Raw genomic sequence first — 57671 nt, forward strand, 5'->3', positions numbered from 1 at the left:
TCAATGAGCTACGTAAGAAACTGGATGTAAACCGCGCTCCTACCAAGTTTGGTGGGAACCCGAACGATTCTACCCAGAACATCCTGACGCCGGCAGTTGTCAGCACCTTCCCGGTACAACGTTACGACTACCAGGATTTCATTTTTCGTACAGGCGTTGGTACCGACAATAATGTGTCTGTCGCCGGTGGAAAAGACAAGACGAAATACTATGCCTCTGCCAGCTACTTCTACAATCAGGGCATCATCAAGAATACCGATTTCAATCGCTTCAGCTTCCGGGTGAACCTCGATCAGGAGGTGACCAAATGGCTCACCATGAATGCAACCGTCAATTATGTTTACAGTAAGTCGAACGAGAAACCTGACGGTAATACCTTTTATTCACCAATGAACTCCGTTACCATTCTCGGTAACTACTACGATATACAGAAAAGGGATGCGCTGGGTAACCTTATGAAAGTGGGTAACCTGGGCCGTGTGAACCCGGTGTCTATCATTGAAGATTTCCGCCAGCATCAGCAGGTGGGCCGTGTGATTGCCGGTTTGGGGCTGAAAGCGAATGCCACTAAAAACCTGACGTTGGATTATCATGTAGGTATCGACAACTACTATCAGGACGGTACCACCTTTATTCCGCCATTCGCCTATAATGTAAGCACTGGCTTCTTCGGCGGCGGTACTGCGCTGGACCCCAGCCTGAACGGATACGCCAGTGCGGGTATCAATACATCCTTCCTGATCAACCATGATGCGAATGCCACTTACAATGCACGTATCAATGATAACCTCGAATCCGTAACACAGGTAGGATACTCTGTACAATACACGAAGCAACACTATTCCCTGCAACAGGGAAGAGGCATGCCGCCTTTTGTGCAGACTGCTGACAAAGCTACCACCGCTATTCCCGGTAGTGATATGCGCTCTGAGTACTCTATCTCCGGGGAGTATATCCAACAAAACTTCAAATACCGCAATCAGTTGTTCCTGACAGGTGCGCTGCGTGTGGATGGTTCTTCTGTATTCGGTAAAAATGAACGCAACCTGCTGTACACCAAATTGAGTGGTAGCTACGTATTGTCAGGCACAGATTTCTGGGCTAAATCTTCTCTCGCCAAATGGTGGACATTATTCAAACTGCGTGCTGCTTATGGTGAATCCGGTAACATGACCGGTCTTACAGCATATGCGCGTTACAATACCTATGTAGCGAATGCCTTTGTGGGTGCTTCCGGTTTCCAGGGGCCTTTGGTATACACAGACCCCGGGGTGAAACCTGAAAAACAAAAAGAACTGGAAATAGGTACAGACCTGTCTTTCCTGGACGACCGCCTCGGCCTTAGTGTGAACTACTACCGCAAAAAAGTACAGGACCTGTTGATTGACCGCGCCGTTGCGCCAACCACTGGTTATACTTCCATACGGAGCAACATCGGCTCTTTAAGGAACAACGGTATAGAAGTGGTCCTCAATGCCGTACCGGTGAGGACCAAAAATTTCACCTGGAACCTCACTGCTATCTTCAATCGCAACCGCAATGAAGCGCTGGACATCGGACAGGCGCTGATATTGGCGAATACTGTGGGTGGCGCTCCGGTGGCTATCGCCGCAGGCTATCCCATCGGGTTCTTCTATGGTACCTTCTATGCCCGCGATGCTAACGGTAATATCCTGACCACACCGGCCGGTATCCCTGTCACAGAAAGAGGTGTCCAGAAAGGCCCATTCGATTACCAGGCACAGCGTGACCCCGCCACCGGGCTGCCGCTGGCTTCCGCTCCGGCACTCAACAAAAAAATTGGTGACCCTAACCCGGATTGGACCGGCACTTTCACGACCGACCTGAATTATAAAAAACTGGGACTGCATATACAGCTGGATGCCGTACAGGGAGTGGATGTTTTTAACGCAGACTTTAGAACCCGCCAGGGCGTTGATAATGGTAAGATCGCAGAACAGGAGGACCTTGGCCAGTTGCCAAGAGGTTATATCGCTGGCGTATACAACATTCAGGAATTCAGGATAGATAAGGGCAGTTTCGTGAAACTGCGTGAAGTGGCCCTGAGCTACAATTTCGGAAAATTGAACAACGTACTGAAGGACCTGACCGTTAGCCTGGGAGGCCGGAACCTCATTTCATGGGACAACTACAAAGGTTATGACCCCGAAGTGAACGCTGCAGGACAAAGTACTGTTTTACGTGGTATAGACTTCGGTGCTGTGCCTGTTCCGCGTACCTATAACCTGACCGTCCGCGCCAAATTCTAATTCTAAAAAGACAAATCATGAAACGAACTACTTTCTATACATACCTGACCATGGCCACGTTCCTGTTGTCTGCGGCGGCCTGTAAAAAAGATTACCAGGACCCTTCCGGGCCTTCCCAGGACCAGGCCTTTAGCTCGCCGCAAGCGATTACAGATGCGGCAGTGGGACTGCAGGCCAACTATGTCAAAGACAGGACCGGGCTGATTTATACCACTATTACCTCCGGAAGCCTGCTGAGCGGGGAAACGTTTGTCACCAATCCGGGCAACGCTGATGAAGGTCAGCTGGGCACCGGTGGCAACACCGTGTTGAACAACAATGTAGTGGTGACCGGTATGTGGGCTTATACCAACAAGATCGTTTATGACGCGGAAAAAGTACTGCGTGCCACCAATACCGTGGTATCCGATAAAGGTTATGCCAGTGGCCTGATTGCCTATACTTCTATCTTTAAGGCGCTGGCACTGGGCGTGCAGGCCAATTACTGGGAGCAGGTACCGGATACCATCAGTAGTCCGGATTTGCCGACCCGTGTGCATTTTATCCCGGGAAAACAAGGCTATGCAAGGGCGGTACGCACTATCGACAATGCACTGAATGCCATCGCTGCCAATCCGATCAGCTCTGCTATCACACCGTTTCTGCCTAAAGGGATTAATGTTGTCAATACTCTCTATGCCCTCAAGGCCCGTTACGCATTGAGTGCCGGTGATTATGCTGCTGCGCTGGATGCTGCCAATAAAGTAGATCTTACCAGTGCCGGTATCAGCACCTTTAACTTCAATCCGCAGGTGGCCAATCCGATCTTTACCCTCGTATCTTCCACCAGCAATATTTACCAGGTAGTGGATTCCACGATGGGGCTGCCTGTAGCGCTGGCGCCTACTCCAACCGATGCCAGGATACCGTTTTATATGACAAGACAAGCCACCGGGTTGAAATTTGTCATGAGCGGGTTCTTTAAGTCCAATATTCAGTCGATCCCGGTGTTCCTGCCAGGGGAAATTATGCTGATCAAGGCGGAATGTTATGCGCGTAATAACGACCTGGTAACGGGGCTCACGGAGCTGAACAAAGTAGTGACCAAAAAGCCGTCGGATGATCCGTTTGGCATAGGCGCCAACCTGCCGCCGGTGGCGGCAGCCACCATACCGGACCTGCTGGCACAGATCTACAAACACCGTCGTATTGAAATGTTCATGTCCGGACAGGAAATTGAAGACCAGCGGCGTTTTGGCCGGCCGACTACCGAAAGGAAACGGAATTATTTCCCTTATCCTTTTGTGGAAAGGAATGATAATCCAAATACACCACCTGACCCTACTTTTTAATTTAATAGTTTTTTATCTTTACTAACGGCAGCCAGGAACTATTCCCGGCTGCCGTTCACATTACATCCTGTACCCTAAATGTCCTATAGCCATGACTGAAATCGGCGTTGTTGCCCTGGTGATCGTTATCCTGAACCTGGTGGTGTCTTACAAAGGATTTAAAGACACTGCTTTTTATGACAAATACGCTTTTATTGTGAATGAAATGCTGGTCCACAAGGAATACTACCGCCTTATTTCTTCCGGCTTCCTGCATGTGGACTGGATGCACCTGCTTTTTAACATGATGTCGCTCTGTTTTTTTAGTGCTGACGTGGAAGCAGTGTTAGGTATTAAAAACTTCATCATCATTTATATGAGCAGTCTGGTGGGCGGTAACCTGTTGTCCCTGTTCATCCACCGGCATCATGGAGATTATAGTGCAGTAGGGGCATCCGGTGCTGTATGTGGTATTATCTTCGCGTGCATAGCGTTGTTCCCCAATATGGAAATCGGTTTCTTCGGTATCCCGTTGTACATACCTGCATGGATATACGGTGTATTGTACATGTTGTTTACCATTTTCCGGATTAAAGATAAAAATGATAACGTCGGCCATGAAGCGCATCTGGGCGGCGCTTTTATCGGGCTGGTTTTTGCCGTATGCATCGAGCCACAGGCTGTCAAACAGCATTACCTGCCAATATTGGCTATACTGCTGCCCTGCCTCTTATTCATGTACCTGTTGGTCCGCAAACCACATATTGTACTGACCGGCAATACGCCAGGTCCGCAACGTTTCCTGAACGTAGAAGACCGGTATAATCAGCAGAAGGCGATACAACAACAGGAGATAGATGCCATACTTGAAAAGATCCACCGGCAGGGAATCAACAGCCTGTCCGCGGAAGAGAAACAAAAACTGCAGAATTATGCAGAACGGTGACACAGAAATTCTATATTAAGTAGCTAAAATATAACCCGTACGCATGAAGTTATCCAGTACTGTACTGTGTTTGGCCATATTGAGCCTGGCCGCCTGCCGTAAAGATGAATCCGGAAACGGACCGGCATTAAACTATAATGATGTTAACATCACGTCTATCTCCGATATTCCGGCGTTCATCTATGAAGGGGACCGGCTGGTAGCGATGGGCAATGAAAAATTTTCCTATGATAACAAAGGCCACATCGTTGGGAGCCGTATTGAACATAAGGATACGCTGAATAATATCATTACGGGGTACGTTTACAAAACGTCTTTCACCTGGGCCAACGGCCTGTGTGCCGGCAGTGTTGCTGACTCCCTGTACAGCTATATCAAAGGCACTGATGGCAGCATCAAAGATGAACGGTTTGCCAGCGGTACCATTCTCAGTAGTTATGACTATACCCTGCCTGCCGGCCGCTTGAATGCAATTACTTTTACTCCCGGCAAATGGAATACCGCTCTGTATACTTCGATCAAGTTTGAATATGATGGCAAAGGGAATGTGATCCGGGCCGTTACCACGCAACCTAACCTGTTTGGAAGACCGGGAGTGCCTGATCTGGTGATAACTGTTACCTTCCAGTATGATAATCATCCTAACCCTTATTATGCCATGTATAAAAAATACGGTCTCATACTGCCAGCCCTGCAACGGTTTGCTGACTGTATCTCTCCCAATAACGTCATTAAAATGCAACTGAAGATTGACAATATGGTGGAGCTGGTGCAACAGTACGTTTATGAGTACAATGCAGCCGGTTACCCGGTAAAAATCACCACCAATGGCGGCAGTGTGACCGGGCAGACCACCTACATCACCTATCGTTAGCCCCCGTGTTGTCTGCACATTTTGCCTTGTTGTCGCTTCTTTGGGGATAAACTGCCCTGAAGCAGCGTGCTTTGCAGTATATTTATATTGTACATGAAAGCATCCCTGACAGCAAAATATATCAACATAACACTGCATGCGCTTATCTGGGGCATGTTGCTGTTATTGCCTTATATCGTATCATCTCCCGAAAACCAGTATAGTATTGGTCCTATCCCCGGCATTTTTTTTACCATTGCCGGTGTGATCCATATGGGTATTTTTTATGGAAATGCTTTTTACCTGTACCCACGGCTGCTCAACCGCCGCTACTGGTGGCTGTATATTCCTGCTGCCTTGTTGCTGTTGTTTATATCCTTCCAGCTGAAGTATCATATCATGGCCACCTGGTTTCCCGGGCTGTTGCATAACAAAGCCGCTTACCGCTTTGTTTTCGGGCCTTCTGTGGTGATATTGGTGATCAGTATTTTATATCGTAAAATACTGGACCGCATATACGAAGAACGTCGGCAGAAGGAGAAACAAGCCGAGCAGCTGTCAACCGAATTAAAGTTTCTCCGCTCACAGATCAGCCCGCATTTTTTGTTTAACGTGCTGACGAATATGGTATCGCTGGCCCGGAAGAAGTCAGATCAGCTGGAACCTTCGCTGATCATGCTGTCGGAGCTGATGCGGTATATGCTGTACAACACCGGTGGCGCCAAAGTGTCGCTACAAAAGGAAGTGGCTTATCTCGACAGTTATATTGCATTGCAGCAACTGCGTTTTGGCAATGATGTGGATATCCGCAGGGAGCTGCCAGCTGTCGCCGCCCTGGAAAATTATATGATAGAGCCCATGCTGCTAATACCCTTTGTGGAGAATGCCTTCAAGCATGGCACCGGCGTAGAGCGGCCGGTTATCCGTATCCACCTGTCTGTTCAGGAAGATGTGCTTACCTTTGAAGTGGAAAACCATTTCGATCCGGTACAGGACACCAGCAAAGACGACAGTTCCGGAATAGGGCTGGCCAATGTTAAATCCAGGCTGGAATTGTTGTATCACCGGCATTATACCCTCGCGGTAGAGAATGATGGTAACCGGTTTTTTGTACACCTAACGTTGAAGCTTATATGATACGTTGCATTGCAGTAGACGACGAACACCTGGTGCGGGAGTTACTGGAAGACAGTATCCGGCAGGTGCCTTTTTTGCAGCTGGTGGCCACCTGCAAAAATGCCATGGAAGCCATGGAGGTGATGCAGCGGGAACAGGTAGACCTGATGTTCCTCGATATACAGATGCCCCGCCTCAATGGGCTACAGCTTTTGCAATCGCTGCAACGCCCGCCACTCGTGATTCTCGTGACAGCTTATGAAAAATATGCACTGGAAGGGTATAACCTCCAGGTAGTGGATTACCTGCTGAAACCCTTTAGCTTTGAACGTTTCCTGAAAGCCTGTCAGCGTGCCAGCGACTTATTCCGGCTGCAACAGCCACCGGCTCCCGCCCGCACGATCACCGACTTTTTCGTGAACGTGGAATATGTACAAGTGAAAATTGTGGTCGCTGATATTGAATACATCGAAGGCTTAAAAGACTATATCAAAATACACCTCTCCTCCTCTCCCAGACCCGTCCTCACCCGTATGACCATGAAAGCCATCGCAGAGAAATTGCCGGCGGAGGAATTTGTCCGTACTCATAAGTCCTACCTGGTGGCGGTGAAGAAGATCACTTCCGTGAAACGTGACCTGGTATGTATCGGTGAAAAAGAAATACCTGTCAGCGATTTCTTCAAAGAAAATGTCACCCGTTTGGTACAGGGTCCTCAAAACTGATGTAACCAGACTTACACATCTTGTCGTCACACTTTCCTGTGTTGTCTACACCTCAAAATCCCGGTCGTACTACCTGCTAGCTTTGTGGGTAAATAATACTTCCGGTGATGACCAAATACCTGATATGGATTTTTTTACCCGCCTTGCTGAGCTCTGCCTACGCACAACAGGCGCCGAAAGACAGTACCGGCAAAGCTGTGTCCGATACCGTTCCCCGGGGCACGCCTAAAAACCTGAAGCAGGTTACCGTAAGCGCCGGTGCTTTTGAAGCCAGCGATAAAGCCAAAGGGGCTTCTCTTACGCCAATGGATGCCGTCACCGTAGCGGGCAACAACGGCGACCTCACGCAGGCATTGCGTGCCTTGCCGGGTGTACAGCAGATCGGGGAAACGGAAGGGCTTTTCGTAAGAGGCGGTACCAGCGATGAAACCAAACAGTTTATCGACGGTACGTTATTCAAATATCCCAACTATCCTTCTGTACCGGGTATTTCGCAGGGCGCCCGTATCAATCCTTTCCTGTTTAAAGGAATTCTGTTCAGCTCCGGTGGTTATTCCGCATTGTACGGACAAGCCATGAGCAGTGCGTTAATACTCGAAAGCGTAGACCTTCCGGAGAAATCCTCTGCCAGCTTTTACCTGTTCCCGGCCAACCAGGGCGCGGGCCTGCAGCGGCTGGGAAAAGACAATCGCAGCAGTTTCGGGCTGGGGCTTAACTACTCCAACCAGACGTTGTACAATGCCCTGGTGCCACATGTGCCTGATTATTTTCAGGGACCTTCGTACCTGGAAGGGACTGCGAACTTCCGCATAAAGACAGGCCGCAGCGGTATGTTCAAGGTATATGCCGTATGGAATAAAAGCACCGTGGGTTTGTATAACCAGGATGTAGACAGTGCGGCGTTGCGTTCCGGTTACCTGGTAAAAGGCAGTAACGTCTATACGAATATGAGTTACCGTACCGCGTTGGGCGAACACTGGAAAGTAGAGACCGGGCTGGCTTACAGCAACAACAAAGATAAACGTGTTGTCAGTCTTGTAGACGCTGCGGAGAAGCCCGCCACCCTGCCGGAAGTGCCGCTTACCTTAAAAAACAATCGCAGCGATATCCATTCCGATTTTGCACAGGCCAGGGTGGTATTTACCCGTTTCCTGTCCAGGGACCAGGCGGTGCGTTTTGGTGCGGAACATTTTTATTCCAAAGATGCCGGCGTGTATCGTGACAGTGCTGTTGCGCAAACGGATCAGTTGTCCGCCCTTTTTGCAGAGAGTGATATTTACCTGACGGGCAGCCTCGCGGCCAAAGCAGGCCTGCGGCTGGAGCATACATCACTGCTGGAGCAGTGGTCACTGGCGCCACGGGTAAGCCTTGCATGGCGGCTGACAGATGAAAGCCAGCTCAACTTCGCCTACGGTCTCTTTTACCAGGAACCACAGAATGAGTTCCTGTATCGCAACCGCGATTTATCTCTTTCCAGTGCAGCACATTATGTGGTGAATTACACCAGGAGGGCGCATAACCGCTTTTTCCGGGTGGAGGCTTATTACAAGCAGTATAATGATTTGATCAGGCTGCTGCCACCGGATGCAAAGAGCGTATCTACCGGTAACGGCTATGCGAAAGGAGTGGAATTGTTCTACCGGGATAAAAAGACCTTTAAGAACCTGGACTACTGGATCACCTATACGTACCTGGACACCAAGCGGGATTATCTGAACTATCCGATGGAGCTGCGGCCCCCTTTTGCAGCGCCGCATACCATGACGATTGCCGTGAAGAAATTTTTCCCGGACCTGTCTACCGGCATCAATGTGTCTTACGCACTGGCGGCGGGAAGGCCATACTACAACATCCGGTACAGCGATGGCTGGCAGTTGGCCGATCAGGGAACAACCAAGCCCTATAACATCGTGAACCTGCATGTTTCCCACCTGATGACATTGTTCCCACGCTGGAAACACAAAGACTTCTCTGGTTTTGCTGTAGGCATAAATAACCTGTTGGGCACTAAGCAGGTGTTTGGTTACAACTATAGTTATGACGGCCAGCATAAGATGGCGGTGTCATTGCCGGCCAACAGAACATTTTTCATCGGCTTCTTTATGAGCCTTGGGATAGATCGTACAGATGATTTTATCAATAACAATTTATAAACCACAAACCCGCTAATTATGAAAAAAACAATCCTCTCTTTATTGTTGCTGCTGTCCTGCTCAGTCTTTGTGATGGCACAGTCGCTGGAAGACGCCGTGCATAAGCTCGATGGCGCTGCTTCTGTAAAAGATTACGAAGTACTGGAAAAAACGTTTGTAACGCTGACGGCACAACAGCCTAACTCCTGGCTTCCCTGGTATTATGCCGCTTACTGTAATGCCAAAATCGGTTTCCTCTACCAGGAGGATGGCGATAAAATAGAGCCATATAGTGTGAAGGGAGAAGAGCAGATCGGTCGTGCACAGTCGCTGCTGGACAGCACCAAACAAAAGCAGGAGCTGTCTGAAGTATTGACGGTAGCGAGTATGGTGAACCGCACCAAAGTGTTCATTAATCCGATGACTTACGGCCGTAAATACGGCAGCATATCAGAAAAGTACCTGCAGCAGGCGCTTCAGCTGGTACCGGAAAATCCGAGGGCTTTATACGTACGGGCATGGGTGAAATACCATACGCCTAAAATGTGGGGCGGTGATAAACCATTGGCAAAAGAATTAGCAGAGAAGAGCCTGGGACTGTTGGCGAAAGATAAGACAGGAACAGCTCCTCACTGGGGCAAAGCTGAAGACGAGGCATTGCTGGGCAAGTTTAAGTGATTATTCAAGCTTTTAAAAAAACATGTTATGTTATTTCCTTTTCTTATCCTTTTCAGGATACTGTTTGCAGCGAGTATGGTATTTATTATCGGTTACATCTTTGGCGGTTTTTCAAAAAGACCTGCGCTGGCGCGTATCTCCAAAGTGGCTGCGATACTTGTTATTGTACTCTTTATCGGTGTAAATATCCTGTTGATGCGGGCTGCCTTCCACCGTGACTGGCACGGAGGATGGCGGGGTTGTGAACAGGTTAAAACAGAAAAGCAGGGCTGACCAATTGGTCAGCCCCTTTTTTTGTTTATGATTTTTTAGGATAGAGCTTGTAGAAGATGGGAGGGGTGGTTGTATTACCATCTCTCATGAAATACAGGACACCATTTTTATCCTGTCCGATCAGTGTGGCTTTAGAGAAATCCACCCATTTGGCCAGTCCGGTTAAATTGACCTGCTGTTCGATATCCTGGTTCATTCCTATTTCGGTTCCTGCATAGGTGTAGTAAGCCAGGTTGGCAATGTCATAGCTCTTTAATGAACGGTTAGAGACCTGTAGCGTATTGCCATTGGCGAGTTGTATTACGCTCCGTAGCAAACGGTTGTAAGGATTGATAAAGAGCAAACCGGAGGGAGTTGTCTGTTTATATGCAGGATCGGTTTCGAAGGACTGAAAGTTAAATGCTGTTTGACGTGGGTTAATCGTGACGCCCTGTTCATCATCCACTAAATTATACTGGATCATATCATATGCAATGTAGTTGGTCGTGTTGAAGCCATATAGGTTTTTCCCATCAGGGTCCAGTAGATAGTTGCCTGAGAATATACGTATTCCGGGGGCGGGGTAGGACCGTGAACTGCTCATAAGGCCGCGTACCTGGCCGGAAACGTCCATTTTTGAAATGAGGACGTACCCACCAATGGGTTCACCAGACCATCCTCCGGCGGCGTTACCGCCAACATACCTGTACCATATGGACTGATTATTGCCCGCTTTCCCTGGTGAATAGTAGTTGGTGAAAAACAGGTTGTCGTTATAGTCGATATTCAGTAGCATGGCTACCAGTTTCAGGTGACTGATATCTCCCTGAATGGGGACCTGTGTTTCATTGGCCGTAACCTGCTGATTGACCAGGGTGCGATTGAGGGTAGTAATGTTTTTGCTGGCGATGTCCATTTTACAAAGGCGAAAAACATAGCTCTGGGCGACGTCGGGAGTGTTTTCGTTTGTTTCTAAGGAAAAGTAAAGTGTTTGTCCGGAGAAGCTGACGGTACTGCCCAACACATTTTTTACAGTGAAATCGTTGCCCTTGTCATCCCGGAGTACGTCGTTTTTCTTCAGGATGGTGGAAGTTATTCCATTTGACAGCATCTGAACGGAGAGCTGGTTGTCAAAATAAATATTACCGGACCGGTCGTTATGTATAGAGCGGACCATGTTGTATTTATTGGTCGTGTAGTCGTTAAGGTTATCTGGTACCCAGGAAGCTATTTGATCTACCCATAGTGTGGTATCGGTGCGGCTGCTGCCCGCGTTGACAAGTCTGATACTGACGGGGGCGCCGTAGATGGTGACACCGTTGGCGGTAACGCTCACTTGTCTGTTGCTGCCAATACCCATGTCGGCGGTTACCACGAAGCGTACAGCCTGTATCTGCGGCTGTGAGGAATAAGTGGTGTAGTTGGGTGTCAATATCGCGGTGTCGACAATTTTTATCGGTACGTTGCCGACGGTGATCGTGCTGCTGTAGGGAAACAAATTACCAATCAGCATGGCAGTGTCGCCTACGACCCATGCAGTGGGATAGGTCCAGTTGACAGGGGCCAGGTGAGTACCGGTTTGTTGTGTATAGCTGTCAGACAGCCAGGGCTGATTAGCTACCAGGGCAGCATGATCATCTACCTTTTTGCATCCGCACCATAGCAGGATGCCCAGCAATGCGAGTAGGAAAGTATTTTTCATCTGTAATGATTTTATCAGAATGTTTTTGTGGCGGAAAGAGAGAAATTTGGCTGGATGGTTACTGTACGACCGGTTTGCGGGTCTGTGTAATTTCCCGGGTTGTTGTTGGAGTATCCGCTAATCACCAGCGTATAGGCGTGACCGGGGATAATATCCACGGAACTGCGGGTAAGGAAGTTCACCTTTTCTCCTTCAGGGAATACTTTGATATTCAGCGTTTGTGGACCTGGTACATCTACTGGCTGAAACCCTGTGTTGTCAAGATAACGGGTAACCGGAATGGAAGGCAGCGTAGCTTTGTTAAAGGTGAGGTATACCGGTCCGGTGAAAGGACTGAGGTTGATGATACGGATGCCTATTTTACCGGTATCCGGAATGAACCGGTCGGAGGCCACCAGGTGATCGTAGTAGCCGATACTGTCTGTATAGAACACAGTAACGGGCTTGTCTGCATCCAGTTTTATCTTTGCGCTGTCCAGCGGGTGATGGTCGGAGTCTATCAACAGCAGCTGATGCTCACCGGTGCTCAGGTGCATGAATCGCATCCAGTTGGTGTTCACTGTCGGATAAACCGGCAGCCTGTCTCCTGTCTTATAGTAGAAGGGATAAATGGAATAGAAGATATTCTTCGGTGGCTGGTAGGTGGTATCGTGACTGTCTATCAATACCAGCGAGCCACTGGTCATGGCGGTGGAACCGAAGTAAAAACTGATTTGTCCTTCTTCTGGTATGTCTGGCAGTGTTACCTCTTTTTTGCAAGCAGTAGCCAGGCTGACGATCAGCCATAGCAGCAATATATAGCGTGTGTTCATATAGTAATGTTAAAAAGCATAAGTGAATTGTAGCAGGATATATCTTCCAGGTTTGTAGCGGGTGTAAATATTGTCTCCAGTGAAGAAAGGTTTGCCCGCGATTACTTCAGATTCCTTTTCCTTGTCAAAACGGTGGTTGTAGTTCTGATCTTCGACCAGGCGATAGCTTTGATCGAGCAGGTTTTGTATGCTCAGTTTTACCTGTAATGATTTTACGATTCTCTGAGTGACAGATAAATCCAGCAGGTGCATGGGAAGCTGCATGATGTCCGGGCGTACGTACTTGTCGCTGTAACTGGTGTCAGCAGGAGTACGTACGCTTTTAGCGTAGATGCTGGGACCGCTCACATTGTATACAAGTCCGGCTTTTGTGCCGGTGGCTACATTTTCATAGAATAATCCAGTATTGACGATGTAAGGAGCCTGGCCCTGCAATGGGCCTCCCGGTGTGTGGATACTGTCTGCCGCATAGTCATTGTGAAATTTGTGCCGTTCGCTATTGCTTTTGATAATGGAGCCATTCAGCACTACGGACAGTTGTTTGAAGATCTTGCCAGGAATGAAGGAGAGACTTTTCTTTATTTCGGCCTCTACTCCCATGATATCCGCGCTGACAGCATTGTCATAACTAATCCTGTTAAAGCCCCATCCGTCGTGGGCTTCATTGTTGGATACCTCGTCCCGCATTTTTTCGATGGGATGATTCAGGTGTTTGTAGAATACGCCTATGTTGATCACTTCATTTTTATTCCGGGGATATAGCTCGGCGCGCAGATCGAAATTGTCTATTTCGGCGGTTATCACCCTCGGATTACCGGTGATTTCTTCATTACGGGAGAAGTCATAATCATGGTAAGGTGTTAGCTCCCTGAAATCCGGACGGTTTACCGTACGACCATAACCGGCGCGTATCACCATGGTGCTGGCGGGATGATAGCTGAAGTTGAATGAAGGGAGTAAGATTGTTTTTTTGTTATCTACATTCACTGTTTCTATGGTGTTTTTACCGGTAGGCCCGTCTTTGGAGCCGGAGAGGCGCTGGCGGTCGTATTCTCCCCGCAAGCCGGCGTTGAAGGTGAGGCGGTCATCGGCTGCTTTCCAGTCCCCGAGCAGATAAAATGCATTGTATTGTTCGCTGGCGGTATAGGAATCCTGGGGAGTGGTGGCATCGTAGATAGCCAGCCCTGTATTGTCATTCGTGAAATAGTGGGAGCTCCATACATTATTCAGATCAGCAGGGCGATAGTGGAGCAGATCAACATTGTTGTAACCGAATCCGTTATTCCAGAGGAGGAAATTGTTGGCGGAAAGGTCTGGTGTTAGTTCATCTGTACGTAATCCGGCTCTGTTTACGCGGAAGAACCGACGGCCTACCTGCCTGGTTTTGAAGAGCAGATATGTGCCGGCTTTCAGGTAAAAATTGGGTTTCAGGTGAAAGGTGTAATCCATGGAACCGTTGTATACCTGTTCCTGGTTTTTGATATATAACCTTGCCATCATGCCCTGAAAAGTTGTGTTCATGTCAAAATTGGAACCGGTAGGGGTCCAGTTCATGTTATCATTGTAAACAGGATAATTAGCGTTAAAGTGGATAAGGCGTTGATCGGGCACATATTGCAGATCGTGTGTATAGCCCAGGTTCCAGAACAGCTCATGTTGTTTTTTTGCTCCCAGCAGATGGGTACCATTTATATTACCGGTGTAAAGAAGCCTTTGCTGGAAGGAGAGTGTAATATCTTTTTTAAAACCATATACTTCGGAGAGATAGAATTCCGGCAACGCATTGGGAATGGAGGTGGTAGTACTGGTGAACCGTTTGCCATCATTGACGAAAAAATTGAGCCATGCCAGCTGGTGGCGGTCGTTGAGTTTTAGCGTTAGGTTTTCGAGAATATTGACCTTTCCGGTTTCGGTAGTCTGATTTCCGGTGACGATTTTATTGTTGGTACCCTGGGCGTTACCGGGCATAGGGTCTACCTGGTAGGCGTTGGTGTTGCCTGTTTGGCGGTAAATGGAGGGGGCAGCAGTCTCTTTGGAATAGGTCACGGAAGTGAGGTCATACAGTCTCCATTTGCCCAGTTTCCAGCTGTTGTAGTAATTGGCAAACACCTGCATGTCCGGGCCGGCGTAACGTTTGCCCGGCATCAACGTAGATGACATACTGTTGATCCAGTCCTGCTGCGGTACATTTTGCGGAACACGTTGATTGCCCTGGAAAACGCCGGGAGAGAACGACGGCAGCTTGCGGGTACCGTCATCTATGCCAAGGAAGTCCAGTTTACCACCGTTATAGCTGTCTACATTACGCATGCTCGTATTGTCGCGATAGGCAAACTGCACGCCCATGTCGAAGTGTTTTACCGATGTTGCATTTTTGGTGAACACTTTGATGGCCGCGCCGGCGTATTCCCCTACCAGATCGGCTACCGGTGACTTATACACGAGTATTTTGTCGATCACGCTGCTGGGCAGCAGATCATAGGCGAAAGCTTTGTTGTACAGCTCTGTAGACGGCGCCAGGTTGCCATTGAGATAGGTCATGTTGTACCGTTCGTTCATGCCACGTACCACGATAAAACGATCGTCTACCACGGTAATGCCGGAAATACGTTTCACGATCTCGGCAGCGTTGCGGTCGGCCGTTTTGGCGATCAGCTCATTGGAGATGCCGGACACCACGCCGGTAGCGCCTTTGATCTCCTGTAACAGCTGCTGCTCAGTGCTGTGGGTCACGGCTCTTACCTTGCGGGGACCGCTGCCTACCACTACTTCCTTCAGCGCGCCACCTACCTGCATTTTGATATCTACAGAAGATGTCTGCTCATGGCTGACTTTTACCCGGGAGACGATACCTCGTTGATAGCCCACGAAAGAGACAATCACCGTGTAAGTGCCTGCCGGTACGCCGGACAACTGATAGTAACCTTTGGCATCGCTGATAGCGCCAAGTAAAGTTCCTTCCAGCTGGACGGTAGTGCCAGGCAATGGTTGCGACGTTTCAAAGTCTACCACGCGGCCACGAATGATACCGCTGCCGGCTTCCTTTGGGGTATTCGGACCGGTTTTGACAGCGATGGTACGCGCATTGGCCTGGAAGAGAATGCCGTAGGTACGTGTCAGTTCTGCTAACACCTCTTTCAGTGTTATGTTTTTCCAGTTTACGTTAGCGAGTTTTACGGCGCCCAGCGAAGCTTTATCGTAGGAAAAACTATAATCGCTCTGGCGGTCTATTTCGGCCATCACGGCGGCCAGGTTGGTGTTGTGGAGCGTTAGGCTGACGGGATGCTCCATGGCTGGGGCTTGAGCATAGGCCTGGCTTGCCAGTAACAGCCATAACAGGAAGCCTGCCTGCCACCGTTTTCTTTTAAGCAGGTTTGCGCTGGTTTGTCTAAATTTGTTCATACGTAAACTTTAAAAACGATTGTTTTTGATGTCCCGCTGGCAGGCGGGACATTTTTTATGTGATTAATGAATGATGACACTGTCGCGGGTTTCGTGATATTTGAACCCATAAATGAATGACATGTTTTGCAGGATGTCTGTCAGTGATTCCGCGTGATAGGTAGCGGTGAAATGTGTGCGGTGGCCTGCGTTGGAGGTAAGGACAATCTTCTTGCAGAATCTTTTTTCCAGTCTGTTGAAAGCTGCTTCCAGCGGTACATCGTCAAGCACGAGGGCGCCCTGTTTCCAGTCTGTTTCTTTTTCCGGCACAAAACGCCTTGTGGTAAAGTGGTGGGAGGAAGGCTGATAGGTCAGTTTGTGGCCGGGGGTGAGCACCAGGCTGCTGTCATGCCATACTTTTACCGCCACGCTGCCGGAGGAAAGGGCGACGCCCGTCATATTTTCCCCAGGATAAGCTTCTATGTTGAAATGTGTTCCCAGTACAGTCGTTTCGAGCCCTCCTGCTTTCACATGGAAAGGGATGGTCATTGGTGCTACCTCGAAATACCCTTCGCCGGCGAGGGTAACGTTCCTGGAGGTGATGTTATAATCTTCCGGAACTGTAAGTATGGAACCAGGTGTGATCCATATGTGGCTGCCATCGGGCAGGGTAAGTTTACGTACATGCATGGAGGTATTGGCAATCTCCCTTCCCGGAGAAGGAGTGACAGACTGCTGATGCGGCCGCAGTTGTTGCCAGTGGAACAATGACCCTGCCAGCAATGCGATGCACGCGGCAACTGCCGCGCGGCGCAGTATGCGGATATACCGCACCCGTGCAGGACGGTCTACGGGCAGTCCTTGTTGCCGTAGTTGCTTATCCAGCTCCTTGGCTATAGAGACTGGCATAGGTGCCGGAGGCAGGTCCCAGCCCCGGTCCAGTGAGTCTTTCAGCTCTTCATCGGTGCAGGATTGCAGCCAGGACAGTATCTCACGGCGTGTATTGTCGTTGGTTGTTTTATCGATATAGGATGACCAGTTATCCTGATGTTTCATGCGTATTGTTTACGTGCTACTATCTTCACGTAACAATGATGATTTACCTCAGCCCTCAAAATGGCAATTAACAATTTGGTAATATGACTATACCACAACGGCCGGCCTATCTTTGTAAATATTTATGACGGATACAGCTATGTACAATAAGGAACAGGTGTTTACCGGACTATACCACGCCTCCCGTGACAGGCTGTATCAATACCTGTATCAGTACACAAAAGATACCCACCTGTTGCAGGACCTGCTGCAACAAAGTTATCTCCGCGTTTGGGAGAAGATGGACGATATCTATAACATAGAACAAGCGCTCCCTTTGCTAAAAACGATCGCCCGCAATTTGCTGATCGATGTGGTGAGAAAACGCATGAAGGAAGATGTGGCCTGGCTGGAAACGGTGAAGACGGAAGTGGAGCAGATGGTGACTGTACCGGTGGAAAGCAGCCGTAACCCTTTGTTGGTACTGGATACGGCGATATCACAGCTGCCAGTCAACTGTCGCCGGGTATACCTCTTGCATCGGGAAGAAGGGTTGTCTTACAAGGAAATATCTTCCCGTTTATCCATCTCCGTTAGTATGGTGGAAAAACATATGAGCAAGGCCATCCGGTTATTGAAAAATGATCTGCTGACGAACTATGAGTTGCTGCTGATAGTAGTGGCTGTCAACAAACTCTTATAAATGATGCAGGCGCTACCCAAAGGCAACGCCTGCAAACGCTGAGACTTTTATCTCTCTGGTTATTTATTATCTCCACTGATATCAACATTAGTGACGACCGTGGCCTCCACCACCAAAGTGGCCTCCACCTCCTCCGCCAAAGTGGCCACCGCCACCTCCTCGGAAGTTACCACCTCCTGAAGGCTGACGCATGAAATTGCCTTGTGGGCGAGAAGCTCTGCCCATAGCCATTGGCCTGTTCATGCCTGCCTGGTGGTTGCCATTCCAGCCACTGCGGGAAGCATTCATGGTATTGTTTCTGGTGAAATTGTCACGGTTATTGTTCACCGTTGTATTATTATTTCTGGTGAAGTTATTCCGGTTATTGTTGATGACCGTATTGTTATTGTTCCGGGTGATGTTTTCGCGGTTGTTGTTCACCACATTACGGGTGTAACTGGTGCGGTTGTTATTGATGTTATTATTGACTACGTTTCTGTTGATGTAAGTGTTGTGCACTACTGTAGTGTTCACGCGGGTGATAGCTGTATTGTAATGGAAGGAATTACCTCTCCACATACCGCCGGTAAATCCTGCGCCAAAATAGCCGTAGCCGTAGTTAATGCCGCCATAGTACCCGATTTGCGGGCCCCAGTAACCGGCATGCCAGCGATATACGCCGCCAATAAAACCCCAATAGCCGGGAGTCCAGAGGGCGCCTACATAAGGAGCCCTTACCCATATGCCCGGAACCCAATAGTAGTGGGTGCTGTAGGCCCAGTATCCGGGAACCCACATGTAGCCATCGCCGGGGCAGAGTGGTTGTGTATAAACCGGTATCGCGGGCGGCGCGATGCCAACGGAAACACCAATGCTAACTTGTGCATATGCCTGCGGTGCTGCGGCAGCAACGGCCAACAGGGTGCATATTATCACGACAAACTTTTTCATGACCTCATGGTTAGGTTCACTTATTTGACGGTCCGGAGGGGCCTAAGTTTAACGCTGGCAGAGGTCGTTACTAGATAAGATAATGAGTGCGTTTGAATAACAATCCAATTCAAATACCCGCTACCATGAATGGGCCAGCCAGAAATGGCCGGCCTTACTCGTATGAAAATTTATTGCTCGTTGTAAGCAAGGGGATGTGGTGTATCCCCAGAATATGAAGATAACAACAGCTTTTGCCAGGTATTTATTGAATTGGAAAAAAAAATTACGCAATCGGGAAAATCTTAATTGATTATATTTAAGGCTGTTAATCTACCTGTTACATGGAAGCCCATCCTTTAAGAAGTATGGTTTTAAGTGCGGCATTTGCGGCAATGATCAGTAGTGGCGTAATTTCACTGTTATGGTTCGAGACTGTTGAATTGTCCGAGGCTGCCCGCAACAGTGATTTATATGGGTTAGGTCATGTATTGATCGTTTTCTGCATTATCTGTATGGCACTGTCTACCATCACTATTTTTTTCAACAGAATAGCTGTTGTCAGAAACAATGTTATCCTGTCCCTGTTGTCCTTTTTTCTGCTACCGTTCCTGGTGGCTGTCAGCTTTTGTATGACGATTTTTGAGAGAGAAGAACTGTCCCTGTTTTTTGTGATGATCGCGTCATTCAGCCTGCCGCTGGCATTTTATTTTGCACGATATCGTAAGCTGTTGACAGTTCAACAGGCCTGACAATCGGCGTATAGGCTGCATCGTTATATGTTTCCTGTAAAGGTGCGCCGGCTGGATGTTTATCGGCGCATGGACTTAGTGTGTCCAGATCATAGAAAATTACGGTACAACCGTCGTAAACAGATAAGTAGCCAGAATCACCAGCAGTACAATACCCTGAAGGATATTGGTACGACCGGCATTAAAGGAGATACTGATCGTAAACAGGGATAATATCAGCAATAAGGTGGATTTGGTGTCTATGCCCAGGGTGACACTGAAGCCTGCAAAAACGGTGACGATAGCCACTGCCGGGATAGTAAGTCCTATACTGGCCAGCGCTGAGCCCAGCGCCAGGTTCAGGCTCGTCTGCAGCCTGTTGCGCCGCGCTGCCCGTATGGCCGCCAGTCCTTCCGGCAACAGGATCACCGCCGCAATGATAATACCCACAAGGCTCTTAGGCGCGCCCATACTGATCACCATCGATTCTATGGTGGGCGACAGTTTTTTGGACAGCATCACTACCAACACCAGTGCAATCAACAGGAACAACATGCTAAGGGTGGTCGTCAGGTTGTTGGGAGGTGCTGAATGTGTTTCACCATCATCTTCCGGCAGGAAATAATCCCGGTGGCGACCGGTTTGTACAGACACAAAGCCACCATACAGCACGAGGGAAATGAGCGCTACAAATATCAGCTGACTGTTGGAATATACCGGTCCGGGTGTAGTGGTAGTATAGTTAGGCAGTACCAATGTCAGTATAGAGATGGCCGTTAGGGTGGTAAGGGCCGCATTGGTGCCTTGTTTGATAAATACCTGTTCTTTGTAACGGTAGCCGCCCAGGAGCAGGCAGAGGCCAATAATGCCGGTCAGCAGGATCATGATGGCGGCAAATACGGTGTCCCTCGCCAGCGTGGAGCCTGCGGCGCCTTCACTCAGCATCAGGGAAACGATCAGGGATACTTCTATGACGGTGATGGCCAGTGCCAGGATGAGCGTACCATAAGGTTCTCCCACCCTGTGGGCCACTACTTCGGCATGATGCACGGCAGATAACACGATACTGATCAGGGATGCAGCCATCAGCAGAACGAAAAACGTATTGTCTATGCCGCCGGCCAGCATCAGGATGACAACTCCGATCAATGGGCTGACGAGGCTCCAGATGGGTAAGGCGATATTCCAGCGTTTGTATAGAATGTGTGTGTATGGCATATACGTAATTACAAAAAAATATTTAATTAGTTCATAAAAAAATGGCATTCCACGGCTGACGGATAAAGTTTAACTTACAGAACACATGCTGTAAAATGAGAACGCAACTGATCACACCGCTTCCAGCATTGACCAATTATATAAGCCATATCATGATGCTGGAAAGCGAGCGCCTGTCTTTCGACACCTTCCTGCCTTTGATTGCTAAAGGGTATCCCAGTGTTGTTTTTCAGCTGACAGCCAGTCATCTTCATGTGGATAATCTTGTACTATACGGACAAAATGTGCGTCCCATATTGTTGCCTGTTTCCGGTGCAACGATGTTGATCGCGTATTTTCTGTATCCGCATACGCTGAAAGCCTTGTTTGGCTGGAGCGCACGGGAGCTGACAGATCTGAGTGTGGACATCAGTCTGTCTGAACCTGCGCGGGGCATGCGTGTGCTGGAACAGCTGCTGAATGCGCCATCGCTGGAACAGCGGCTGGCATTGATGAATGATTACCTCCTGCGGTTGATATCTCCTGGTAAACTGGAAGTAAATCAGCCTGTCCTTTTTGCCACGAGGATGATACAGCAGCATAGCGGAGCGTTGTCCATGCTGAAGGTACAGCAGGAGCTATACGTGACGGAGCGTACTTTACAGCGTATGTTTGATATGCATGTGGGCGTATCTCCTAAAACATTTGGCCGTATTTGCCAGTTTGATGCGGCGTTGCGGCAATTGAGCGGCAATGGTTTTACAGACATGGCTGGCGTGGCCTTCCAGCAGGGTTATGCGGATCAGAGCCATCTGATAAGGGCGTTCCGGGATTTTACCGGCCTTACGCCGCTGGAATACCAAAAAGCGGCCACCGACTTTCCCGCCTGAAGATTGTCGGGTTTGTTCTATACCAGGGACTACTGCCGTCGTTACTTTGTATCAAAAAAACAACGTATGAGAAAGCTAATCGTTTCTACCTGGATGACACTGGATGGTATTTTTGATGCGGAAAGCATGGGACAATGGTTTAACCCTTATGACAGCCAGGAACGGCAAGACATTATCCGCGAAGGCATCCTGTCGGCAGATGCTATTCTTTTCGGCCGCAAGACTTATGAGATGCTGGCCCCTTACTGGTCTTCCTTAAAAAATAATGAGATGGGTGTAGCCGCCAAACTAAACAGTGTGCAGAAATATGTGGTGTCCACTACCCTGAAAGAAGCCACCTGGGAGCATTCTACCATCATCCGGGATGATATTGAACAGGAAATAACCCGGTTGAAACAGCAACCCGGTAAAGAGATACAGATAGAAGGCAGCGCGGCGCTGGTCCAATCCCTGGCCAAAGCAGGACTGATCGATGAATACCAGTTCCTCGTGCATCCGGTCATGATGGGCAGCGGCAAACGTTTCTTCGGAGAAGGCATGCAGGCCGGGTTACAGCTCACCAGCAGCCGTCAGCTGGATAAAGGCGTGATGCTGCTCTGTTATCAGCCTGCATAGCGGTATTGTAACACCACCATGCCGGAGGGATATGCGGTGGCGTTGACCAGCGACAGTCCCAGAATGCCCTGTACCTTGTCAAAAACAGGCATTCCCCTGCCGATAGCTGCGGGATTGATGATGAGATGGTACTCATCGATCAGTCCTGCTGCGATCAGCGCAGATACGAAAGAAACGCCGCCAAATACGATCATGTTTTTCCCCGGCTGTTTCTTTAGCGCTTTTACTTCTTCGGTAAGATCACCTGTGGCCAGTATGGTATTGGGCCAGCCAGATTCTTTCAAGGTGTGCGTAAACACCACCTTCCTGGCATCCCGGATATGTCCGGCAAATACGGATTGTGGATTGGCGGTGTTGGCCGCCATTTTTTCCCAGTGGCCGATGAAACCCTCTTCAGCCATCTTTCTGCTTAACAGTATTTCATCAGCGGAAGCTATCAACGCGGTATGATCAGCCTGCAGGGCCGGGTCCCAGGTCCAGTCATCTCCATAACTCCAAACCATCCAGCTGCCACTTCCGTTGGCCGCTGCTGCAAAGCCGTCAATAGACAGCTGCATCTGCAAGATCAGTTTTCTCATCAAGGTGTTATTTTCAACAAACCTACGCTCATTTTTTTACCGGGAACGGGGGCGGATGTGACAAATTAGAGGGGTGAATAATCCCTTGACGAAATGATATTTGTTTTATCATTAGTTTTACAAAAAAGAATATTACACGATGCCCCCGAGTAGAGGATGTTGTTATGCTGTAGTGTCTTTCTGATAACCATTTCTTTGTAAATACTGCTTATCATGATTGTTCAATAAATACCACTATCCAACTCAAAATCGATTGCTTATGGAAAAATTACAACGGGAAGTCCGTTTTTTAAAAGTCTACTCTCTTATTCTTACCACCGTACTGATAGCTTTCTTCTTTATGGCTTTCCGCACAGACTTCGGTAAACAACGTTTTCAGGAAATAGACGTTGAAAGAATCAATGTTGTTGAAAAAGATGGTACACTGAAAATGGTCATTGCTAATAGTGAAAGACAACATCCCGGTCTCGTAGAAGGTAAGCCATTGGCTCCCAGAAAGAGACAAGCCGGACTTATATTTTTTAACAGTGCAGGGGATGAATGTGGTGGTCTTATCTATGATGCTGACAAAAAAGATGGCGCCGGCATGGTATACTCTGTAGACCAATACCGCAACGACCAGATCATGCAGTTGCAATATGCGCAGGACCTTGAAGGTGATAAAGCCCGCTCCTACGGCCTGAAGATCTGGGACCGTCCGGATGATTTTACCAGCGCCCGTTTGACACACGTAATAGATTCCCTGAAAGCGCTGAAAGATGAAAAGAGATATGAAGAAGTTACCAATCAGCTGGCATCAGAAGGGAAGTTTGGAACCGAAAGACTCTTTGTAGGCCGTACCTGGAAAAATGAAGTGGGCCTGTTTATCCGCGATCAAAAAGGAAAAGTAAGGATCAAAATTTATGTGGATAAACAAAATCAGACTAAGATAGAAACCTACGATGACCAAGGGAAATTAATCAGTAAATAATTGTAGAAGAGCCGCTTTGTAAAAGCGGCTTTTTTGTATACTTGCCTGCTACAACATTGTTGGCACCAATGACTGATCTGTTCAGAAGCGGACTGTTATTGTCCGGAATCGAACAGTTGAAGAACCGCCATAGCGGCTCGTTGTAGTAATAACAGGCTGCTTTGGGATGGCATGGGTATTGAACGCTGAAAAGTAGTAAACCCTCTCTGTTATGACGCACAATTACATTAAAGTCGCCTATCGAAATATTATCCGTAACAGGGTCTTTTCTGTTATTAATATCCTGGGGCTGGCGTTGGGCATAGCGTCGAGCCTGCTGTTATTGTTGTGGATACAAGATGAATGGCGCACAGGGAGGTACTATGATAACCTCGGATCGTTGTTCCGGATCATGGAAAATGAAATCGCTGACGGGCGGACGGTCACAGATGAAGACACGCCCGGGATCCTGGCGGAAGAGCTTAAAATGCAGATACCGGAAATCGCATTCGCAGCGGGACTATCACAGCATGAAAACCACATATTGACGGTCGGCGAAAAAGTGTCCCGGCTGTCAGGATGCTTTGCAGGAGCGGATTGGTTTAATATGTACAGTATTCCTTTGCTGGCAGGCTCACCTGCATCGGCACTCAATGAACCGAATAATATCGCTGTTTCCCGTAAAGTGGCAGAGACATTTTTCAAAGATGCCCAAACTGCATTGGGAAGTATCATCCGGATGGATAACGGGACTGATTGTAAGGTAACGGCCGTCTTTGAAGACCTGCCCGCCAACTCACTGGATAAGTATGATTACCTCCGTAACTGGAATGTATTTTTGAAAAGAGAGCCCTGGCTGAATGTGTGGGAGAACGCCGGGCCTGGTACCCGCATCCGCCTTAAACCCAATGTAGATCCACAGGTAGTCAATGCCAAACTGAAAACTTTCCTGAAAGGCCGAAACAAGGACATTAATGCCTCCTTTAATATTGAGCTGTTCCTGCAACCGGAAGCGGATGCCTGGCTGTATTCCAATTTTACAAATGGGCGCCGCGATGGTGGCCGCATTGAATATGTGCGGCTCTTCCTCATCGTTGCTGTTTTTATATTGGTGATAGCTGCCATTAATTTCATGAACCTCGCTACTGCGCGGTCTGTAAAACGCGCAAAGGAAGTGGGCATCAGGAAAGTGGTGGGGGCACGCCGGCTTTCCCTGATCTGGCAATTCATGTATGAAGCATTGCTGATGACGTGTATGGCTGCTATGGTAGCGGTGGCGGCTGTCTGGTTAAGCCTGCCACTTTTTAATCTCCTGACAGGCAAACACCTGGTGCTACCGGTAAGTGAACCGCTTTTCTGGATGGCGCTCTTGTTGTTGTTGGTTGTTACAGCGTTGTTGTCAGGAAGTTATCCTGCCTTTTTTCTGTCGTCTGTGCAACCGGTGCGGGTATTGAAAGGCGTGCTGAAGACGGGCCCGGAAGCTCATCTGATCAGGCGCGGACTGGTAGTCTTCCAGTTTGTATTGTCCATGCTGATGATCGTAGGTACCATCGTGGTATATCAACAACTACAGTACGTGCAGACAAAGAACCTGGGATTTGATCGGGAGAACCTGATCGTGATACCCGCAGAGGGTGCGATCCCTGAAAAATATCAGGCATTTAAACAGGAACTGCTTGAACGAGGTAGTATCAGTGCCGTAACTCACATGCAAACTAATCCGTTATCCAACGGTAATACCACTGACGGCGTGCAGTGGGCCGGTAAAAACCCGGATATTGCCATACAATTTAATAATACCAGTGTAGGATATGATTTTGTGAAAACGATGAAACTGCAGCTAGCCCGTGGCCGGGACTTTTCATCTGCCTTTGGATCAGACTCTGTGAATTACCTGATAAATGAATCTGCTGCAAAACGGATGGGCTACGAAGATCCGGTTGGTCAGCCGCTTACCTTCGGGAAGAGGCCTGGTGTAATTGTGGGGGTGCTTCACGATTTCCATTTTAATTCCCTGCATGTACCTATCAGGCCGCTCATTGTCCGGTTAAATGAACGTTGGGCATATGGGTTTATACTCATTAAAGCGCAAGCCGGACAAACAAAGCAGGCGCTTGCCACTGCGGAAGCACTTTGCCGGAAAATGAACCCGCGCTATCCGTTTACGTATTCATTCCTCGATGAGGATTTTCAGAAAGTATACAACAGTGAGGCCGTGGTAGGAAAATTGATCGGACTGTTTACCTGTCTTTCCATATGCATAGCCTGCCTTGGTTTGTTCGGACTGGCAGCTTTCACAGCGGAGCAGCGGACAAAAGAAATTGGTGTCAGAAAAGTGTTGGGCGCTTCCGTGACAAATATCGTTGCATTATTGTCCGGCGATTTTTTGAAACTGATTTTGCTGGCTATCGTCATCGCTTCTCCCATCGCCTGGTATGCCATGAGTCAATGGCTCGAAACATTTAGCTACAGGATTTCCATCTCCTGGATAGTATTGGCATTGTCTGGTCTTATCGCCGTGTTGATAGCGGGACTGACTATCAGCATCCAAAGCATCAGGGCCGCGCTGGTGAACCCTGTCAACAGTCTGCGTGGAGAGTGATGCGATGTTTTTCCTGTCGTCATAAAACAAAAACAAAAGTTAATGTTTAGATAATATCGCTGCTGTTTTTTTGCCCTTATGTTTGCGACTGGAAAAATTGAGAGGAATATATGAGCGAAGCTCTACACGACTTATCAGATTATTCACTGTTGGAACAATGCAGGCTCGATAATGTGAAGGCGTTCGAAGTATTGTTCGACCGTTATTCCAGGAGGTTGTATAACTATGCCCTGAATTATTTACAGGACAAGGGCATTGCAGAAGAAACGATGATGGACCTGATGTTGTGGGTTTGGGAGAAAAGACAACAGCTGGACCCGGATGTGCAACTGGCGCCTTATTTATTCCGTGCCATCAAAAATGCCGTTATCAAAGCCATGACAAAAAAGTCATTGGCTATACTGCCCATTGAGCAGGCATATGATGATGAAACCCTGTTGACCCCGGCGGCAGATAATCATATGAGCTATCACGAATTAACGCAGGTGTATCTTGATAAATTGGATGAACTAAGTCCTCAACGCCAGCGGGTATTTAAAATGAGCCGTCATGAACACCGTTCCCATGCGGAAATTGCCAAAGAACTGAACCTCTCCCTGTTTACTGTAAAGAATCATATTAAAGCTTCCCTGAGCCATTTCCGGCATCACCTGAAAGACTATACGGATGTTACCATGGTAGTCATATTTTATTGGTGGATGCCCTGATCAGCCGGTTAATGTTATGTAATTGTTACCTGTGCTAACCCCATTAGCCCCTCCTCTTTTTTTTCTGCCCTATATAAGTGAACGGACCTTCGTTCACAACAATCAACATGGCAAATACGATTACGAAAGCATTAATGAACAAATACCTGGATAATCGCTGTACCGCAGAAGAAAAACTGCTGATAGCTGCTTTTATTCAGCAGCCGGAAGGACAACAGCTACTGGATGAGGTGTTAACGGAGCGGTTAACGGCAGACATGCTGCTGATGGAACAGATCAGGGTGGATGACCAACAGGCGGAAGACTGGAAAACAACGCTGCGTCAACGTATGGCGGCCATACAGCCGGAACAGGAGCCTATCATGCAAAGGCCGGTGAAGCGGCTCTCTTTCCTGCGCCGTGCTGCTATTTGGACCATTCTGGTGTCCGCACTGGGAACAATTGGCGTACACCAATACAGGAAACACAGCAAAGCCACGGCTATGGCGCTGGCCAACCTTGAAAAACAAAATCCTAAAGGGCAGCGGGCCGTGATCACGCTGGCAGACGGATCAGTCATACATCTGGGGGCAGACAGTAAACTGGAGTATCCGGAAGCATTTAATGGCCCTACCAGGGAGATCACGCTCACGGGGGAAGCTTTCTTTGAGATCAGTGAAGATCCGGCGCATCCTTTTATTGTACATACCGGTGCTGTGCAAACACGGGTATTGGGTACCTCTTTTAAGATCAACGCCTTTAAAGGAACGCCGCTTACTGTAGCAGTGGCTACCGGTAAAGTACAGGTAGAGCACGAAAATAACGGAAATGGGTACACGCCAACTGTAGCGGTGCTGACACCTGGTCAACAAGTAACCTGGGACCCTATTGCCAAACACACCGCCATTGCGGAGATGCCGGTGGCGGACATTGCCGGCTGGAAGAATGCCCGGCTGGCATTTAACAACAGCACCTTAAGGGAAGTGGCCGATGTACTGGAGCGCTGGTATAATGTGAGCTTCAGTTTTAAACAATCAACTACCGCACAGAAGCGGATCACTGTTACACTGTCAGCCAACAGGCCATTGGAGGAAACACTCCGTGTATTGAGTGCCGGCAGCAGATTTACCTACAAAATAAACAACCGGCAGGTCACTATTCATTAACGCGCAAAACAAACATATGCACTAACAGTACACAACTAAAAAAAACGTTCCCGGTATCTGACAAATACACGGGAACGTCTTAAAATGATTTCATCATGCCTGATAAGTTTTGGACGACGAACAGGCACCATGAAAGGAGATACCAGATTTCCCGGAAAACCGGGATTAACCAGTAACATTCAAAAGTATGGAAAAAGGATTAAAAAGAAATCCTTTAAGATTTAGCATGCAACCCACCTTCGCCTGCCAACGGGCCCGCCCGGAGCAAAAACAGCCCGGGGCACTGTTAGAAAAAAGGGAAGGATTAAGGCCTATAATTTATTTCCTGATGAGATGTTCATTTATTGTGCTGGTATTGCAACTCACCGCAGCGGGGTTGCTTTTGGCCGCAAATGTAAATAGCCAGGATCTGACCCGGAAAATAAACCTGCAATTGAATAAGGTAGCCCTGAAGGAGGCTTTGCTCGCCATCGAAAAGCAGAGCGAAGTTAAATTTATGTTACCGGAAGAGTTGCTGGAGAAAACCCATAAAAAAGTGACTGTCAGCAGTACTGATATCCGTATCCAGGACGCTTTACACGGCATGCTGGAAAATACCGGCCTGGAATACAAGTTGGTGGAAGGTTACGTGGTGATCGCCCAACAACCGGTGCCCGTGAAGATCAGCGGTAAGGTCATTGACAGTAAAACCAAAGAAGCCATCCCGGGTGTTTCTGTACGCGTGAAAGGCACTGCTACCGGTGCTTCCACTGATATGAACGGTATGTTCAATATTACGGTAGCGCAAAGCGGTGTGACGCTGGTTGTCAGCTATATCGGTTACGAATCAAGGGAAGTGAGGGCCAACGTAGCCGGTGGTACCATGATCATCGCACTGACCGTTTCCAGTAAACAGCTCAGTGAGGTGACCGTCAACGCACGCCGCAAGCTCAATACAGATATCGCGGTATTACAGGACCGTAAAAATGCCGCTATCGTACAGGATGCGATATCTGCCGCACAGATAGAACGTACCGGCAGTATCACCACCACGCAGGCGTTGCAGAAAGTATCCGGTGTAACCATTACCGATGATAAATATGTAGCGATCCGTGGCCTTGGTGACCGTAGCGTAATCGGGCAGCTGAACGGCGTACGCCTGGCCTCTTCCGATCCCGACAGAAGTGCCATTCCGCTGGACCTCGTACCGGCTTCCCTCCTCGATAATATCACCATCTTCAAAACAGTTACCCCAGACAAGCCCGCTGATGCGGCCGCCGGTATCGTGGAACTGAAAACGAAATCCGTTCCAGACAGCGCGATATTCACCGTCATCGCACAAACCGGTTTCAATTCCAACATCGGCCCCAATGGCAAAGTGAACAGTTTCTATAACAGTGACATGGGATTCTTCGGTACCAAAGTCAATAAAAAAGACCTGACTTCCGAGTTCCTGGACCTGTCTAAACAATATCCCGGCGGATTATCCCAGATACAAAAACTGATCGCCAACAGCCCCAACAGTCCGGCCTTGCAGCAGGAAGCCACCCGCATCAATAAACTGATGCACAGCTTCGATCCGGTGCTTACCACCAATTACCGCAAAGCGCCGCTGAACCAGCTCTTTTCCGCTACCTATGGCAACAGCTTCAAATTATTCGGAAAACATACCTTGGGTGTCATAGCCGGCGCCAACTACTACAGCCGTACTACCGATATCTATGGTGGAGATCTTACCCAGTATAGTGTTTACCAGGGTGTGATCACCGGTAACAAAGATGTCTACAGTCCGCGGAACATACCCAACTACATTACCCCGAACAACCTGTTCATGGGTAAATATCAAACCTATAAAGAGAACACAGGAACACAAACAATCAACTATGGAACATTGACGGGGTTGACATATAAGTTCAACCCCCGTCATGAAATCAGTATGCAGTACCTGGGAAGCTGGGGCAGTGAGGCGCAGGCCATCAACATGTATGGTCAATACCAGTATGCTGGTTTGCCCGGGGAAGTAAACAGCACTATCTACTCATTGAAGCAGACATACCGCACGCTGCATACTTTCAACCTGCAGGGAGAGCATAAGTTCATGAAAGGGGAATACAGCCCCCGCCTGAGCTATAATGTGGCTACTTCCAACTCTTCACAGAATGATCCGGACTATCGTTTTGTTACGCTGACGGATTATACTCCGCGCAAAGGAGGATACTACTTTAAACCCGGTGTAGGCGTGTTTCCCGGCGAGGGCAGTTTAGTATATACAGATCATCTGTATGCACTCAACTCCGGTTATGTGAATGGATATGGTACCTATGGTATTATACAGGCAGAACCTAATGGCCGCCGCTGGCGCAGGCTGAAAGAAACGAACTACAACTATAAAGCCGATGTAACGCTGCCTTTCCCATTGTTTGGCAGGAAGCAGGAGTTTAAAACCGGTGTAAACTACCTGAATCGTGACCGTAGTTTCCGGGAGAACATGTTGTTCCTGCCCGGCTCTAACTTCTCTACCTTTGGCGCCTATCCGCTGTACGCAGTGGAGGGTAACCTGAACCGCCTCGTAGGCCCGGAAATGATCGGGATCAAAGTCCCGGGAGGCAATACCGGTGAAGGTGCCAATCCCATAGGCGGCTTCCTGTATAATAGCCAGAAATCTCCCAACAACTACACCGGTTTCTTTGAAACCAATGCCTTTTATGGTATGATGGACCTGCGTTTACCGGGTGATCTGCGTCTTACCGGCGGGGTGCGTTTTGAGAAAACCAATATTCAGTCTGCCGTGGATACTTCCGATGTATACCTCGATCCGGCGCTGACAGCCGCAGATGGTGACGGGAAGAAAATACCGGTGGTACTGATTAATCCCAACACCCGTTATCAGACAGGTTATAAACCTTTTTACTCTTTCAACCTTACTTATACGCCGCTGGAAAGCATGAATTTCCGCGTAGGCTATAACACTACACTGGCAAGGCCGGAGCTGCGTGAAATCACCAACGTGTTTGAGTTTGATGCCTTCCAGATGGGCCTGGTGGTAGGTAACCCCAACCTGGTGAACCAACATACCGAAAACCTCGATTTCAGATGGGAATGGTTCCCTAATCCGGGAGAAGTGCTGTCAGTGTCGTTGTTCGGTAAGAGAATACAGAACCAGCTGGTGAAAGTATTCAGCCTGAAAACAGAAGGTCTTGCTGCCAAGTATCCGGAATATCCCACCATTCAGTTCCAGAACGACCCTAATGAAGGTAAAGTATGGGGCGTAGAGCTGGAGGTGGTGAAAGACCTGGGACGGCTGTATGCGCCGCTGAAGAATTTCAACATCGGTTCCAACCTGTTGCTGGCACAGAGCCTCATAAAAAAATCAACTGAACGGTATAAGGCCAACAAATCCCTCGATCGTCATACGCCGGAATACAGCCCGCTGTTTGAGCAGGCGCCCTACTCTGTGAATGCCTGGCTGAATTATAAGAACGGCAAATCCGGTACCGACCTGACCGCCACCTTCAACATGGTAGGTGAGCGCCTGGTGCAAATCAACCTGACCGGTGAACCGGACCTCTACACCCGTCCTGTACCTGTGCTGGACTTCATCTTCACACAGCGCGTTACCAAACGGCTGCTGTTTAAAGGATATGCGAAGAACATCCTGAACCCGGCGATAGAAACCGTATATGCAGCGCCGGGCACCGGCGGTCTGTGGTATGGCAATAAATACACCAACCGCAGCTTTAAGCGCGGCAGTGAAATTATGCTGGGCTTTACTTATAATCTGTTCTAACGGTAACGGTTATCCGGAATAAAAAAAAAGACAATGAAACATATTTCCATTATAGCAGGTGTGTTGCTGGCAGGAGCCGGTTTGATGGCGTCCTGCAACAAAGATAAAATGGACCACCTGTATGACAACAGGATCATTCAGGATGCCCGGGGGAATTCCGGCGTCCGGATCGTGAACCTGGGGCCTTACAGCCAGGTAATTGCCAATAATGATACACTGACCAATTTCGTGTTACTGCCATACAACTCAGGCAAATACGAGTATCCGACGACTAAATTTTTTCCTGACAAAGGCCGTCTTGGTACTACGTGGACGGTTCCGCGTGAGTTTTTTCAAAACAACGGCGCCGCACATCTGAGAATAGAATCAAAGGAGCTGGTAGATAATGATATTCCGGTAGAAGTGGATGTAAAGGATGATTACAGCCCTGCTGATTATTATATCATCCGTGGCCCTTTCCTGCTTACCGGTAATATACCGCAGGTCAACAAAATTCCACGTTCCGTGGAGGCGCCTTCCCGCCCGGACCATTTCAAGATCCGGATCGTGAACCTGGCCTCGGGTATCAAGCGCCCTGAAAGTAACCAAGACCTGATCAACGGGCCATTGTCGCTGGCATTTGCAGATGGTACGCTGATTAACGCTGCTACTTCCAATGTAGTTCCCGGCAGTTGGTCTGAATATGTGGAAGTGCCATATGGTACCTACCAGTTCAAAGTACTGACTGCCGCCGGCACACAGGTAACTGCGTCCGGAGGTCCCAGGGAGGAAGGTGCAGCGATGGTTGATCGCGCCACTTCTACCATTACCAGGGGCACCCTCCGTCCGGTATCTACCGGGCTAACTTTTGCGCCTATACGGACTTATCAGCCAGGCGGCATATATACGATCGTTATTTCACCGCAGATACTGCCTTATGATGTGCCGGGTAGCAACGATGAATCTGTTTTTACCCAGAATACCTTTCAGATCATAGCAGATATTGCTGATCCGGCGAATATAACTTACGGGCGTGTACAGGTAGTGAACGCCTTGCCCGGCGCGGCTGGCCTGGGCCTGAAAGTAAATGGCGGACAGGTGAGCAGCAATATCGCTTATGGTAACGCCAGCGAATATACGAATGTAGTGTCCGCGATGGCTACCCTCGAAGCAACAGATGCATCCGGTAAAGTACTGGCTACTGTTAATAAAATGGTGAGCCCGGGAGGCAATTACACCGCCTGGGTATATGCTGATGCCAAAGGCACGCCACAGATAACCGTCGCTGCTAATAACCTTAGCGCAGGCGTATTCCTGCCCCGTGGTGATGGACAGGATGGATCTTTCTCCCGTCTTCAGTACAAATTTCCTTTTCATTTCCGCTTCTATAACTTCTGCCCGGACTTACCTAATGTGAATTTCACCGCCCCTAACGGCCAGGAGTTCGGCAGGTATGGCGTTACCCGCGGATTGCAGCCGGGCGTTATCCCTGAGGACGGCGCTAATACTGTTGCATTCATGGCAGACAACCCTTATCAGATCATGGCATTCCAGTCAAACCCCGGCGTGTTTCCCGGTACATGGCTCACACAGGTGCCAGTGGTGAAAAGTACCGATCTGATAGCGCGGAAAGAATTGTATGTCCGTGGTGGTATACCTGACCAGGAGCCCGGTTTTTATACCATTGCGCTGATAGGAAGAAATGGTACCGGTGCGCCTGAGGCGTCCAAAGCGAAGATGATCATTGTTAAACATAACCGGTAGCCCTAAACTGTTAAACGTATGAAGCAAAAATTTTCAATAATCATAGCAGGTCTGGTGTCTGTGCTATGCAGCTGCGCCAAGATAGAACACAAGAAGATCGATGATCCGGCCTACCTGCGTGTGTTCAATAACCTGAACTACACCGTAGCGCTAGAAAATAAAGATGAAGAACAGCCGTTTCTGACGATGCTGATCGATCCGGTGACAGATGCTGCCGGTATGCCCACCAGTGCAGCTATTACCGGCGATTTCCTGGACCAGCGTAATTCCTATGCACCGCCATACCCTTCTCATGTGGGTACCAGTAACTCCTTCCGCAATCCCGAGTATCCCGGTAAAGAGGACGTGTTGGTAGGGCCGGTACTCAATGGTTTTGACCTCTCCAGCTGGGCGCAGATACCTTCCGGCCAACACCGGGTGATGTTCATGTACCGCCCCGTGAGCGCTATACCCTTCTTTAACCTGGAAGACCGGCTGAAAAAGAAGGTGCTGCTGGATACGGTCCTTCAGCTGGACAGTCGCGAGGTATATACGCCGCATATCCTGCAGAAAAATTTCAAGACCAAAGAAAACGGCATGCTGTTACGTCGCGAAATTTTTCACAAGCTGTCACTGTCTGACTCTCTCGTATATGTCAATTTCTATAACATGAGCGCAGAAGGGTATGACGCGACAGACAAAACGAAGAAGCCAAGGAATCCAGATGCAGGCATGCTTCAGTATGGGATAAAAGATGAAGCGAATATCTGGATGAGCCTCTATACAGCTGATGCGTTAACGAAGCCGGTACCAGGATATAACTTCAGGTTCCTGACAACACTGAAACGCAATAATACGTCCAATGCAGTGAGTAGCTATTTCAGCTTCCCATTGTTTGCAGACAATGCCGCCGATGGCATCCGCACCACGGCCTGGCAGCGATTCAGCCTGCTGGCGCCGGGACTGGACCCATTCAATAATCCTTACAATGACAATGATGGTGAAGTGGTGAATGGCAATTACGCGGTGATTTCCTGCTATGGAAATGGTACCCATGCGAGCTTCGAGCGCTATATCTGCAGCCGGCCCAATATGATTGTCAATATTCACTCCGGAACAAACAACCCACAATCGTTTGCTACCGTGAATACCATCGAAATAGTGAATGGCACCGCTTATTTAACTACTGTACAACGCAAATATCCGACGCCGATCTACTAAGCGGTGACTCTTAAATCATCAATTATGAAGCATTACATTATCATATTCATAGCGGCATTCGGGATGATGTTTACTTCCTGTAAACATGATGAACTGGATTTTGAGCAGGAGATGAAGAACTATCGTCCTGCTGCAGATTTCATCCGGAACAACTATGACCTCAGCCTTTTCTCCGCAGCCATTGAAAGGGCGGGCATGACGGCCGAGCTGAATGGCCCGGGGCCATTTACCATATTGGCGCCCAACAATAAGGCATTTAATGAGATGGGTATCCTGAGCGCAGCTGATCTGGCCAAAATGCCGGTGGAAAAAGTAAAAGAGCTGATACAACTGCATGTGCTGCCCCAAACGGTGCGGGAGAGCAACCTGGCGTCAAATACTTTGGATGTACGATTTAAAACCATCGGCACACGGGAGTTGCTGGTAACAATGGCCACCAACCCTTACAGCACACCGGAGAACCGTAATAGCATCTATTTCCATGGTTGCCTCGTAGACGTGAAAGACGTGGTTGTCACTAATGGTGTATTGCAGGTGCTCCAGCAGGTGATAAAAGATCAGCCCGGGACCGTGCAGGACCTGCTTTCACAACATGAGGAATTCAGCCTGTTTGTGGGCGCCCTGAAACGCTTCGGCTTCTGGGACCAGCTAAAAAGCGGGGGTCCATGGACCATACTGGCGCCCAGCAATGCCGTGCTCAAAGCCAACGGCCTTGATGAGCAGGCCATCGCAGCACTAAACCCTGACAAGTACATCATAGCACGGCTGTTTGGAAGCTACATCGTACAGAAGCAGCACTATTTCTTCTCTGATGTCCGTGCCTTTAAATCCATGACTGGCGGCAGCGACCCGCTGAGGCTTAATATTAAGGATGATACCTACCTGCTGGAGATCGGCAGCTGGGACGTTATCGAAAATGGTGTTCTCAAAATCAGGTATGCCTGTTCCATCCGGGAAGATAGAAACCATCAACCGCTGAATGCGGTGTCAGTTGAACGGAAAGGTATCGTGGATTATAATACTGACAACGGTGTGGTGCATCAACTGGATGGCTTGCTGCTGAAACCCGAACAGGCCAGAAAATAAGGTCAACAGTTAACGACATAATCATCATGAAAAATAAAATATACAGCACTATACAGGCAACTATACTCTGCGGGGCGTTCTTTAGCATGGGATTGTCGCAAACCGGTTGCAGGAAGGAAATGTTCATGCCGGAACCGGAAGGCGAGACTGTTCCCTATAAAGACAGCGCCAGCGCCGATATCCAGATAGCCCTGAAATCGTCTCCTTACAAGTTGTTTTATGCTGCCTGGCAGCGTGGTAATATGGATAAAGACCTGGAGGCATTGGGCGCCCGGGCGTCCGTTACTGTGCTGGCGGTAGACGATGCCTCCATGAAGGCCGCCGGACTGGATGAAACTGAAATCGGTAAACGTTCTCCGGATGAGCTGAATAAATTGATGAGATATCATATGCTCAACGAAAAACTGGAACCGTTGACCATTCAGACCCAGAAACTGAGTTCTCCCAGGATGACGTTGCTCGATAATCCCGATTTGAATGAGCTGCGCGCTGGTGCCGGATCAGCGGTGACCCGCCTTTATGCATATACCTACCGTCACTTTATAGCGATGGCGAAAGACAGTCAGCTGATCATCAATGGGCAGCTTTGCGGAAACTATAAGCCGGTGGCAGCGAGGAATGGTATCATCTGGCCGGTGAACAGGTTGTTGCGGAAACCGGAAAAACATATCCGGGAAATACTGGAGGAAGATGGCCGCTTTACCATGCTGCTGGCCATCAGCGATATGAATGATGCCAGCTGGATGGAATATACCTGGGGGTCTTTTACGCGCTACGCTAGCATGTATTGGGGTGTAGAGCCCAGCTCCAATTCAGTTATTTTTAACTCCTATCTGGCCCCTACCGATGAAGCTTTCCATCAGGCAGGCATTCAGCGTATAGAGCAGGTCATGGAAATTAACAGCCGTTTCACCCCTGAGCTGGTATGGGAGACGTATACCATGAGTGGTTTAATTCCCACGGACAGTATCCTCGACTATCACAACTGGGGTAGGTCGTATGCCCCCACCACCAATATCGGTTATGTTCCTTCCGCCCGCACGGTGTTTTATTCCAATGACCTGGATGATAAACTGATCGGAGATTACTGGATAACCATGCCGACAGCAACTACCGCCGGGTATAAACTGCCGCTGCAGTTTATAAGGGAAGGCAATACCATCAAGGTAAAACTGAAAAGCGCCAATACGCCGCCGGCCACTATCATCGCAAGAGACATCAACACCTTCGAAGGCCCGCTGCATATCGTGGACCGGCTTCTCCTGCCGGATAATTTCAAGGTGAACTAACAGTTGATCCGTTAAAGATTCATGATGATGACTACAAACATTACAATATTATCCAAACAATATTTTTTCTGCCGGTTATTGGTAGTGGTTTTGTCTTTGCTGATGACCAGCGCCTGTAAAAAAGATGATACCAACCCGCAAAATAACGACCGCCTCATGGAGGTGGTGATGGACAACTTTAACCTGAGTAAGTTCAAGGCAGCAGTAGACCGCAGCGATATGCGGCCGGTACTGGCCAGCGCAGGGCCTCTCACGGTACTGGCGCCGTCTGATGGTGCATTTACCAACGCGGGATACAAAACGCCCGTCGATGTGGCTACCACCAGCATTCCGCTGATGATAAAGATCACGGGGTACCACATACTCATCGGTAACTATGACCTGAATAAAATGCCCTTTCTTTTCAACCAGGAAATACGGACCTATAACGGTGGTAAGCTGTATGTGACCCGTTGGGTGAAGGATAATGATACTGTACTAACAGTGAACGGCAGCCGCGTATTGGCAACAGGCATCAAAGCCAGCAATGGCAGCCTGCAGGTAATTGACCGTGTGCTGGAACCTTTCCTTTATGAAACGCTGGGAGAAGCCCTCTCCGCAAACGCCAGCCTGAGCCTCTTTACACATGCCATGCAACGTTCCGGGTTATTCGATTTGCTGAAAGGCAAAGGTCCCTATACCGTATATGCGGCTGACAATGCTGCCATGATAGCCTATGGCTACAGTACACTGGAGCAGATAGAGGCGGCAGATCCGGCGGTGCTGGCCGCGCTGATGCGTTATCAGGTAGCGGCCGACCGTCGATTTGTTTACGATTATATCCTTACCGCCGGCAAATCTTCCGTGATCACCCAGACCATGCTGGATGACAACAACGTGAAGGTCCAGCTGGTGCCAGACCCAACAGCTCCTGGCCTCTATAACAGTATCACCCTGCAGGGACCGGGTAACCAGACACCCGCAACACTGCAGAAACAGAATATCATCACCGGTAACGGTGTACTGCATATCACCAACCAGGTATTGAAAATAACACGGTAATCAGTTACAATCAAAAGTGATGAACACAAAAAAAATAATTATAACGATATATTCTTTCCTGGCGTTATTGCTGGTATCCGTTGCCGGTATGGCCCAGGAAACCTCCGGCGGCCTTACCGGAAAGGTACAGGACGGCCAGGGGCAGGCTTTGCCCGGTGCCACTATCATTGCGGTGCATGAACCTTCCGGTACCCGCTATCCCGCCATCTCAGATCCCGGTGGCCGCTATCACCTGTTGGGCATGCGCATTGGCGGTCCCTATACCGTCACTGTTACCATGATGGGCATGTCGCCGCAGAAATACCAGAACGTAACCGTACGACTGGGAGAGCCACAGCAACTGAACGTGGTACTGAGCGACGACCGTAAACAACTTTCCGAAGTGGTGGTGAAAGGAGCGAAAACAGGCCCCAAAGCCAACAACTACGGCGCCGGTCAGAACATCAACCGCAGCCAGATCAACAACATGCCTACGGTGAGCCGCAGTATCCAGGACATTACCCGCATGGTGCCGCAAGGCAGCAAAGACAACAGCTTCGGCGGCTCCAACTTCCGTTATAATAACGTTACCATCGACGGCGCCATCAACAACGATGCGATTGGCTTCAGCCCCTCCATGGGCGGACAAAGCGGTACTTCCGGCCAGCCTGGCAGCAGCACCCGCACTAACCCCGTTTCCCTGGACGCGATTGAAGACATGCAGGTATACCTCGCTCCCTTCGATGTGAAGATCGGTAACTTCACCGGTGGTAGTGTGAACGCTGTGACCCGCAGCGGTACCAATACCCTCACCGGTTCCGTATATGGCTTCGGCCGTACCGCCGCTATGATCGGTAAAAACAAGGCCGGTAACGGGGATAAAATGAACAGTGACTTTAAAGATTATCAGGCCGGTATCCGCTTGGGTTTCCCTATCATCAAAAATAAATTGTTCTTTTTTACCAATGAAGAAATCACCCGCAGAACGGATCCTGCGCAACTGCTGGCCGGTAAAGAAGAAACGGCCCGTATCCTCAGCGAGAAAGATGCCGACGATATCCGCAGCGCGACCGTCAAACGCTACGGCGATATCTTCGATCCGGGTACGGCGGGGATGTACAACGCCTCTTCCGAGTCCAATAAATTCTTTAACCGTATAGACTGGAACATCAACGATAAACACCAGCTGTCTATCCGTAACAACACCATTACTTCCAGTGCTATCAGCCTGGACCGCGATCAGCAGGATTTCCGTTTCGGCAGCATGGCCTTCAAACAAACGAATAATCAAAGCAGCACTGTCGCTGAACTGAAAAGCCGTTTTAACAACGCATGGTCCAATAGTTTTGTGGCCGGTTTCACTACAGTACATGACTACCGCGATCCGCTCAGCGATCCAACCCTGCCGCAGGTACAGATCATGGGCCGCACACCGGGTACTACTATCTACCTGGGTACCGACAGGGAAGCGTCTATCTTTAATATGAAGCAACGTACCATCGAGATCACCAATAATCTCACCTGGACAAAAGGCAAACACACCGTGTTGATGGGTACGCACAATGAGCTGTATCATATCGACTACGGTTTTGTGAACGCCTGGAATGGCCGTGTGGACTACCTGAGCATCGATGACTACCTGCGCAATACACCTTATCGCGTAAGAGGAAGCTACAACTATACCAACAACAGCCGGGATTATATCATGAACAATCCCGGAGCAGTATTCAATGTAAATCTCTACAGCCTGTACATACAGGATGCGATACACGTAACAGACAAACTGACCGTTACACCGGGTCTGCGTGCCGACTATACGCATCTGCCCACCAAGCCGGAGCTGAGTGACAAAGTGACCAACGCACTGGCTGATCCTTACTTTGGAACTACCTATCATTATACACCACTGAGCCGCATCGAAAACAGGTATTTCGGGAAAGTACAGATATCTCCGCGCTTAGGCTTCCGGTATGACTGGCTGGGTGATCAGAGCCTGATCATTCGCGGCGGCGTAGGTATGTTTACCGGCCGTATTCCTTTCGCATGGCTGGCCTACGCTTATTACAACAACGGCGTGAACTATGGTTCATTTGACCAGAAAGCAGACCAGAAACCATTTGCTCCCGGCAGCGATGCTATCAAGCCCGGCAAAAATGGTATTGCTGATTTCATCGAAAAGAATGGTACCGTGATCAACAATCCAAACGCAGGTAAAACGCAGGTGGACCTGATCGATAATGATTTCGTGATGCCGAAGATCCTGCGCGCCAGCCTGGCTATTGACCGCACTACCGCCAGCCAGTGGAAGTTTGGGATAGAAGGTATGGTGACCAAAAGTATTAAGGAAGTGTTCTTCCAGCAGGTGAATATTACCGACAACCCGAAATATTATGCTTATGATAAAGACCGTCAACAGCCTGTTTATTCCGGTAATATTGACCCGCGTTTTTCCAACGCTTATATGTTGACCAATACCAATAAGGGTTTCCGGTACAGCCTCACAGGTACTGCCAGCAAAAACTTTACTAACGGTCTGTACCTGTCCGGCGCTTATACCTATGGACAGAGCAAGGACGCGTTCAACGGTATCCGCAACTCCATGGAGTCCAACTGGCAGCTTAATCAGGCATTGAGCCCGAACAATGCGCCACTGGCTTACTCCAACTTCGATATCCGTCACCGTTTTGTGGTGAATGCCAGCTACCGCAAAGCATGGAATGATACATGGGTGAGCACACTTAGCCTGTTCTTCAGTGCGCAGTCCGGAAGTCCGTTTACCTACGGTGTTGTGAACAACAGCATACAGGGATTGCCGCAACAGGTAAGCCTGGCCTATATTCCGCAGACAGAAGAAGCTATCCGTTTCTTCAGGGACTATACCAGCAACGGACAGCAGGTTACTGCTGCCGGGCAGGCCGAAGCCTTTAACCGCTTCATTGATGGCAACAAATACCTGAGCAGCAGGAGAGGCGATTTCACAGAGAGGAACATGGGCCGCACACCGTGGAATGTACAGGCAGACCTGCATTTTGCCCAGGAGTTCCATCTGCGTAAACTGAAGACACACTTTATCACTTTTACTGCTGATGTAGTGAACCTGACGAACCTGTTGAGCCGTAACTGGGGTGTCAGCTATTTCTCTCCCAATACCTTCAACTCAACAGCCAGCGTCGGTTTAACGCCTACCCTGTTCCCGCCGGAACAAAACAAGGGTGGTATACCGGTGTATACTTTCTCTGATCCGGGTATGCCTTATTCCATTGATTATTTCGGTTCCCGTTACCAGGTACAGCTGGGACTGCGTTACACCTTCTAAACAACAGATTATATGCAAAAGCTCACAACATATTTATTTGCGGGGTTGCTGTTATGCCTGATGGGCATTATACAGGCCTGTAAAAAAGATAAAATAGCTACTGTGGTGCCGTTTGAGGTCAAGAGCTATTATCCCAACAGCGGTAATGCCGGTACGCTGATAACTATTACCGGCAGCGGTTTGTCCGATGGGAAAGCCAGCATTGCTTTCAATGGAACCGATGCCGAGGTGCTGAGTACTACTGACTCCATAGTGGTAGTACGCGCCCCGGAAAAAGGACAAAGTGGGAGCATCACTTTTTCCAATGGCAGCAAATCACTGATTGTAGGAGAATATACCTACCAGAAATTAAGCATACAGAAAATATATCCGGCTAACGGTCCCGCCGGTACGCAGATACGTATCATTGGTGCCGGCTTCAGTAGCCTGAAGGCCCCTGCCGAGGTGCTGATCAATGGAAAAGCCGCTACGGTGGTGAGTGCCAGCGATACCTCGCTGATGGCTACTGTACCGGAGGCTGCGGGAAGTGGCGCGGTAACGGTGAAAGTAGATGGGATGGTATCTGTTGGTCAGCCTTTCCAGTATCAGACGGTGAGCGGTATTAAACCGGTAACCGGTGGAAAAGGTACTCGCGTAACCATTAGTGGGGAAGGGTTTGCAGCGCTTGCTGCCAACAACGTGGTCGATTTCAACGGTACAAAAGCAGAAGTGACAGAAGTGGCAGGGAACAAACTGGTAGTTATTGCACCGGAAGGTTTGACCAGTGGCCCGTTGGCAGTGACCATCAACGGACAGAAAATTGTTGGCCCAGCTTTTACGGTGGAGCCTCCGCCTTCTATCCGGCTGGTAAGCCCGCTCAGCGGTCCTGCCGGTGCTGAAATGATCATCGACGGAAAGGACTTTAGCACAGTGGCTGATGAAAACGTAGTAACGATCAATAATATACCTGCGGTGGTGAAAGCGGCTACGGCGCTCCGCCTTACGGTAGTGTTGCCGATTGGTATGGGCAAAGGACCGGTGATGATCAGCGTGAATGATCAGCCGGTAAAAGGACCGGAGTTTACAGAACAGAGCCTCGGTATTCAGAAGCTCGAACCATCCAATGGTTTGGCTGGCACTAAAGTCGTGATCACCGGTACCGGCTTCAGTGTAAACCCGGCAGAAAACGAAGTGACCTTCAATGGTGCGGTGGCGCAAATACTCAAAGCAACGGAAACAACGCTGGAAGTAATGACGCCGGCCAACCTGACAACCGGCCCTGTAAAGGTGAAGAGAGCTGCATTGGTGGCAGAAAGCCCTACTACGTTTAACCGTGCGGGTATGGTCACCATCACCAACCAAATGGGGCCCTTTATCGGTGCTATTGTGGTGGATAACCAGGGTAACCTGTTTGTGTCTAATACCCGTGAAAACTATATCTCCAAAGTCACACCTGCCGGTGATGTATCGATCTTTGCCGGAGAGCCTAATGCAAATGGTTTCGTTAATGGTAACGGCAGAAATGCCCGGTTTGGATCTATTTCTAGCTTGGTGATAGATGAAAGCAACAACGTATATGTTTCAGAGGTAGGTGCCGGCGGCGGCACTATCCGTAGGATCACGCCTCAGGGTGACGTGACTACAGTCAAAAGCGGTTTGCCCAATGATGTAGGTTCGATAACGAGAGATAAAAAAGGCAACCTCTATTATACGCAGCTTTACAGAGGTGTCTTCCGGTTGTATCCTGATGGTGTGTTGGAGAATGTGTTTGGACGGACAGCTGAGGACTCACGGATAGCCATTAGTAACAACAATGATCTGTTTATAGTAGGGGATAAATATGAACCTACTTTCTACTGGCAGCAGCTGAACAGCGCGAAGCTGACCTGGGTGGGTTCTTCCAATGGTTACCAGGACGGGTCGGTATCTTCTGCCTTGTTTGGTGGCACCATCGGTTCATTGCTGATGGATAATGAACAGAACCTGCTGATTGCAGACAATCATAACTATGCTTTGCGTAAGCTGGACCTGTCTACCGGTCAGGTCAGCACGGCGGCGAAACTGTCAAAAGGTTTTGCAGATGGTAGCCTGGACCAGGCAAAGATTGGCCTGATAGCAGATATGGCTATTGATAAAGAAGGAAGTGTTTATATCTCTGATCCTAACAACAGGGCTATCAGAAAGATTGTGCTTAAGTGACGATGCTTGCAATTGAAAGGGTGGGGCTGTTCCGAAAGGGGCAGCCCTTTTTGCTGTTATAGCGTAGTCCTACAGGTGGACTTTTAAACAAAGCAAATTCGGACGTTTGAACAAAGTCAGTGGATGCCGGGTGTTCTACTTTTGTTTCAACAAAAACAATAATAACATGGAACATAACAATTATCAGGGAGCATTGCAAACCCCTTTGGGTTCAGGTTTTAATGCAAAATCCACTACAAATGATGTCATCAAAGGCATTGATCTTACCGGAAAAATTGCCATCGTAACAGGAGGAAATACCGGCATTGGTCTGGAAACCACCAAAACGCTTGCTGCTGCCGGAGCGACGGTCATTGTGCCCGCCCGCGATATCGAAAAGGCAAGAAAGAATTTACAGGGCATTGCCAATGTGGAAGTGGCTTCCATGGACCTGATAAACCCTGATGCTGTGGATGCCTTTGCTGCCACATTCCTCGCTTCCGGAAGGCCTTTGCACCTGCTGATCAATAATGCGGGTATTATGTGGGTGCCGCTGCGCAGGGACCAGCGCGGCTTTGAATCCCAACTGGTTACCAATTACCTGGCACTTTTTCAACTTACCGCAAGGTTATGGCCGGTATTGCAAAAAGCGGATGGGGCAAGGGTGGTAAACCTATCTTCCGGTGGTCATCAGTTTGGCGCTTTCGATTTTGATGACCCTAATTTCCTGAACAGGGAATACGAAACATTGCTGGGCTATGGGCAGTCCAAGACGGCTGTTAACCTGTTTTCCCTTGAAATGGACAACCGCGCTAAATCCTCCAAAGTCAGGGTGTATGCTGTAAATCCGGGTTCTATAGGAGGAACGGAGTTAGGCAGGGAAGCGCCGCCGGAACTGTTTCAAAAGATGGGATTTTGTGATGCTGAAGGGAATCTGCTGCCAGAAGTGGCTGCTTCTTTAAAAACGATACCTCAGGGCGCTGCTACCACTGTCTGGTGCGCTACCAGCCCATTGTTGGACAATATTGGCGGCGTGTATTGCGAAGATGGCGACATTGCTGCATCAGCAAATGTAAAATCGTATTCGCAGGATGAAACAAATGCAAAGCGCTTATGGACGCTGAGTGAAGAGATGACAGGTATCACATTTAACATCTAACAAACTAAAGATCATGTTTAAAGATAAAACAGTACTCATTACGGGAGGTAACAGCGGCATAGGATATGCCACTGCAAAACAACTACAGGAAAGTGGCGCCAGGGTTATTATTACCGGTAGAAGAAAAGATGCTGTGGCGCAGGCTGCATCTGCATTAAACGTAACTGGTTTGGTAGCGGATCAGTCCAGCCTGCCGGCTATTGAAAAGCTGGTCACGGAAGTGGCCGCACAATTCGGAAAAATTGATCTGTTGCTCATCAATGCAGGTGTTACCAAACTCGCGTCCATTGAATCAGTGACAGAGGAGCTGTTTGATGAAATAATGAATATAAACTTTAAGGGTGCTTATTTTACACTCAGCAGGTTTGTTCCTGTGCTTCATGATGGGGCGTCTGTGGTGTTATTGTCCTCAACTTCTGCTATCATGTCCCCTCCGGGTGCATCGGTATATGCAGCCAGTAAAGCCGCCATCAATGCGGTGGTGAAAATAGCGGCACTTGAACTGGCATCCCGGAAGATACGGGTGAATGCGGTAAGCCCGGGTCCTGTTGCCACTGAGATCATGCATAAAATCGGATTGAATAATGACATGGAAGACCAGATGGTTAACAGTGTCCCACTGGGGCGGTTCGGTCAGCCATCTGAAGTGGCGGACCTGGTCACTTATTTGTTGAGCGACAAAGCGGCTTTTATCACCGGCTCAAATTTTCTGGTTGACGGCGGACAGGCTATCTAACAGCAACAAAATCAAATCGTTATTTTGAGTTGGCGAAAGTGTGCGATACTGTTTATTTTTACACCGGCGATTTTCTTTTCAGATCATGAAATATACGGCCCAATATATCACGGAAGATATAAAGCTCTCTTGTTATGATGACAGCTTTTTTAAGTCAGACATCATGTTTGATCAACATATGCTGGTGTGGTTCATATCCGGAGAAACAAAGATCGTACAGGCAGATGCTACGTACTTTTTTAAACAGGGAGATATCTTCCTGATTCCCCGTAATCAACTGGCAACAATTATCAATTATCCTAAAAACGGACTACCGCACAAGACGGTCGTGATGCATCTCTCGACAGCAAGGTTAAGAGATTACTATGCAAAGCAGGAAGTGAAACCTCATATTGCCGCGGTACAGAAAATTCTCTGCTACAACAATCACCCTTTATTGGAAAGCTGTCTTTCTTCTTTGATTCCTTATTTTGATATGAAGGAACTTCCTCCCGATATAGCATCATTAAAGATAACAGAGGCTATTAGTATTCTCAGGGCAATTGATAAAGGGATTGACAATATCCTGGCGAATTTCGAAGAGCCGGGGAAAATAGAGCTGGCCAGTTTTATGGAAAAGAATTTTATGTTCAATCTGCCGCTGGAAAAATTTGGTTATCTCACCGGACGTAGCCTGACAACGTTTAAGCGGGATTTTCAAAAGGCATTCCAGTTAACACCCCAACGATGGCTGACACAAAAACGATTGGAGCTGGCTCACTATCATTTTGTGGAAAAGCATGCGAAGCCGGTTGATGTATGTTATGAAGTTGGTTTCGAAAACCTGTCCCATTTTTCTTTCGCGTTTAAAAAGCAGTTTGGCTATACGCCAACGGAGCTGTTGAACAAGCGGTAAGTCCGCCAGGTCTTTGAAGGTGATCAACAATACCGAAGTTCACGGCCTTCGATATTGTTGATCTTTTTTCATTAGAGCGTACAGTTATCTACTGTCCGGCGGCAGCCAGGGCAGGTAGTCTGGTCAAAAGATGTCAGACAAATAAAACCCTGTTTCGGACTAACATTCAGCTCAGCGATTTTTACTTTCGCCAGTTGCAGCTTTTTGGGAAATGTGTTCTTTTTCATAAATGTGGATTACATTAAACAAATAGTCCTCTCCTGTCTTTAGCCGGGAAGCAATGCCCTGGAGCGGATGTTCAGCATAAGAGGTCGGAATGAAAATGATATATATAGAAGGAAAATGTGTGCAAGTGGGTGGTTGCGAGCATAAGGTTAGTGCATTTTGAGGAAATTAATTCTTTCTAATTTAAAAGAAATTTTTTCAAAGTGGGAACCTTGACGTTTTTTGTTGTTAAAAAACAGGCTGGCTCATTTGAGCCAGCCTTACATGTATGCATACAGACAAGGGTGCCTGTTACACGCAAAGAATGGTTTCAACGCAGCCACGGCAGGTGGTTTCGGCGAAAGAGGTCTGACAGATGAACTCTTTTTGTTTGGCCTGATTGATAGTGAGTTCAGCGATTTTTACTTTCGCCAGTTGCAGCTTTTTAGGAGCGATTTTCTTTTTCATAATAGTGGGTTACATTAAATAAATATCCCTCTCCTGTCTTTAGCTGCGGAGCAATGCCATGGAGCGGATGTTCAGCATGTGAGACAGAAAATAAGTCAGGTTCAGTTTGGCCTGTATTTATCTTTTACAGGCAGATAATAGTTTCATAGCAACCGCGGCAGGTGGTTTCGGCATACGATGTTTCGCAGATGAAATTTTTCTGTTTGGGTTGGATGGCATTAAGCTCAGCGATTTTCACTTTTGCCAGCTGCAGTTTTTTTGGAAATGTGTTCTTTTTCATAAAAAGTGGATTACATTAATTGCCCTCTCCTGTCTTTAGCTTGGGAGCAGTGCCATGGAGCGGTTGTTCAGCATATAAAATTGGAATATTGGTGATATGTATGTGTGAAAGTTATTGGCAATCGGGTTTTGCACAGGTTAAACAATTTGAGGGAACTAAAAAGTAGTTGGACATTATTTCTAATTTAGGGAAAATTATGCAATGATGCTGTTTTGACGGTTTTTGTTGCTAAAAAAATCGTGAAAAATATCCCTTAGCGATCTGTCTGTTATATGTATGATGAATGTCGTTTTTGTACTATCAAGGAATATTGGCATTCAGTAGTTTTGACAAACTAAATGTTTGTTGATCATTTTAACACTTGATAGACTATCGCTTTTAGTTACCTCTTTATGTAAGGATATAATCAATTTAACCATGAAATTAAGTTTACCGAAAAACTATGCTTCATTCCAAACGAGTATTGCTATGTGACTTGCTGAATGCATACGTATTCGTTGAAATAACCTGTATGATATATTTCACCCTTTTAACCCGCTTATTATGAAAATCAATTTAATGATGCGCACGAGTGTGCTATTGATGTTTGTTTTCCTATCCTGTAAAAAGGATGCAAGTATCAAAGAAAATGATCCTGTAGCTAAAGACAGTCCGGTCAAAGTAGTAGACGGTGTACTGCATTTTTCCAATGATCAGGCCTTTGTTCAGACAATGCTGGCAGTTAATGCTATGTCTCCTGAACAAAGGGAAGCCTGGGAGAAGAAAATGGGGTTTACTTCCATTAGATCGCTCTATCATCAGTTCAATCAGGAATTGGACAAAATGGAAGGCGAACAGAATAAAGATGGCTTCTTTGCTGTAAAGAACAAGTATACCAAAGTAGCAGCGTGGAGCAATGATGGTACATCCTATGACATTAACTGCAGAGGTATTCTTGAGGCAGGGGTGGTAAACGCAGATGGCCTGGTGCAGATAAATGATCAGCTTTTGCAGTATAGCCGTGACCAGATTACCACTTCCTCCATTCAACCCAACGTTGACGCTAACGCCAGAAAAGCCAATGGCGGTAGCGTTATATGGACAAGGGAAAAGAAGAACCTTCTTGCAAGAGACGCGTCTGCTTTGATTGCTTATGGCGGTCATGCTGTAGTAAATCAGCTTAAAATGGGAGAAGGGGGCATTATAAGCGCAGGCCCTCAGGATCCCGGTCCGGAAGCAAAAGCATATGCACAGGTAAGGGTTTATAACTTTTTATTGAATGGACAAAACAGAGGTTTTTGCACCGTTTATTTTCGGGCAGAACACAGAAACTGGATTGGTATAATGCGTCCGGTGAATTCGATGGGCGGCGGCATTCACGGCAATCATTATGTAACACTTAATAATGAAGGGGACCAAGTGTTTTTTAGCAGTGGAGGCTGGGGCGAACAATGGCAGACAGGCCCTAACTGGAGCCACGGATTTGATAACGATCATGAAATTGTGATTATTGCATCTACCGAACTGAAAAACAGCCCCACAACGATAAGTTATCTTCCTCCATATTTGAACAGCCAGTTGGGGGGTGTCGTAAATACAATAACAGAGAACGGCTCTACAAATAATTTTTGGCAAAGATATGTGCCGTTTGGGTTGTTGGGATACCCGCTCAGTGTTAAGGTTCTTAGTATTGGTACTTATCCGCTGGCCAAGACCCATGTATTTGTTGTCGATTTTAAATAAAAAATAATTGAAGTTTGTATAATGATAAGGGCTGGGCTTCGGTTCAGCCCTTATTGTAGTTCATAGTTTGACCTCAACAAAAGTACTTGTTATCGTACCATACGCAGGACCATTTTGTCCTCCTCTCTCATGAATATAGCAGGTGTCAATAATTTGCGCCTGAGTCCCGGAAAAACCCGCCTGCCAAAATTTTCGCCAGTGTAAGTCTGTTAATATCTTGTTGCTATGGATTAAAGTTTCGCCTCTTTAAAAGACGGATGCATAGCTGTTATGCCTATTCTTAGGCGTATGGTGGGAAATTTGTAGAAGAAGCAGGGTGGCAAAAAAGCAACTGCCTCAAAAGTACTTTTGAGGCAGTTGCCTTTTTGCGTTTATATAACTATGATGAATACACGAGCATGAGATACAGACTTACGCAATATACATGCGCTTTTTTACTGTTTCAGCATTCCCGGACCCAGTAAAGTGCCGGTTGGTAATAGTTTCTATATCTCGTAGGTGATCACCAGTTTCGGACGGCCGGCGATATTTGCATTACGAGGGCCTGTGAAGATGAGGCTGCGGTAATAAGCTTCTGTCTGCAGTTGCATGATAAAACCGTTATTCTGTCCGCTGTTGATGAGATCCTGTACCAGTGAAGTAACGTTAAGGGTTACACTGTAATTCCACTGGGAAGTAGAAGCTGGAACAGCTACCTGATTGGTGGTAGTGGTAGACGGTTGGTTGTTCCAGGTGATGGTGCTGGCAGTCCAGGAGCCTGTTACACGTTTGATCCAGGCAGGGTTAGTGCCGGAGGAGTTGTACGGGGAACCGGGATAGTAGGAGTTACCCTGTGGAGCAGCCACGCTGGTGGTCACACCGGTTAAGGTAAGTGTGGCGGAGACGATCGTAGTGCCTGCCGGAATGGTGCTAAGGCCATTGAATCTGAAGAACTGGCGGCCGGTGCCAGGTACGCCCTGGAAGGTCCACGAAAGGGCAAGGAAATCGCTCTCAGAACTAAAGTTACGATTAACCCAGTCCGGGTGGTTGTAAACAGCCGCGTCATCCTGGGTACCGGCACCTTTTGCAAGGTTGTCGCCGAAGCCGAGGGTAATGGTTTTTTTGCCGTCTTTAATTTCGCTGTTGAGGATCTGGGCATTCTGCTGCGGATTTGGATCTGTTGCCAGATCTTTACGACAGCTGCTTGTTATAAATACAGCTGCAAGGATAATGGTCACAAGGGCGTTAGAGATTTTCATACATTAAAGGTTAAGTGAGTAATAAAAAATGGATAAACGCAAGGAGGTATTAATGCCTTATGCAAGCATCATTGTTAATGGTACATAAGAATAGTATGTTAACGACTAAATGGGTTTTTTAACAAAGGTCCGGGTTGACATTGGTTCTGGTTATTTTGAGTTTTCAGGATGGAGGATTTTTAATACCATCTATACAAAGATAATAATCCGGTATTCATAAAATTGAAAAATAAAAGCTAGATAGTTTTGCAGGAATGACGATAATATTTATTGATGCTATATTGTAGCAGGAGGTGTAGGGTATGCGAGAATTTGTTTTTCGGTTTCTTCTGAAATCCTTGCCTGGTGAAGAAAATTATAACCTTAGTAAAACTAACACTCGGCGTCTTCCTCAAAGGGATTTATACCGCATCTTTATTCCCCCAATTTATCAGGTTTTAAAATTACAGTTGCCTGTTAAAATATAGCGGTTTGCATGTGTACATTTATTTGGTATTGCAATGCTCATGTAGTTCAACCAAAAATTGTTGCCGGCGCTATTTCTTTCTCTGATTTCTTAACTAAATAGTCTTTAACCTAAAATCATGAATAAATCATTTTATTTCCGGGTCCTCATTTTTTCAATAGCACTGCTATCCTGTAAAAAACAAGATAAAAATAATCATCAGCAAGTACCCACAGACATCATTACCCAACTACAAGCAGCAGGTTTTGATACCAGTGAAGGAGTGTCAATATTTCAAAATGGCTACCTGGTAGAATATGATATTTTTTTAACCGCCGACCAGATTAAAAAAATGGCTGCGGAAAACGACCCCAAAAAGCCCCGGGTAGAGCATTACAGGACTAATAATATAGTAACTGGTTCGAACAGGGTTATTCATGTATTCATGGACCCGAACTTTGACAATTATATGCAGCAGGCATTTGATGAAGCACTGGCAAGGTATAATAACCTTCATTTAGGTTTGTCGTTTGATCGGGTTAATACTGCCGGTTCCGCGGACATTCGTGTAGAGTCTTTCTATCAGACCAGCGGTGTACTTGGTATCAGTGCAGGGTTTCCTTCAGGAGGCAATCCGGCAAGCCCTATAAAACTTAATACCTACCATTTCAACAGTAACTCCCACCGGGCTGATGCTACTACCACTATCGCACATGAGATAGGACATGCAATAGGATTCCGTCATACTGATTATATGAACAGAACATTTAGCTGTGGGATTGGTGGCGATGAAGGAGATGGAGGAGTTGGTGCGAACAATATACCCGGTACACCACAGGAGCCTTCTGCCGGATCCTGGATGCTTGCCTGTTCTGATGGATCAAATCGCCCGTTTATACCGTATGATAAGCTGGCACTAAACGCCCTCTTCCCTTATACCGGCGACAAGCGGGTTGTTTATTCTTATTATGCTAACGGAGGAGGTGATCATTATTTGAGTACCGCAGTTGATGTCACTATCAGCTATTGGAAGTTGGATGACGTTGCTTTCAGGGCATACCAAAGTCCTATCAACGGCGCCGTTCCGATTTATCAACATTACAATGCTGGTAATAAAGATCATTATTATTCATCCTCCGCATCCACAGACACCTGGTACTGGAATATTGAGGGGGTTGCCTTCTATGCCTATAAAACACAGGTACCAGGAACTATCCCGGTTTATCAATACTTCAGTCCTTCCGGTGTGGAACATTATTATTCCACTGCTCCAAACGGCGCTAATTCCTATTGGAATTATGACGGTGTTGCCTTTTATGCGTTCCCTGAAAATTTTTAAGGTAACGATCTTTTAGCAGGACGACGGTCTTCTTACCGGGGCTTACCAGTTACGTATCGCGCAAACATGCACCATTAAACACATTGAACCCATTTGTATGCAAATGAAAAAAGGCTTTCAACGTTTAATCGTTGAAAGCCTTTTTTGTGGCGGTGACCCCTTCGGTACGTTTTTCGAACTTTTTATGGAAGATCTAAAGAGGCTCGCAAGCATGTTGGGTTATTAAACCGCCTGCTTGCAGGCCTTTTCTGTATATGATCATTCGTTAAAATTAAAAATTGAGGTCAAAAACCTATTTTTATAATTTACACAGTTTATGAAATAGTGTCTCATTCACACAGTTTATAGGAGAATGTCATCTTTTCCTTCCGGCGTCTTGTTTTCTTCAAAGATAACAGTGCCTGCAAGATGTTGGATGTCTTTCATTGAAAATTCTTTTACTCTGAGTATGCGGCTTCCTGATTTAAGAAGTTTCTGTATAGCCTTATGAGGGTAGGATAAATATTCTATAATGTTCCCGGATCTAATATTACTACTCCTCCTTAAGGCGTTTTCAGCTCGCTTATATTCATCCACAGAGATATTTTTTCTGTCTAATGCAAATGCTATGGTAACTCCATTTCCTGAAGTTTTAATTGGATATTCAGAAGTTATTTTAAGACAAACAACATAATCAGGATATTTGACAGCAGCATTAACTATTGCAGCGCGTTTTATCAACTCATCAACATGAGACTGCATTGTAGATGGCTTGAACAACTTGTAGAATTTTTTGTGTATGAGTACTTGACCCCGCATGGCAATAGTCCAGTGGTCCTCATGCCCGTTCCATTGTTGTAAATAGCCTTGTTGTTCCAGAAATACTGCTACTTCAAGTGTTTTTCTTTTGTTGAGTTTAACTACATATGACAGTGCTGCCAGTGATATAATTTTATTTTCAAGTTTTTTTAGCAGTGTCCTTATTTTTTTTAGTGTTAACATTATCTTTATGAAAGGATGGATGTTTTAGGATTAATATTAGGTTTTCTCATTAATATTTTGTCTAGTTACGTTTATGAAAAACTGGCTTCCATGCTAAAAAATGCTACTTTTTTCATAGCAAAGAAGCAGTAGGTCGTGATTTCTCTCTCTCTTCCGTATTGATTTATTACATTATATTTTATACTAGAATTATATATCGTATATGTAAATACGGCAATATAATGTTTGGGTCTTATCCTCTCAACAGTTATCTCCTACATTGATTATACGTGTATTATGGATAATTTAGAAAAGGGAAAAGTTAACTTAATGTCTGTGCAATTTTTTTTAATGTAAACCTTTTAGTTTCAGTTAATTAAAAGGGAATTTCATTAAAAGCTAGCAAATTTATGTAATAATGAGTTAGATGGTTTCTGATTAGTTGGTAGCTTTAAAACATGGATATATTTGGATTAATTATGGGATTCTTTGTCAATCTCCTTTCCAGCTGGGTATATGAGATACTTGCCGATTTTCAAAAAAATATATCTTCTTTTTAGAAAGAAGGATTCGAACCCTGATACCCTCATTTGTTCTATTTTGTATTGATATTTAATGATTTATACAGCTATAAGAACCACCTGCGCTATTATAATAGTAGGAAGTCAAACACTCTCATTCCCCCTTGCTAACATAAGATATTGTATAACAATATAATTAAATCAAATTTCCTTTAATTCGAAATTTAAATATTATAAATCATCAGGATGAAATCATAAGTAATTCATTATCAATAATTATTTGTATGGATTCAGTAAAAATGGCAGAATTTCTATTTGCGAGAATACAACAAACTATTGCCAAAAGACAATATATAAAAGAAGTAGAAATAAGCTATTCGGTTGGTGAAAGCTATGGAAATAGTTATCTCTACTTAACCTATCAACTAGAAGCGAACGAAAAATTCTTAGAATTACCGCTTTTGGATCAAGAAACTATGTTCGAGGGAAATTCTCATTACGTGTATTCAATTTCTACCAATACACACTCGAATTATTGGGAGGAAATTACCAGAGTGGTCGCATTCAGGAATATCTATGAAAGTATTACCGCATATGCCATCCTACAGTTAGAAGGAAATTTGCTACCTAATACTCCTATTAGAGTTGAAAGTATCAATTTATGGCCCAATGCGAATTATGCAGAAAAATATATGCACCAGTTGCTCTCTATGCAATATTTCCGCCCTAATATACGTGAAATGAACGAGGGAATTGGACAATGGAAATCCCTTCATCAATTGGCATTGAAATCAAAGAAGAAACTCTTGGGGGAAAAATGTCTGGTAAGTGATCTGGAAATTTCTGAAAATTATGGTTTTTCTGTTAGCAACATCCGTTGGTTCGTAATTTTTCACCAAACCCCGATTAAAGTGAAGGGCGTAGAAATTATTAGTGAGATACAAATTTCCGTGCCAGCATTACTTCAAGCACTAAAGATGAATAATAGCCAACATGGATACGGTCTCAATTTCCCCGGCCTCATCAATAATCTTTATGACGATTACCTCCCGAAAGAGAAGGCGATTATTTTACAAGGTAAGCGTGCCAGTTTTCTACAGGATTTTATTATTCAGTCTGGCGATCTAGTAATACTAAATAGCAAGCGTATAGTGCAGGCAACCGTTATAGATATCGATACTGATTATCGAATTTGGGTTACTTACACTATTTTAAAGAATAATATGCAGCCAAGTGATCGTACACGTACAGTAGACATTTCGGAAATATCTTCAGTATTAAAATCTGTTGATTTCCAGGAATATTTGCGAAATAATTCCATTTATCATCTTATGCTATTAAAGAGATGGATGGAAAAAAGGGTAATAGCAATAGATAGACCGGCGTTTAATATAGATTTAAGAGAATAGCATTTTGACGTTTTGCTGGATGTATGTATATCGTCGAGTAGGAATATCTGCTCATTTAGTATTACGCGTATAATCATATACGTTATAACTTAAGGAGCCCATTCGTAATTAGAAATTTGAAGGCGGGGCCATTTAAGTTTGAAAGGTCTGCAATTATGATATTATTTATTCTAAAGAAAACTAAAAAAGGACATTCCTGCAATAATACCGAAATGTCCTTTAAGGTGACCCCGTAGGGACTCGAACCCTAGACCCGCTGATTAAGAGTCAGCTGCTCTACCAACTGAGCTACGGAGTCAATAATAGCTCACCCAAAACGGGTATCGACAAATTTAACGGTTCTATCGCATATTTGTGTCCTTAATTTAATTAAATTTGGTTACAAGGTAAAAATGTGGATAAATATCCATCATGTTGATAATCTAACCGTTAGCATAATAAAATTATTTTTTCATGCAAGAAGCGTATATAGTAGCCGGCTACCGCACTGCGGTAGGTAAGTCCAAAAGGGGAGGATTTCGTTTTTACAGACCCGATGATCTGGCTGTAGATGTGATTACGGGATTGCTGCAATCTGTGCCACAGCTGGACCCAAAAAGGGTAGATGACCTGATTGTTGGTAACGCTGTTCCGGAAGCGGAACAGGGACTGCAAATTGGCCGCATGATCTCCGTCCGTGCCCTGGGAATTGATGTGCCAGGAATGACGGTGAACCGCTACTGCGCTTCCGGATTGGAAACAATCGCTATTGCAACCGCTAAAATACAGACAGGGATGGCCGACTGTATCATCGCTGGTGGTACAGAAAGTATGAGCCTGGTGCCGGTGGCAGGTTGGAAAACCGTGCCCAACTACACCGTGGCCAGCACCACCCCTGACTACTATATCGGCATGGGACTCACCGCTGAAGCAGTGGCCAATGAATTTAAAGTGAGCCGCCAGGACCAGGATGAGTTCTCTTTTAAATCCCATCAGAAAGCATTGAACGCTATCAAAGAAGGGTACTTCAAATCCGGTATACTTCCTATCAATGTAGACGAAGTATACGTGGATGAAAAAGGTAAAAAACAAAAACGCACATTTACCGTAGACACCGACGAAGGACCACGCGGAGATACCTCCCTCGAAGCACTGGGCAAACTGAAACCTGTTTTCGCTGCGGGAGGTTCCGTAACTGCGGGCAACTCCTCACAGACTTCCGACGGCGCTGCCTTCGTTATTGTGATGAGCGAAAGAATGGTCAACGAGCTGGGACTGAAACCTATCGGCCGTTTGGTGGCCTGTGTTTCCGCAGGCGTGCATCCGCGCATCATGGGAGTTGGACCAGTAGCGGCTATACCTAAGGTGCTGCAAAGAGCAGGCAAAACACTCCAGGACATCGACCTGGTGGAACTGAACGAAGCTTTTGCTTCCCAGTCTATCGCTGTGATCCGCGAGCTGGGCATCAACCCTGATATCGTGAACATCAACGGAGGTGCTATTGCCCTCGGGCATCCGCTGGGTTGTACCGGCGCCAAGCTCACAGTACAAATTCTCAACGATATGAAAAGGCTGAATAAAAAGTATGGCATCGTAACAGCCTGCGTAGGTGGTGGCCAGGGCATTGCTGGTATCATTGAAAATATTACCTGATTTTTTTCGTAATACATTATAGCTCAAAGCCGCAGGAAGATTTTCCTGCGGCTTTTGTTTTATGCCCCACCAGTTTTATGATAATTTAATCCTGTTGAATTAAAATTTTTATTAATTTGGCGGAATTAAAGGCCATCCCGCTATCTCAACCATATCGCTTTATGGATCGCAGACAATTCCTGACCTTATCGCCTGCCCGCAATACGCGGAACAGCAAAGCTGTTGCCCGTACGGCAACAGGACTTACCCCTTACACTGGTGCCTGGGGTACCCAGCAACTCATTCACCTGCTTAAACGGACTACTTTCGGCGCTATGCCGGAAAATATCAAAGCCCTGAAAGGCCTTGGTATGCAGCAGGTGGTGGACATATTGCTTACGGCACAAGCAGATCCTACACCCCCGGTGAATAATTATGGCACCGATAGTACTGGTGTGGCTCCCGGCGCCAGCTGGGTAAGAGCCGCCCAGGGCGATGAAATGCTGGAACGCAAGAGAATTGCTTCCTATAAAGCATGGTGGGTAGGACAGATGCTCAACCAACAGGCGAGCATACACGAGAAAATGGTACTCTTCTGGCACAACCATTTTGTGACAGAAACCAATATGGTGAATGACAGCCGTTTTATCTACCAGTATAACCTCACGCTACGGCAGTATGCACTGGGCAATTTTAAAGCGCTGACCAAAGCCGTCACGCTGGACCCCTGCATGCTCGTGTATCTCAACGGTTACCTGAATTCGAAAGGCGCCGCTGACGAAAACTACGCCCGCGAACTACATGAGCTCTTTACCGTTGGAAAAGGGCCTGATTCCCACTATACCGAGGACGATGTAAGAGCCACCGCC

45 protein-coding genes and 1 tRNA gene (2 of these 46 only partly in view) are annotated in these 57671 nt (G+C 47.2%); 33 read left to right on the forward strand and 13 right to left on the reverse strand.

The features are described from left to right. The 9 genes from HHL17_RS06820 to HHL17_RS06860 form a co-directional block, all read left to right on the forward strand. Positions 1-2270 carry the 3' portion of a SusC/RagA family TonB-linked outer membrane protein gene (locus tag HHL17_RS06820; RefSeq protein WP_206155926.1) on the forward strand. The gene continues 847 nt to the left of window position 1, outside the view, so only the last 2270 of its 3117 coding nucleotides appear in the window; the start codon falls outside the window, past its left edge; the stop codon is at positions 2268-2270. A gap of 17 nt (positions 2271-2287) precedes the next feature. Next, on the forward strand, positions 2288-3601 hold the full coding sequence (locus HHL17_RS06825) for a RagB/SusD family nutrient uptake outer membrane protein (RefSeq protein ID WP_169224006.1): 1314 nt from the start codon (positions 2288-2290) through the stop codon (positions 3599-3601). 91 nt (positions 3602-3692) lie between these two features. Continuing rightward, positions 3693-4526: a rhomboid family protein gene (locus HHL17_RS06830; RefSeq protein WP_169224007.1), complete on the forward strand. Its 834-nt coding sequence runs from the start codon at positions 3693-3695 to the stop codon at positions 4524-4526. Positions 4527-4569: 43 nt separating this feature from the next. After that, entirely contained in the window at positions 4570-5400 is an 831-nt protein-coding gene (locus tag HHL17_RS06835) for a hypothetical protein (RefSeq protein ID WP_169224008.1), read from the forward strand. A gap of 93 nt (positions 5401-5493) precedes the next feature. Further along, positions 5494-6516, forward strand: a complete 1023-nt coding sequence (locus HHL17_RS06840; protein ID WP_169224009.1) for a sensor histidine kinase — start codon at positions 5494-5496, stop codon at positions 6514-6516. After that, positions 6513-7220 (forward strand): LytR/AlgR family response regulator transcription factor, encoded by a 708-nt coding sequence (locus tag HHL17_RS06845; protein ID WP_169224010.1) that lies wholly within the window; start codon positions 6513-6515, stop codon positions 7218-7220. Before HHL17_RS06840 ends, HHL17_RS06845 begins: the two co-directional genes overlap by 4 nt. Before the next feature lie 107 nt (positions 7221-7327). Beyond that, positions 7328-9373, forward strand: coding sequence for a TonB-dependent receptor plug domain-containing protein (locus HHL17_RS06850; protein ID WP_169224011.1), 2046 nt, complete (start codon positions 7328-7330; stop codon positions 9371-9373). Between the two features lie 18 nt (positions 9374-9391). Beyond that, positions 9392-10030, forward strand: a complete 639-nt coding sequence (locus HHL17_RS06855; protein WP_169224012.1) for a tetratricopeptide repeat protein — start codon at positions 9392-9394, stop codon at positions 10028-10030. Positions 10031-10057: 27 nt separating this feature from the next. After that, on the forward strand, positions 10058-10303 hold the full coding sequence (locus HHL17_RS06860; protein ID WP_169224013.1) for a hypothetical protein: 246 nt from the start codon (positions 10058-10060) through the stop codon (positions 10301-10303). Positions 10304-10328: 25 nt separating this feature from the next. On the opposite strand, the gene HHL17_RS06865 is transcribed toward HHL17_RS06860, so the two are convergent. The 4 genes from HHL17_RS06865 to HHL17_RS06880 all read right to left on the reverse strand — a co-directional run bounded on the left by HHL17_RS06865 (position 10329) and on the right by HHL17_RS06880 (position 17233). Continuing rightward, positions 10329-11984 (reverse strand): hypothetical protein, encoded by a 1656-nt coding sequence (locus HHL17_RS06865; RefSeq protein ID WP_169224014.1) that lies wholly within the window; start codon positions 11982-11984, stop codon positions 10329-10331. 14 nt (positions 11985-11998) lie between these two features. Beyond that, on the reverse strand, positions 11999-12796 hold the full coding sequence (locus HHL17_RS06870) for a DUF4397 domain-containing protein (RefSeq protein ID WP_169224015.1): 798 nt from the start codon (positions 12794-12796) through the stop codon (positions 11999-12001). 9 nt (positions 12797-12805) lie between these two features. Beyond that, positions 12806-16198, reverse strand: coding sequence for a TonB-dependent receptor (locus tag HHL17_RS06875; RefSeq protein ID WP_169224016.1), 3393 nt, complete (start codon positions 16196-16198; stop codon positions 12806-12808). A gap of 63 nt (positions 16199-16261) precedes the next feature. Then, positions 16262-17233, reverse strand: coding sequence for a FecR family protein (locus HHL17_RS06880; RefSeq protein ID WP_169224017.1), 972 nt, complete (start codon positions 17231-17233; stop codon positions 16262-16264). Between the two features lie 124 nt (positions 17234-17357). Here HHL17_RS06880 and HHL17_RS06885 point away from each other — a divergent pair, with 124 nt between their 5' ends. Beyond that, the gene (locus tag HHL17_RS06885) at positions 17358-17915 is read left to right on the forward strand and encodes an RNA polymerase sigma factor (protein ID WP_169224018.1); all 558 of its coding nucleotides are present in this window, start codon (positions 17358-17360) and stop codon (positions 17913-17915) included. Positions 17916-18002: 87 nt separating this feature from the next. On the opposite strand, the gene HHL17_RS06890 is transcribed toward HHL17_RS06885, so the two are convergent. Then, on the reverse strand, positions 18003-18845 hold the full coding sequence (locus tag HHL17_RS06890) for a YXWGXW repeat-containing protein (RefSeq protein ID WP_169224019.1): 843 nt from the start codon (positions 18843-18845) through the stop codon (positions 18003-18005). Between the two features lie 323 nt (positions 18846-19168). Here HHL17_RS06890 and HHL17_RS06895 point away from each other — a divergent pair, with 323 nt between their 5' ends. Next, positions 19169-19576 carry a hypothetical protein gene (locus tag HHL17_RS06895; protein WP_169224020.1) on the forward strand — a complete coding sequence of 136 codons (408 nt, stop codon included), beginning with the start codon at positions 19169-19171 and terminating at the stop codon, positions 19574-19576. Between the two features lie 99 nt (positions 19577-19675). Here HHL17_RS06895 and HHL17_RS06900 read toward each other — a convergent pair whose 3' ends face one another. Beyond that, positions 19676-20773 (reverse strand): calcium:proton antiporter, encoded by a 1098-nt coding sequence (locus tag HHL17_RS06900; RefSeq protein WP_169224021.1) that lies wholly within the window; start codon positions 20771-20773, stop codon positions 19676-19678. Between the two features lie 95 nt (positions 20774-20868). On the opposite strand from HHL17_RS06900, the gene HHL17_RS06905 reads away from it, so the two are divergent. After that, entirely contained in the window at positions 20869-21642 is a 774-nt protein-coding gene (locus HHL17_RS06905) for an AraC family transcriptional regulator (protein WP_169224022.1), read from the forward strand. A 66-nt stretch (positions 21643-21708) separates the two neighbouring features. Then, complete coding sequence (locus HHL17_RS06910) at positions 21709-22257, forward strand: dihydrofolate reductase family protein (protein ID WP_169224023.1); 549 nt, start codon at positions 21709-21711, stop codon at positions 22255-22257. Here the strand turns inward: HHL17_RS06910 and HHL17_RS06915 are convergent. Continuing rightward, entirely contained in the window at positions 22245-22835 is a 591-nt protein-coding gene (locus HHL17_RS06915; RefSeq protein ID WP_169224024.1) for a dihydrofolate reductase family protein, read from the reverse strand. The two genes, HHL17_RS06910 and HHL17_RS06915, sit on opposite strands and share 13 nt — an antisense overlap. 259 nt (positions 22836-23094) lie before the next feature. Between HHL17_RS06915 and HHL17_RS06920 the strand changes: the two genes are divergently transcribed. The 15 genes from HHL17_RS06920 to HHL17_RS06990 all read left to right on the forward strand — a co-directional run bounded on the left by HHL17_RS06920 (position 23095) and on the right by HHL17_RS06990 (position 46605). Beyond that, a complete protein-coding gene (locus HHL17_RS06920) occupies positions 23095-23805 on the forward strand; it encodes a hypothetical protein (RefSeq protein ID WP_169224025.1) in 711 nt (236 codons plus the stop codon). Between the two features lie 211 nt (positions 23806-24016). Next, a complete protein-coding gene (locus HHL17_RS06925; protein ID WP_169224026.1) occupies positions 24017-26386 on the forward strand; it encodes an ABC transporter permease in 2370 nt (789 codons plus the stop codon). Positions 26387-26496: 110 nt separating this feature from the next. Beyond that, on the forward strand, positions 26497-27093 hold the full coding sequence (locus HHL17_RS06930; RefSeq protein WP_169224027.1) for an RNA polymerase sigma-70 factor: 597 nt from the start codon (positions 26497-26499) through the stop codon (positions 27091-27093). A gap of 107 nt (positions 27094-27200) precedes the next feature. Beyond that, entirely contained in the window at positions 27201-28238 is a 1038-nt protein-coding gene (locus tag HHL17_RS06935; protein WP_169224028.1) for a FecR family protein, read from the forward strand. A 328-nt stretch (positions 28239-28566) separates the two neighbouring features. Beyond that, positions 28567-32004, forward strand: coding sequence for a TonB-dependent receptor (locus tag HHL17_RS06940; RefSeq protein WP_169224029.1), 3438 nt, complete (start codon positions 28567-28569; stop codon positions 32002-32004). Positions 32005-32037: 33 nt separating this feature from the next. Continuing rightward, positions 32038-33747, forward strand: coding sequence for a DUF4397 domain-containing protein (locus HHL17_RS06945; protein WP_169224030.1), 1710 nt, complete (start codon positions 32038-32040; stop codon positions 33745-33747). 18 nt (positions 33748-33765) lie between these two features. Then, positions 33766-34947 carry a hypothetical protein gene (locus tag HHL17_RS06950; protein WP_169224031.1) on the forward strand — a complete coding sequence of 394 codons (1182 nt, stop codon included), beginning with the start codon at positions 33766-33768 and terminating at the stop codon, positions 34945-34947. A 24-nt stretch (positions 34948-34971) separates the two neighbouring features. Beyond that, positions 34972-36033 (forward strand): fasciclin domain-containing protein, encoded by a 1062-nt coding sequence (locus tag HHL17_RS06955; protein ID WP_169224032.1) that lies wholly within the window; start codon positions 34972-34974, stop codon positions 36031-36033. 26 nt (positions 36034-36059) lie between these two features. Next, positions 36060-37322 (forward strand): fasciclin domain-containing protein, encoded by a 1263-nt coding sequence (locus HHL17_RS06960; RefSeq protein WP_169224033.1) that lies wholly within the window; start codon positions 36060-36062, stop codon positions 37320-37322. A gap of 21 nt (positions 37323-37343) precedes the next feature. Beyond that, positions 37344-38363: a fasciclin domain-containing protein gene (locus HHL17_RS06965; RefSeq protein ID WP_206155927.1), complete on the forward strand. Its 1020-nt coding sequence runs from the start codon at positions 37344-37346 to the stop codon at positions 38361-38363. A 19-nt stretch (positions 38364-38382) separates the two neighbouring features. Further along, positions 38383-41658, forward strand: a complete 3276-nt coding sequence (locus HHL17_RS06970) for a TonB-dependent receptor (RefSeq protein ID WP_169224034.1) — start codon at positions 38383-38385, stop codon at positions 41656-41658. Between the two features lie 12 nt (positions 41659-41670). Continuing rightward, positions 41671-43836, forward strand: coding sequence for an IPT/TIG domain-containing protein (locus HHL17_RS06975; protein WP_169224035.1), 2166 nt, complete (start codon positions 41671-41673; stop codon positions 43834-43836). Between the two features lie 166 nt (positions 43837-44002). Further along, a complete protein-coding gene (locus tag HHL17_RS06980) occupies positions 44003-44974 on the forward strand; it encodes an SDR family NAD(P)-dependent oxidoreductase (RefSeq protein ID WP_169224036.1) in 972 nt (323 codons plus the stop codon). Positions 44975-44987: 13 nt separating this feature from the next. Beyond that, positions 44988-45710: a glucose 1-dehydrogenase gene (locus tag HHL17_RS06985; protein WP_169224037.1), complete on the forward strand. Its 723-nt coding sequence runs from the start codon at positions 44988-44990 to the stop codon at positions 45708-45710. A gap of 85 nt (positions 45711-45795) precedes the next feature. Then, entirely contained in the window at positions 45796-46605 is an 810-nt protein-coding gene (locus HHL17_RS06990) for a helix-turn-helix domain-containing protein (protein ID WP_169224038.1), read from the forward strand. 71 nt (positions 46606-46676) lie between these two features. Here HHL17_RS06990 and HHL17_RS06995 read toward each other — a convergent pair whose 3' ends face one another. The 3 genes from HHL17_RS06995 to HHL17_RS07005 all read right to left on the reverse strand — a co-directional run bounded on the left by HHL17_RS06995 (position 46677) and on the right by HHL17_RS07005 (position 47557). Further along, positions 46677-46832, reverse strand: coding sequence for a class I lanthipeptide (locus HHL17_RS06995; protein WP_169224039.1), 156 nt, complete (start codon positions 46830-46832; stop codon positions 46677-46679). Between the two features lie 289 nt (positions 46833-47121). Further along, positions 47122-47277, reverse strand: coding sequence for a class I lanthipeptide (locus HHL17_RS07000; protein ID WP_169224040.1), 156 nt, complete (start codon positions 47275-47277; stop codon positions 47122-47124). Positions 47278-47401: 124 nt separating this feature from the next. Beyond that, positions 47402-47557: a class I lanthipeptide gene (locus HHL17_RS07005; RefSeq protein ID WP_169224041.1), complete on the reverse strand. Its 156-nt coding sequence runs from the start codon at positions 47555-47557 to the stop codon at positions 47402-47404. Positions 47558-48100: 543 nt separating this feature from the next. Between HHL17_RS07005 and HHL17_RS07010 the strand changes: the two genes are divergently transcribed. Beyond that, positions 48101-49279, forward strand: a complete 1179-nt coding sequence (locus HHL17_RS07010) for a DUF4848 domain-containing protein (RefSeq protein ID WP_169224042.1) — start codon at positions 48101-48103, stop codon at positions 49277-49279. Between the two features lie 485 nt (positions 49280-49764). Here HHL17_RS07010 and HHL17_RS07015 read toward each other — a convergent pair whose 3' ends face one another. Further along, complete coding sequence (locus HHL17_RS07015) at positions 49765-50517, reverse strand: DNRLRE domain-containing protein (protein ID WP_169224043.1); 753 nt, start codon at positions 50515-50517, stop codon at positions 49765-49767. A gap of 584 nt (positions 50518-51101) precedes the next feature. Between HHL17_RS07015 and HHL17_RS07020 the strand changes: the two genes are divergently transcribed. Then, a complete protein-coding gene (locus HHL17_RS07020) occupies positions 51102-52301 on the forward strand; it encodes a M57 family metalloprotease (RefSeq protein WP_169224044.1) in 1200 nt (399 codons plus the stop codon). Positions 52302-52643: 342 nt separating this feature from the next. Here the strand turns inward: HHL17_RS07020 and HHL17_RS07025 are convergent, their stop codons facing one another. Next, positions 52644-53282, reverse strand: a complete 639-nt coding sequence (locus HHL17_RS07025) for a hypothetical protein (RefSeq protein ID WP_169224045.1) — start codon at positions 53280-53282, stop codon at positions 52644-52646. Between the two features lie 784 nt (positions 53283-54066). On the opposite strand from HHL17_RS07025, the gene HHL17_RS07030 reads away from it, so the two are divergent. Continuing rightward, positions 54067-55191, forward strand: a complete 1125-nt coding sequence (locus tag HHL17_RS07030; protein WP_169224046.1) for a hypothetical protein — start codon at positions 54067-54069, stop codon at positions 55189-55191. Between the two features lie 225 nt (positions 55192-55416). On the opposite strand, the gene HHL17_RS07035 is transcribed toward HHL17_RS07030, so the two are convergent. Further along, positions 55417-55489, reverse strand: a tRNA-Lys gene (locus HHL17_RS07035). 155 nt (positions 55490-55644) lie between these two features. Between HHL17_RS07035 and HHL17_RS07040 the strand changes: the two genes are divergently transcribed. Next, positions 55645-56823 carry a thiolase family protein gene (locus tag HHL17_RS07040; RefSeq protein WP_169224047.1) on the forward strand — a complete coding sequence of 393 codons (1179 nt, stop codon included), beginning with the start codon at positions 55645-55647 and terminating at the stop codon, positions 56821-56823. A 161-nt stretch (positions 56824-56984) separates the two neighbouring features. Beyond that, positions 56985-57671: the 5' end (the start) of a DUF1800 domain-containing protein gene (locus HHL17_RS07045; RefSeq protein ID WP_169224048.1), read on the forward strand. 936 nt of this gene lie beyond the right edge of the window; 687 of the gene's 1623 nt are visible here — the first part of the coding sequence; it begins with the start codon at positions 56985-56987; its stop codon lies off the right edge, out of view.

The sequence above is a fragment of the Chitinophaga fulva genome (assembly GCF_012927205.1).
Classification (GTDB): domain Bacteria; phylum Bacteroidota; class Bacteroidia; order Chitinophagales; family Chitinophagaceae; genus Chitinophaga; species Chitinophaga fulva.

Excerpts from the sequence above, each read along its gene's own strand:
- HHL17_RS06885 (WP_169224018.1), top strand. The coding sequence starts at position 17,358 with ATGACGGATACAGCTATGTACAATAAGGAACAGGTGTTTACCGGACTA.
- HHL17_RS06995 (WP_169224039.1), bottom strand. The coding sequence starts at position 46,832 with ATGAAAAAGAACACATTTCCCAAAAAGCTGCAACTGGCGAAAGTAAAA.
- HHL17_RS06890 (WP_169224019.1), bottom strand. The coding sequence starts at position 18,845 with ATGAAAAAGTTTGTCGTGATAATATGCACCCTGTTGGCCGTTGCTGCC.
- HHL17_RS07030 (WP_169224046.1), top strand. The coding sequence starts at position 54,067 with ATGGATTCAGTAAAAATGGCAGAATTTCTATTTGCGAGAATACAACAA.
- HHL17_RS06945 (WP_169224030.1), top strand. The coding sequence starts at position 32,038 with ATGAAACATATTTCCATTATAGCAGGTGTGTTGCTGGCAGGAGCCGGT.
- HHL17_RS06895 (WP_169224020.1), top strand. The coding sequence starts at position 19,169 with ATGGAAGCCCATCCTTTAAGAAGTATGGTTTTAAGTGCGGCATTTGCG.
- HHL17_RS06955 (WP_169224032.1), top strand. The coding sequence starts at position 34,972 with ATGAAGCATTACATTATCATATTCATAGCGGCATTCGGGATGATGTTT.
- HHL17_RS06840 (WP_169224009.1), top strand. The coding sequence starts at position 5,494 with ATGAAAGCATCCCTGACAGCAAAATATATCAACATAACACTGCATGCG.
- HHL17_RS06975 (WP_169224035.1), top strand. The coding sequence starts at position 41,671 with ATGCAAAAGCTCACAACATATTTATTTGCGGGGTTGCTGTTATGCCTG.
- HHL17_RS07040 (WP_169224047.1), top strand. The coding sequence starts at position 55,645 with ATGCAAGAAGCGTATATAGTAGCCGGCTACCGCACTGCGGTAGGTAAG.
- HHL17_RS06875 (WP_169224016.1), bottom strand. The coding sequence starts at position 16,198 with ATGAACAAATTTAGACAAACCAGCGCAAACCTGCTTAAAAGAAAACGG.
- HHL17_RS06920 (WP_169224025.1), top strand. The coding sequence starts at position 23,095 with ATGGAAAAATTACAACGGGAAGTCCGTTTTTTAAAAGTCTACTCTCTT.
- HHL17_RS06980 (WP_169224036.1), top strand. The coding sequence starts at position 44,003 with ATGGAACATAACAATTATCAGGGAGCATTGCAAACCCCTTTGGGTTCA.
- HHL17_RS06880 (WP_169224017.1), bottom strand. The coding sequence starts at position 17,233 with ATGAAACATCAGGATAACTGGTCATCCTATATCGATAAAACAACCAAC.
- HHL17_RS07005 (WP_169224041.1), bottom strand. The coding sequence starts at position 47,557 with ATGAAAAAGAACACATTTCCAAAAAAACTGCAGCTGGCAAAAGTGAAA.
- HHL17_RS06910 (WP_169224023.1), top strand. The coding sequence starts at position 21,709 with ATGAGAAAGCTAATCGTTTCTACCTGGATGACACTGGATGGTATTTTT.
- HHL17_RS06830 (WP_169224007.1), top strand. The coding sequence starts at position 3,693 with ATGACTGAAATCGGCGTTGTTGCCCTGGTGATCGTTATCCTGAACCTG.
- HHL17_RS06825 (WP_169224006.1), top strand. The coding sequence starts at position 2,288 with ATGAAACGAACTACTTTCTATACATACCTGACCATGGCCACGTTCCTG.
- HHL17_RS06935 (WP_169224028.1), top strand. The coding sequence starts at position 27,201 with ATGGCAAATACGATTACGAAAGCATTAATGAACAAATACCTGGATAAT.
- HHL17_RS06965 (WP_206155927.1), top strand. The coding sequence starts at position 37,344 with ATGATGATGACTACAAACATTACAATATTATCCAAACAATATTTTTTC.
- HHL17_RS06845 (WP_169224010.1), top strand. The coding sequence starts at position 6,513 with ATGATACGTTGCATTGCAGTAGACGACGAACACCTGGTGCGGGAGTTA.
- HHL17_RS07015 (WP_169224043.1), bottom strand. The coding sequence starts at position 50,517 with ATGAAAATCTCTAACGCCCTTGTGACCATTATCCTTGCAGCTGTATTT.
- HHL17_RS06970 (WP_169224034.1), top strand. The coding sequence starts at position 38,383 with ATGAACACAAAAAAAATAATTATAACGATATATTCTTTCCTGGCGTTA.
- HHL17_RS07020 (WP_169224044.1), top strand. The coding sequence starts at position 51,102 with ATGAATAAATCATTTTATTTCCGGGTCCTCATTTTTTCAATAGCACTG.
- HHL17_RS07025 (WP_169224045.1), bottom strand. The coding sequence starts at position 53,282 with ATGTTAACACTAAAAAAAATAAGGACACTGCTAAAAAAACTTGAAAAT.
- HHL17_RS06960 (WP_169224033.1), top strand. The coding sequence starts at position 36,060 with ATGAAAAATAAAATATACAGCACTATACAGGCAACTATACTCTGCGGG.
- HHL17_RS06870 (WP_169224015.1), bottom strand. The coding sequence starts at position 12,796 with ATGAACACACGCTATATATTGCTGCTATGGCTGATCGTCAGCCTGGCT.
- HHL17_RS06855 (WP_169224012.1), top strand. The coding sequence starts at position 9,392 with ATGAAAAAAACAATCCTCTCTTTATTGTTGCTGCTGTCCTGCTCAGTC.
- HHL17_RS06915 (WP_169224024.1), bottom strand. The coding sequence starts at position 22,835 with ATGAGAAAACTGATCTTGCAGATGCAGCTGTCTATTGACGGCTTTGCA.
- HHL17_RS06900 (WP_169224021.1), bottom strand. The coding sequence starts at position 20,773 with ATGCCATACACACACATTCTATACAAACGCTGGAATATCGCCTTACCC.
- HHL17_RS06850 (WP_169224011.1), top strand. The coding sequence starts at position 7,328 with ATGACCAAATACCTGATATGGATTTTTTTACCCGCCTTGCTGAGCTCT.
- HHL17_RS06905 (WP_169224022.1), top strand. The coding sequence starts at position 20,869 with ATGAGAACGCAACTGATCACACCGCTTCCAGCATTGACCAATTATATA.
- HHL17_RS07000 (WP_169224040.1), bottom strand. The coding sequence starts at position 47,277 with ATGAAAAAGAAAATCGCTCCTAAAAAGCTGCAACTGGCGAAAGTAAAA.
- HHL17_RS07010 (WP_169224042.1), top strand. The coding sequence starts at position 48,101 with ATGAAAATCAATTTAATGATGCGCACGAGTGTGCTATTGATGTTTGTT.
- HHL17_RS06990 (WP_169224038.1), top strand. The coding sequence starts at position 45,796 with ATGAAATATACGGCCCAATATATCACGGAAGATATAAAGCTCTCTTGT.
- HHL17_RS06940 (WP_169224029.1), top strand. The coding sequence starts at position 28,567 with ATGAGATGTTCATTTATTGTGCTGGTATTGCAACTCACCGCAGCGGGG.
- HHL17_RS06835 (WP_169224008.1), top strand. The coding sequence starts at position 4,570 with ATGAAGTTATCCAGTACTGTACTGTGTTTGGCCATATTGAGCCTGGCC.
- HHL17_RS06865 (WP_169224014.1), bottom strand. The coding sequence starts at position 11,984 with ATGAAAAATACTTTCCTACTCGCATTGCTGGGCATCCTGCTATGGTGC.
- HHL17_RS06930 (WP_169224027.1), top strand. The coding sequence starts at position 26,497 with ATGAGCGAAGCTCTACACGACTTATCAGATTATTCACTGTTGGAACAA.
- HHL17_RS06950 (WP_169224031.1), top strand. The coding sequence starts at position 33,766 with ATGAAGCAAAAATTTTCAATAATCATAGCAGGTCTGGTGTCTGTGCTA.
- HHL17_RS06985 (WP_169224037.1), top strand. The coding sequence starts at position 44,988 with ATGTTTAAAGATAAAACAGTACTCATTACGGGAGGTAACAGCGGCATA.
- HHL17_RS06860 (WP_169224013.1), top strand. The coding sequence starts at position 10,058 with ATGTTATTTCCTTTTCTTATCCTTTTCAGGATACTGTTTGCAGCGAGT.
- HHL17_RS06925 (WP_169224026.1), top strand. The coding sequence starts at position 24,017 with ATGACGCACAATTACATTAAAGTCGCCTATCGAAATATTATCCGTAAC.